We start from the raw sequence: 57,671 nt of genomic DNA, 5'->3' as shown, positions 1-57,671 counted from the left end.
CGCATTCTCGCCAATGGCTGGCCGACGGGTGTCGAAGTCTGTCAGGCGATGGTCCACGGTGGCCCCTGGCCGGCAACCTCTGACAGCCGCACCACCTCGGTGGGCAGCGCGGCCATCGAACGCTTCCTGCGTCCGGTCTGCTATCAGGATCTGCCCGAGGCACTGCTGAGCCCGACCCTGCGTGACAGCACCCAGGGCCTGCCGCGTCTGGTGGACGGCAAGCGCCAGCTCTGAGTCATTGCCCAAGTGACGTGCAGTGAGTGACGTCTGACCGACAATACGCAGTACGGCAATTTCCATGACGGCGCGGCTTCGCCAGCCGTGTCGTCATGCAGGACAAGCACAAGGAACGGCTCCAACTACACAGGACACGCCATGATGTCTGAGCAAGCCAACGCGTCATCGACGCCCGCCTCTTTCTCTTCTTCCTCGCCACTGGAAATCCTCGCCTTTGGCGAAGCGATGGCGCTGCTGGTCGCCGAAAGCGAGGGCGATCTTGCACAGGTCTCGCACTACGAGCGACGCATCGCCGGCGCCGATACCAACGTGGCCATCGGCCTCGCCCGGCTGGGATTTCATGTCGGCTGGCTGAGCCGCGTGGGCGACGACAGCCTCGGGCGCTATCTGCGCCAGACCCTGGAAGACAACGGGCTGGACTGTCGCCACCTGACCCGCGACGGCGATGCCCCTACCGGCCTGATGTTCAAGGCACGCGCCAGCCAGGGAGAAGATCCGCATGTCGAGTATTTCCGTCAGGGCAGCGCCGCCAGCCGCATGAATGCCAGTGACGCCGATGGCATCGACTTCAGCGCCCTGCGCCACCTGCATGCCACCGGCATTCCGCCGGCCATCTCCCCCAGCTGTCGTGAACTATCCTTCCATCTCTTCGAACAGGCCCGTCAATCCGGTGCCAGTATCTCCTTTGATCCCAATCTGCGCCCTACCCTGTGGTCAAGCGAGCAGGAGATGCGCGACACACTCAATCAGCTGGCAAGCCGCGCCGACTGGGTGTTGCCGGGGCTTGCGGAAGGCGAGCGACTGACCGGCCAGAAGACGCCTGAGGCCATCGCCGGCCACTATCTCGAGCAAGGTGCCAAGGCCGTCATCATCAAGCTGGGCCCTGAGGGCAGCTATTACCGCGGGATGATCGGCGGCCAGGAAGCCGCCTTCAGCGTTCCGGGCCTGCGGGTCGACAAGGTCGTCGATACCGTGGGGGCAGGCGACGCCTTTGCGGTAGGTGTCGTCAGCGCACTGCTTGAAGGGCTCTCCCCGAAAGACGCCATGCATCGCGCCAATCTGCTCGGCAGCCGTGCCGTTCAGGTGCGGGGTGACATGGAGGGCCTGCCGGATCGCGCGACGCTCAAGGCGCTCGAAGCGGGTGATGCCGTCAGCGTGTCCTGAGTTCGCGGCCGGTTTCCAATGACAACCAGTGGTGACACAACCAGTGATGACACGACCAGGGGTGACACACTCCCGACGGCAGTCTGCCGGTCAGTTCATCGCCCACGCTCTCAAGGAGGCAAGGATGCATGCACAGCACTACTCGGCCCGAGGTAACAGCCATATGACAAGTGACGCAGACGAGTGCGTGACCCGCCGCAAGGTTGTGGTGCTCAAGGCGCTGGATGATGAGCAGATGGCCACCCTGCGCGAGCGGCATGACGTCGTGCTGCTAGAGGGGCATGACAGCGCCGAAGCGCTGGATGCGGCACTGCACGACGCCCTGCACGATGCCCATGGACTCATCTGCTCTGGACACAGGATCACGGAAGCGCTGTTGGATGCCGCCCCCGCACTGCGGGTGATCTGCACGGTCTCCGTGGGCTATGACAACTACCCGCTTGAAGCGATGGACGCGCGCGGCATCCTGCTGTGCAACACCCCGGACGTGCTGACCGAGACCACCGCCGATGTCGGCTTCCTGTTGATCATGGCCACGGCACGACGCGCGGTGGAGCTGGCCAACATGGTGCGCGACGGCCAATGGACACATGGCCTCACACCGCCTCACTTCGGTACGGACGTGCACGGCAAGACACTCGGCATGGTGGGCATGGGCCGCATCGGCGCGGCGATCGCGCGGCGCGGTGCACTCGGCTTCGGCATGCGAGTCCAGTACTCGAATGCCTCCCCCAAGCCTGCGCTGGAGAGCGAACTGGGCGCGAGCCGCGTCGTGCTGGACACCTTGCTCAAGACCAGCGATTTCGTCTGCGTCACCGTCCCGCTCAGCGAGCAGACTGACCGCCTGATCGGCAGGCGTGAGCTGGAACTGATGCCCGCCAGCGCCATCCTGATCAACATCGCCCGCGGGCGTGTCATCGATGAAGCGGCCTTGATCGAATGCCTGGAACGCGGCGGCATTCTCGGTGCCGGGCTGGATGTCTTCGAGCAGGAGCCGCTGCCGGCAAGTTCACCGCTGACGCGCCTGCCACAGGTCGTGGCGCTGCCGCACATCGGCTCTGCCACCCATGAGACACGCCGCGCCATGGCGCAGCGGGCGCTGGACAACCTGCTGTTGGCGCTGGCGGGGAAATCACCGCTGAGTGCGGTCAATGAAGCCAACTGGACGCGCCGGTAGACCGGTGGCCGGTAGACCGGTGGCCGGCATGCCGGTGACGCCGCCCCTTCGACACTTGGCTGCCAGACCAAAGTGCTGAGGGGAGCGCGGGCGAATTGCTCTATGCTCTGGACATGGATTTGGAACCATCCAAAAACGTCTCCACCCCGGCCATGAGTTCGGGATGACAACAAGAAAACGCCCAGGGAAGACGCCATGAAAGATCCCATCACGACACCGCCGGCCAAGGCAGATGCCACGGTGTCATCGCAGGCCCCGTCATCACAGGCCCCGCCATCACAGAGCGCCTCGAGCAGCATCACGCTTCAGGATATCGCGGCACATGCCAAGGTCTCGCGCAGCACGGTCTCGCTGGTGCTGCGCGAAAGCCCGCTGGTGGCGAAACGCACCCGCGAGAAGGTCCAGGACTCCATCAAGACACTGGGCTACGTCTACAACCGTGGCGCCGCCGCCATGCGCGGCAGCCGCACCGCGACCCTGGGCGTGGTGGTCTATGACATCGCCAACCCCTTCTTCGGCTCCATGGTCGCGGGGATCGATGCCGCCCTGCATCAGGAAGGCTATGTGTCATTTCTCGCCAACAGCGAGGATTCCCCTGAGCGTCAGCAGCGCTTCATCGAGCGCATGCGTGAACATCGTGTCGATGGCCTGTTGCTGTGCCCCGCCGAACACTCAGACCCGAACCTGATCCATCAACTGGCCGACTGGGGCATGCCCTGCATCCAGGTGATGCGCTATCTGGACGCCCCGCCCTTCGATTACGCCGGCACCGATTTCCGGCGCGTGGCCGAGATGGCCGTCAATCACCTCGTCAGCCTGGGCCATCAGCGCATCGCCTTCATCGGCGGCGCGGACCACTCGGTCAGTCATGACCGCTGGCTAGGTTATCAGGCCGCGCTGGATCATCACGGCCTGAGCTATCGCCGCCTGGTGCGCGGCAATGGCGTGACGCGGCGCGTCGGCCATGAGCTGATCAAGACCCTGATGCAGGAAAGCCCTCGCCCGACGGCCGTGGTCTGCCACAACGACCTCGTGGCCTTCGGTGCCATGCTGGGACTGCGCCAGATGGGGCTGGAACCCGGTCGCGACTGTGCCGTGATCGGCACCGATGATGTCGAGGAAGCCGAACTGGGCGACCCGCCCCTGACCAGTATCGCCACGCACCCCTACGCCATCGGGGAGCAGGCGGCGCGACTGGCATTGCGACGGATCGCCAATCCCGGCGGCGAGCGAGAAAGCGTCATCATGCCGCCGGAACTCAAGATACGCCGCTCCTGCGGGAGTCCTGACGACGCCATCGTCGAGACGCCTCGCCCGGACTGACGCCAACGCTTTCTCTGAACGGCGGGTCATGCCTGGAGAGCATCGGCTGGCCGCGCAACCCCCGAGCATGGACCGGCCGTCTGGAGACTGCCGGTCTGGCAAGCCGCAAGACTGCAAGACGGAAAGACAGAAAGACGCAAGGCACAACAACAAACAACGCCAAGGAAAACGCCATCATGCTGAATTGGATCAATCCAACTACGTCCACCCCTGCCATTTCCCAGCGCTCACCTGTGGGCGCCCGACTGTCCAGAGGGCTGAGCAAGGGGCTGGCCGTCGCGGCCACCACCGGCACCCTGCTGGGCGCCACGCTCGGCTTCTCGGCCAGCGCCCAGGCAATGGAGCTGCGCTTCGGCCACGCCGGCACCGAAGATACCGCCTATCAGCTCGGCGCCGAGCGCCTGCGAGACCTGCTCGCCGAGAAGACCGATGGCGACATCACCATGACCATCATGGGCAACTCGGTACTGGGCCATGAAACCGAGATGTTCGAGCAGCAGATGGCCGGCGCGCTGGACATGTCCATCGTCAGCCCCGGGCTGATCACCGACTTCTCGCCCACCGCCAACGTGTTCACGATCCCCTTCCTGTATCGCGATGTCGACCACTGGCAGAAGGTGCTGGATGGCGAGGTCGGGGAAGAAATCGCCCAGAAGATCAGTGACGAGACCGATGTGAAGGTGCTGGCCTATTTCGGTGGCGGCAAGCGTCACATCGTCAGCTCGCGCGAAGTCACCTCACTCGATGACCTGCAGGGTCTCAAGCTGCGCACCAATCCGACCAAGCCGTTGATCGTCGCCTGGCAGGCACTCGGGGTCGAACCGAGCGTGGTGGCCTGGAAGGAGATCTACACCGCCATCCAGCTGGGCGCGATCCACGGCCTGCTCAATGAGCCGGAATGGACACTGCGCATGCGCTTCCACGAAGTCGCCCCCAACATCGCGCTGTCCGAGCACGACATCACCGTGCGCCTGCTGACCATGTCCAAGATGTCCTGGGACAACCTGGATGAGCAGCAACAGCAGACATTGATGGAATCTGCGCACGAAGCGGCGGCCTACGCCCGCAAGGTGCAGCTGGAGCAGGACGCGGCAGCCCTCGCGGAGCTGGAGAAGCAGGGTGCCAAGCTGCATGAGATCGACCGTGAGCGCATGCAGGAGATCGTCGCCGAGCCGCTCAAGGAAGTGATCGCCGAGATGGGTCTGCAGGACATCTACGACAAGGTACGCGCCGTCAGATAAGGCATGTCAGGCGGGGCGCCTCACCTGCAGCCAACTCTGGCCTCAGGACAGGCGCCCCGCCACCTTCCTCTGCCCCTGGCGCACGTCACCTCGCGTGTCATCACTCTCGTGTCGTCGCTCTCCTTCCCTCGCACTCTTCTTGAGAGGACAGTGCCATGCCTTCTGTGCTCGCAGGGCTCTCACGCCTGAACCGGACGCTCGAACGTCTGCTCTATCTCGTCTTGCTGGTGCTGCTGGCAAGCTTCATCGTCTTCATCATCTATCAGATCGCCAGTCGCAACCTGGCCTTCCTGCCTCGCCTGTTCTGGACCGAGGAATTCAGCCGCTTCGCCTTCCAGTGGATGGTGATGCTGGGCACCGCCGTCGGGGTGCTGCATGCCGATCACTTCGTGCTCGAAGCCTTCCCTCGCGGCAGTCGCGCCGACCTCGTCACGCGCTGGATCCGTGATCTCGCCTGCCTGCTGCTGGGGGTACTGTTCATCGTCCACGGCAAGGACTTCGCGCTGTCGGGCCTGCGCCGCAGTGCCATGGCCTCGGGGCTGTCGATGATCTACGTCTATTCGGTGTTCACCGTCAGTGGCGTCTTCATCGTGCTGTTCAGTCTGCAGCGACTCTTGCATGCCTGGCTGTACGGCATGACCGCCATGGAAGCGGCACTCAATACGCCCAGCGAGGCGGAAGAACTGGCGACGCCGGAGGAGACGCAGGCCGTCCTGTCCCCCGTCATCGCCGGCCATGCGCATGACGCCACTGATCGGAGAACACTGCCATGATGCCAATGGACTGGCTCTACCTGATGCCCTGGCTGCTGTTCGGCGTGCTGGGCATCCTGATCGTGATCGGCATTCCCATCGCCATGGCACTGGTGCTGACGGCGACCACGCTGATCCTGCTGGACCCGCGCCTGACCTACTGGATCATGTTCCAGCGCATGTACAACGGCATGGATTCCTTCGTGCTGCTGGCCGTGCCGCTGTTCCTGCTCGCCGGCAACCTGATGAATGCCGCGAGGATCACCGACCGCCTGATCACGCTGTGCATGCGACTGGTCGGCCACTTCCGTGGTGCGCTGGCCCACGTCAATGTGCTGGTCAGCATGCTGTTCGCCGGGGTCTCCGGCTCCTCCACCGCTGACAGTGCCGGCGTGGGCACGGTACTGATTCCGGCCATGAAGCGCGAAGGCTATCCGGTCAGCTTCGCCGTCGCGGTCACCGCAGCCTCCTCCGTGATGGGCACCATCATCCCGCCGTCGATCAACATGATCGTCTGGGGTGCACTGACCAACACGTCGATCGCCGGCCTGTTTCTCGGCGGCATTCTGCCCGGCGTGATGATCGGCGTGGCTCAGCTGCTGCTCAATACCCGCTACGTGCGCCGCTACAACGTGCCGGTACGCAAGCGTGCCACCCTCAAGGAGCTGGCAAGCTCCGGCAAGGATGGTCTGCTGGCCTCGGGGATTCCGATCGTGATCATCGGCGGCATTACTCTGGGCATCGTGACGCCGACCGAGGCCGCGGTGATCGCGGTGGTCTACGCACTGGTGCTGGGCTTCGTGATCTATCGCGAGCTGGATCTCACCAAGCTGCTCAATGCCTCCACCGACACCGTCAGGCTGTGCTCGCTGTCGCTGTTCAGTCTGGTGGGCGCGGCCATCTTCGGGTATCTGATCAGCTTCTATCAGATTCCGCCGAAGCTGATGGCGGGCGTCAGCATCACGGACCCGACCGTGCTGCTCATCGTGATGACCATCGTGCTGCTGGTGATCGGCACCTTCATGGATGCCCTGCCCGCCATGGCGATCATGGCCCCCATCTTCTATCCGCTGGCGATGGCGGCAGGCGTGCACCCCGTGCAGTTCGGTGTCATCGGCGTCATGGCGCTGGGCCTGGGGCTGATCACGCCGCCCTACGGCCTATGTCTGATGATTTCCGCCAAGATCGGCGGCATCCCCCTGCTCAAGGCCATGGCGACCACCATGCTGTACCTGGGCGTGATGCTGGCCGTGATCGTGCTGATGATCCTGTTCCCGGAATTCGTGCTGGCGATCCCGCGCCTGATCGCTCCCGATTTCGTCTAGCAGCCCCCTGGCCAGACAGACCTGTCTGTCTGGCCTCATGAACAAGAACGGCCACCCCGGTCTAGACACCGGGGTGGCCGTTCTTGTTTGAGTGGCGTACCCGCCGTCAGGCCAGTCTTTGGGGCGCCAGCCGCTGGATCGCCAGCCGCTGGATCGCCATCTCGAGGCCACGGATTTCCGCCAGCCCTTTCATGCGCCCATACAGCGGGTACCCCGGGCGGGTCTCGCGGCGTGCATCGTCCAGGATGTGGTGGCCATGGTCCGGGCGCATCGGCAGGGGGGCTCCACCAGACGCCAGGCGGCGGCGCTCTTCTGCCACCAGCACACGGATGATCTCCACCATGTCCAGATCCCCCTCGAGATGCTGTGCTTCATGGAAGGAGCGCTTGTCCTCGCTGTCACGCCCGGTGGCTCTGAGATGAGCGAAGTGGATGTGAGAGGCAAAGCGGCGCGCCATGATGCTGAGATCGATATCCGGATTGGCACCGTAGGAGCCGGTACAGAACGTCAAACCATTGGCCGGACTGGGTACGACACCCAGCAGCCAATCAGCATCGACCATGCTCGAGACCACGCGCGGCAAGCCGAACATCGGCCGCGGCGGATCATCGGGGTGAATGGCCAGTCGAATGCCGACCTCTTCCGCCACCGGCACGATGGCCTTGAGGAAGGTGGCCAGATGCTGGCGCAGGCGCGCGGCGTCAATTCCGTCATAGGCCGCCAGCGCGGCGCGGAATTCCGCCAGGCTGTAGCCCTCTTCTGCACCGGGCAGTCCTGCAATGATAGTGCGGATCAGCCTCTCGCGACTGGCATCATCCAGCGTCTCGAGATGCTGCCGCGCGGCCTGCTGCTCCTCGCTGGTGTATTCGCGCTCGGCGCCGGGGCGCTCCAGCAGATAGAGATCAAAGGCCGCGAAGGCATCCTGATCAAAGCGCAGGGCCGTGCCACCTTCCGGCAGCTGCCAGGCGAGATCGGTGCGCGTCCAGTCCAGTACCGGCATGAAGTTGTAGCACACCGTGGTGATGCCACACTCCGCCAGATGGCGCAACGACTGCTGGTAATTGGCGATATGGCGATCACTGCCGGGCGCTGCCTGCTTGATGCTCTCATGGACGGGAATGCTCTCGACCACCGACCACCTGAGACCGGCCGCCTCGATCTGCGCCTTGCGCTCGCGAATGGCGGCCAACGGCCATACCTCGCCATTGGGTATCTCATGCAGCGCCGTGACGATACCTGTCGCGCCAGTCTGACGAACTTCCTCGAGCGTGATGGGATCCTCGGGACCGAACCAGCGCCATGTCGCTTCCATGTCATCTCCTTGACGGTCAAAAAAGGGCGGACAACACCCACCGACAAAATATGACAACTTGTATCAGGTGCTGCCATGCGACCTATGTCGCTGGCGATGACGAGCCGACTCATGTCGCTCCCTGACACCGACATGCTTCCTCACCGGAAAGCCGTATCGTGGGACTGGGCGAGACCACCTCTCGCACTGACACCCACAAAATAAATCCACTAATATCAATATATTGAGCGAAATGACGAGTAACGAGAGCGGAACGTGACGCTCGCGTGCCCCACGACGTCCTTCGCGTGCCATGCCGGTCAGCCATGGTGATGAGTGCCATTTTCGCTTCCGACACTAGACTTATTGATCATCCAAAGTTGTCAATATTTGTTTGATCAGTCATCTCAAGCCCCCTATAGTGATCTCGGAAACCCCATCAGACGCACGTGTCGACTGATCACTCTGGCCAGGCACGTTGCCGAGAGCCGAGCCTCCTTACCCATAGACTGACGACGGACGCCATATGACTGCCATTACTTCTACCGAGCACGCCAGCTACGCCGAGCTCTCCTCCGTGACCCGCGAGCGTTTGATGCGCGCTTCCACCGCCTCTCTGCACACCCTGCTCTTCAAGCGTGGCCTGCGAAACACCTTCATCCAGAACGTGGTGCAGATGAACCGCAAGACGACCCACATGGTGGGCCAGGCCTTCACACTGCGGTATATCCCGGCACGCGAAGACATCGACACCGTCGCCGCCTTCCGCGACCCCAAGCACCCGCAGCGCCTGGCGGTGGAAACCGTCCCGTCCGGGCATGTCATGGTGTCTGACTGCCGTCAGGATGCCTCGGCCGCCAGTGCTGGCAGCATCCTGCTGACCCGCCTGGAGTATCGTCAGTGCGCCGGTTTCGTCTCCGATGCCGGTATCCGGGATTCCGGCGCCGCTGCCGAGATGAACCTGCCGATCTTCTGCGCCAAGCCCAGCGCCCCGACCAACCTGACCAAGCACCATGCAGTAGAGTTGCAGGTGCCGATCGGTTGCGGCGGCGTGCCGGTCTTCCCGGGCGACGTACTGGTGGGCGACGCCGATGGCGTGATGGTCATCCCGCTTGAGCTGGCCGACGAGATCGCCGAGGAAGCCAGTCAGATGGAAGATTTCGAGGATTACGTGCTGGAGAAAGTCCGTAACGGCACGCCCGTGATCGGCCTGTATCCGCCGACCGACGAAGCACGCGCAGAATTCGAACGCTACATGGCAGCCAAGCAGTAATCTGCATGTCGCCCATACCGTCTTGTCCACGGTAACCCCGGACGACAGGTCACGCCGGCCTGTCGTCCACCGCCCCTCCTGCATCAATGCGTATCGAGTGACCACAACCATAACAACACTGGAGTCGTGCCATGCTCTGTCAAGACGATCGCCAAGACACCCGTCAAGCCAACTCACGTCGTCTCACGCCGAGCGCTCGCTCAAGGACCCGCTCCCGTTCACTGCTGGCGTTGCTCGCCCCGATTGCCCTGTCCGGCATGGTCGCGGCCTCGCCCTTCGTCAGCACCGGGGCCCAGGCCGACTATCCGGTGCGTGACATCCGACTGATCGTGCCGTGGCCCGCCGGCGGCGGCGCCGATGCCATCAGCCGCAAGATCAGCAATCTCGCCGAGCAGGACCTGCCGAAATCGATCTACGTCGAGAACATCGGGGGTGCCATCACCGCCACCGGCCTGATGCAACTCAGCAAGGCCCGTCCGGATGGCCATACCGTCGGCGTGATGACCTATGACAGCATCATCACCCTGCCTCGCGGCAACCTGGTGCCCGGCTACTCGCTGGACCGCATGATTCCCTTCGCTCGCATCACCAAGGAAGCGGACGCCATCGTGGTGTCCAAGCAATCCGGTTACGAGAATTATGAGCAGCTGATCGAGGCGGCACGCGCCAACCCCGGTACCGTGCGTATCGGTGTCGCCCCGCGAGGTTCCGGCCCCTACCTGGCAGTTCGCCGCCTGGAAGCCGCAGCCGGTGTCGAATTCAATGTCATCACCTATCCGGGCTCTTCCACCGCCGAAGCCGAGGCACTGCTGTCCGGCGAGATCGACGGTGCCATCTCGAGCCTGGGTGACTTCTCCGGCATTCTGGAATCCGGGGATGCCCAGGGCATCGTCGAATTCTCGTCAGAGCAGAACCCCGCCTACCCGGAAGTGCCGCCGATGAGTGAACTGGGTGGCAATCTCGAGACCGGCAGCTTCATCGTGCTGGCCGTGCCCAAGGGCACGCCGGATGAGGTAGTCAGCACGCTGGAAAATGCCTACCACACGGCCTACGAGACACCGGAATTCCAGAAGTGGATCACGGGCGTCGGCGTCACGCCCAGCTGGCTGGGCGGCGATGAGGTCAATGCCTGGATCGAGGATTACCAACAGAAGACCTTCACCGCCATGGATGAACTCGGCCTGTAGACGCGCCGGCAAGCGGCACCGCTGAGTGTCGATGCCACTCGACGTCTACCCGTCCTCCTTCACTTCCATCGTCAAGCGGCGTCCGGCAACGGGCGCCGTCAAGGAATTCTGTCATGTCCTCATCCGCTTCCCCTCCCCGACGCCACTGGTTGATCAGCGGGGCGACACCGCTGACGCTGGTCATGACGGCCGTCAGTGCGCTCTATCTGATCAGCGCCTTCCAGATGGCGCCGCCATTGGACAATGGCCGCCTGACGGCCTCGTTCTTCCCTGCCCTCATCGGGTGCATCGCGCTCGTGCTCTGCGTGGCCCAGCTGGTCAGCCAGCACCGCGCCAGCCGCGGCGCTGCAGCGGATGACGGCAAGGAGTCTTCCACGACCGACGGCGACGCCAGCGCACCGCTGTTCTCACCGGCGCTGCGCCTGATGCTGGTGACCGCCCTCTATATCCTGGCGTTTTCGCACCTGGGGTACCTGCTAGCGTCCGCACTCTATGTCTTCAGCGTGATGCTGCTGTTCTCGGGGCGTGAGAAATGGATCAGCAAGGCATTGATCGCCTGCGCCATCTCCGCACTGGGCTATCTGCTCTTCGAACAACTCTTCAATGTCCACCTGCCGACCTTCGAGCTGTCCGCTCTCGTCGCCACGAGTGGAGGATGACGCATGGAATTCATCGCTCAGGTATTTTCAAGCTTCGCCCTGCTGCTGGACCCGGTCATCCTGTTCTACGTGGTCGCCGGCTTCGTGATCGGCACCATCTTCTCGGCCATCCCGGGCCTGACCGCCACCCTGGCGCTCGCCCTGCTATTGCCGCTGACCTATAGCCTGGACGTGACTACCGCCCTGATGGCGTGTGCCAGCATCTACATGGCCGGCATGTGTGGCGGCAGCATCACCGCCACCACCATCAACATCCCCGGTGCGCCCTCCTCGATGATGACGGCACTGGAAGGCTATCCCATGCAACAGCGTGGCGAAGGTGCCCTGGCACTGGGTCATGCCTCCTTCGGTTCGATGGTCGGCGGTAGCCTCGGCGCATTGCTGTTGATCGTGCTGGCACCGTTCATCGCCGAGGCCTCACTGCTGGTCAAGACCACCGGCAAGTGCGCACTGATCGCCTTCGCGCTGATCGTGATCGTGGTCGCCCAGCGCGGCAACATCCGCAAAGCCGGCATCACCGCCTGCCTGGGTCTGATGCTGGCGACGATCGGGCTGGACGCCATGCAGCCACTGGCGCGCTTCACCTTCGGCATCAGTGAGCTGACTGCCGGGATCGACCTGATGCCGGTCATCATCGGCACCTTCGCCATCAGCGAGCTGCTGATCCAGGTCGGCAATCGCAAGAAGGACGCCGCCATCCGCCAGCAGCTCAAGGCCAGCCAACAGCTCAAGCGTCGTGATTTCATTCCGCCGCTGAGCGCCATTCGCGAGATCGGCATCGGCTGCTATCTGAAGTCGACGCTGATCGGCTACATGGTCGGCACCCTGCCCGGCGCAGGCGGTTCGATGGGCGGCTTCCTCGCCTACGTGGAAACCGTGCGCACCTCGAAGAAGCCCGAGAGCTTCGGCAAGGGCAATCCCCAGGGCATCGCCGCCGCCGAAAGTGCCAACAATGCCGTCTGTGGTGGCGCTCTGGTGCCGATGCTGACCTTCGGGATTCCGGGCGATCCGGTCACAGCCATCGTGCTGGGCGTACTGGTGATCAACGGCATCCAGCCGGGGCCGCAACTGATGGCGTCACAATCCGGACTGATCGCGCCGATGCTGGCCTCGCTGCTGTTCAGCGCCCTGATCCTGATTCCCCTGACGCTCTATCTGATGGGTCCCTACTTCCTGCGCATCGTCACCATCCGCAAGGACGTGCTCTACGGTGCCATCGCATTGCTGGCCGTCGTCGGCAGCTTCGTGGCCACCTACTCCGTGTTCCAGATGATGATGACGCTGGTGCTGGGCATCGTCGCCTACCTGATGCGCAAGCATGATTATCCGGTGATCACGCTGCTGCTCGGCTTCATTCTCGGCCCGAACCTGGAAGAGTTCCTGCGCCGCGCGCTGACGCTCTCCAACGGCAACCCGATGACCTTCCTCACCACGCCGGACAGCCTATTCTTCGTCGTGCTGACAGTGGTCTTCGTCTACTTCCTCGGTATCCGCAAGCCGGTGCAGCTCAAGCAGACGCCCCCCGAGAAGGCAGGCTCGACGGGCTGAACGCTCCTTCGCGCCTCGCACCTGCGAGGCGCTGAGTGATCCAGGCAAGAGTCGCCTGAAACGCTAGACGTCGGTGAAAGACAAGACAGCCCGCCATCCATGATGGCGGGCTTTTTATGCGTTATCCGTCATGTGATTGTCGAGAACCGCAGAAAGCCAAGCTCAGTTTCGAGAGCTGTCTTCATTGACTTTCTGCCGCTCACCTACCACAGCGCAATCCGCTCGCGCCTGACAGGCTCGTGACGACTCAGGAGAGGCGTCTGACAATAAATTGTGCAAGGATCTTGCAAACAGTTAGTGAGAACGATTAGCATTGCCAACCGTTAGATATAACTATTCAAGCAAGGGAATCCACGTGCATCTCCGTCTCCATCCGCTTACCGCCGCCGTCCTTTCCGCCAGCGCACTGACTCTCGGCGCCACGAGCCATGCGCTCGCCGACGACATGTCCACGCTTGTCGTCAGCGAAGACCGTCTTGAACAGAATGTCGTGATCAGCGCCGAAGAGATCGAAGAACGCCAGGCTCGTGACCTGGAAGACCTCTTCCGTGCCGAACCGGGGGTCAGTGTCGGTGGCGGCATCGCCATCGGCCAGAAGGTCTATGTTCGTGGACTGGAAGACACCAACCTGAACGTCACCATCGATGGCGCGCGTCAGGGTGGCTATCTCTTCCACCATACCGGCCGACTGACCATTGACCCTGCCCTGCTCAAGCAGGCGGAAGTCGATACCGGCCCTGCGACGGCGGATGATGGCCCGGGGGCGCTTGGCGGCAGCCTCCGCTTCGAGACCAAGGATGCGCAGGATCTGCTCAAGCCCGGTCAGGATCTGGGGGCACGCGTCTCCGTCGGTACCGAGAGCGCGGCGGACGCCACCTCCGGCACCACGGCGTTCTATGGTCGTCTGGGAGAAAATCTCGGTCTGATGGGATATGTCAGTGGTCGCAACAGCGATGATTATGAGGTCGGCGGTGGCGGTGAGCAGGAGCAGACCGCAGGCCAGCAGCGCGGCTACCTGCTCAAGATGTCTCTGCTGGACGTCAATGATCAGGACCTGCGCATCAGTGCCGAGCGCACGACCGATCACGGCACCTACTTCACACGCCCTCACATGCCGAGCTTCAGCAGCCAGCAGCCGACCTATCAGGAAATGGAGCGTGAGACCTTTACCGTCAATCACGCCTGGCACCCGGGCAATGACCTGATCGATACGAAGACCACCCTCTATCACACCACCCAGGAACTGGATCGTGTCGAAAGTGGCAGCACCAGCCGCTCCCGCGAATTCGGCGCGGATGTTCGCAACACCTTCCGTCTGAAGACGGGTGATGTGGCGCATGCCCTTACGACTGGCGTGGACTTCTATGATCAGGACACCCGTCGCTCCGATGACGCAGGCAGCTCTGGCCCCAACAACGAAGACACCTCACGCAACCTGGGAGTCTACGCCCAGAACCGCATGACACTGGGCCCGTGGGCTCTGTCCGTTGGCGCGCGCCTGGATGATTACGACAGCGATTACGGCGAGGCGGGTAGCGTCAGTGGCAGCGAGGTCTCCCCCAACGCGATTCTGAGTGTCGATGCCACTGACAACCTGACCCTGCATGCCGGTTACGGCGAGGCCATCCGGGGTGCCAAGGCGCGGGAAGTGATCCTGATCGGGGATGATGTCACCATCGCACAGGGGCTTGAGCCGGAGAAGGCGCGTCAACGTGAAATCGGTCTGGATTGGCATCAGCAGGATGCGTTGACCCAGGGCGATCGCCTCGGCTTCGCGCTGACCGGCTTCCATACCGATATCGAGAACTACCAGGCCTATGATCGCGGCAGTGATCCGGCGGTGCTCTACAACCTGGATGGCGACGTCGAGAGTCGTGGCTATGAAGCCAGCGTGAACTGGGGAGTCGGTGGCTATGACACCCGCCTGGGCTACGCCAAGGTCGTCATGAAGAACAACGACGGCGACCCGCTGGGTGACGAGATGAACATCGGTGCCTCCACCGGCGACAAGTGGACCTGGGATCACCAGTACCGTCTTGCGCACCACGACATCACGCTGGGCTACACCCTCAATGCGGTGGAGCGCCTGGAGCGCGTGACGCAAGGCGATGAGGAAAAGCCGGGCTACGTGACGCACGACATCCGCGCCCAGTGGACACCGGCCGCCTGGCAGGATCTGACTCTGACGTTGGCGGTCAACAATCTGTTCGACAAGCGCTACAGCGATCACAGCAGCTACCTGCTCAGCAGTGGCGACAGCATGCTGGAGTCAGGTCGTGACATCCGACTGGGTGCCAGCTACCGCTTCTGAGTCCGTCCGCTGTTTGCGGGTCAGTCAGCCGGTGCTCGCGATGCGTTGACTGTCAGATTGCCCCACAGGCCTGCCTGTGGGGCTTTTTCGTGTCCGAACCACCCGCCTTGCACCTGACGCGCCGGTGTCAGTCGGCCTGCTCGGTCTCGGCGTCCTGTTGCTTGGCCAGCTTGTGACCATCTTCTGACTGACCGATCTTCCAGTAGCTCGAGACATAGAAGTGGGACTTGGGAATCTCGTAGGCCTGCTTGAGGTGAGCACGTAGCGCACGCATGCTGCCGAATTCACAGGCCGCCCAGACAGAGATCTGACCTTCCAGTCTCGGCAACGAGGCAACCTTCTCCAGCAGCGGCTGGCCTTCCGGGTCTGGCTGCGGGTTGATCAGCCAGTGCAGCTCGATTCCCGGCGGGTGCTCAAGCGTCTGGATGTCAGCCGCATCCGGCACTTCAATGATGGCGTGCCCTCGGGCATCCGCCGGCAGTTCGGCCAGATTGACGCTGATCGCCGGCAACGCCGTCATGTCACCCGCCAGCAAGAAGCTGTCGGCCGCCATGTTGATCAACTTCCTGGGCCCCGGGCCGCCGATGGTGATGCTGTCACCCGGCCTGGCACTGGCCGCCCAGACAGACGCCGGGCCTGCCTCTTCATGCAGCACGAAATCGACATCGATCTCGGTCGCGCGCTGATGACGAATGGTATAGGTGCGCATCATCGGTCGCTCACCTTCTCCACGCGCGAAGACCAGCTTGATGTAGGCACTCTCCTGGTCTTCGGGAAGGGAGCCGATATTCTCGCCCCCCAGCGTCACGCGCAACATGTGTTCGGTGACACGCTGGGTACGAATCACCTCGAGGTCTCGCATCGCGGGCTTGGCCATCTCACGCACTCCTGTCGTCGTTGCCATTGGGCACATCAGCACTGAAATCCCCGCATGCGGAGACGTTGTCCATCATGCGAGTCGCCGTGTTCAGAAAGGCCGCGATCTCCTCATCACCGAGATCACCGGCCATGCGCTGGGCCGTCTCCTGTTCCAGCACCTTGACTCGCTCCAGCATGTCACTCCCCGCTGCGGATACCTGCAGCAGCTGACTGCGCCGGTCCTGCGGGTTCTGGTGTCGTGACACCAGCCCGCGGGCCTCCAGCTCGTTCAGGACGCGAGTGACACGCCCCTTGTCCTGCCCGAGCAGCTGCCCGACCTTGTGGGCGGTGCATTCGGGAACCCGGACGATGCTCTTCAACATCCGGATGTGCAGGACAGGCAAGTCGATGCCGTGCTGCTGGATGCCATCGCGCAGCTGCTTGCGATAGACGTGCATCAGACGATGCAGCACTTCATGCAAAGCGGTCGTTGCCATGGTCTTCCATCAGTTGGTTGCTAAAGGGCAACTATATGGGCGGTTGGTTGACACTGTCAACAAATATCCAAAGAAGACGTATTCTCATTGGCTCGCCCAACTCAGTCGCCCAACTCAGTCGCCCAACTCAGTCGCCCAACTCAGTCGCCCAACTCAGTCCCGCCTGGCAACTCCGCCACCCGGACGCATTTCATGCGCCATGAGAGGCGTGAATTCAACGACTTGTCCCATGGCCGCCACCCTCAGGAAACTGCTAATGTCGTGACTATCACTTCCGACACTCCACGAGGCATCAATGGCCGAACTCTGCCTGCTGTTTGACTCCGACGGGACTCTGGTAGACAGCGAAGTCCTGCTGGCAGAAGCGCTTGCCAGCACGTTACCCGGCTACGGCCTGCCCTTCACGGCCGCCCGGTATCTGGATCATTTCCGGGGCGTACGTTTTCGCAGCATCGTCGCGGAACTCGAGGCACATCATGGCGCGCTGGCCCCCGAGCGGCTGGATGAGATGGAGGCCCACATGCGTGCCACCCTCGAGGACCTGATGACGGCTCGCCTCACGGCCATGCCCGGCATGCCTCAGGCACTGGCGGAGCTCTCCGGCTACCCCTGCGGCGTGGTCACCAACGGGCCGGAACGCAAGGTACGCCTGGCACTGGATACCACCGGGCTGGCGCGCTTCTTTGACGGCCACATCTTCAGTGCCTACACCCTGGGCGTCTGGAAACCGGACCCACGCCTCTATCGCCTCGCCGCCGAGCAGATGGGGTTCGCGCCGCAGCGCTGCGTGGTGATCGATGATGCCGCCGTCGGCGTGAAAGCCGGGCTGGATGCCGGGATGCATGTCATCCACTTCGCCCACCATGAGGACGGCCTCGGCACGCCCTCCGGGGCACTGAAGATGCGCAGTGCACGCGAGCTTCCGGCGCTGATCAGAGAGATCTCGCAGCGCGTGGCACGCCTCGACCCCTGATCGGCCAGGGCCGGATTCCTGAAGAGCTGATGCACCGCGAACCGGCGCGCAAGACAAGAAAGCCCGCACGAAGGCAGGCAAGGAATGCAAGAAAGCCCGCACGGAGGCGGGCAAGGAATGTCGGGACAGGACATTCAGGGCAGGGTCATCTTTCGACAAGGTCAGCTTCAGACAAGGTCACCTTTGGGCAAAGACACGTCCTGCATGCTGCTGCATCAGGGGCGATGGCCCGAGTCAGTCACATGCATTTGCGCAAGGATGCCATCGCGGCGGGCAATGCTCGCACGCTTCTGAGGACGCGGCCTTTCGGCCCGAGCTGAGCGCGGAGGCAGAGTTCCGCGTGTCGTCCTGGGGGCTTTCCTGAGACTTGCTGCGAGTCTCTCTACAGGGCTTTCTTCAGGGCTTTCTTCAGGGCTTTCTTCAGGGCTTTCTTCAGAGCTTTCTTCAGAGCTTTCTTCAGAGCTTTCTTCAGAGCTTTCTTCAGAGCTTTCTTCAGGGCTTTCCAGAGATCTTTCGAGTCATCGAGCGCAAGGCAAGGACGGGCTTCGTCTTGAGTCAGCCATTGATGGTGTTGTTGCTGGTCGCCAGACGCTCAATCACTCGAAATGCGGGGCTTTACACGCTGTCGTTGAGCGCGTGCTCCACTCGAGTTGCAGAAACACTCTTGCCAGCATCATTGGCCTGATAGCGGGCTTTCATCATCCCACCGGCGGCACCGCGCACGCCTTGCAGCGGCTGCTCCAGCGCCTGCTGCACACGCCCTGCCGAGGTGCTCATGCCGGTAGCGGCAAAGACGGCCTGCCGCGTGGACGCCGCGTGGGCGTGATCCGCGATCAGAGGCTCGCTCAAGGCAGCACGTACCCGGGCATCGGAGACGCTATCTTCTGCGTGACTGAGAGTGCTGACCGCAGTGAGCATGGACAGGCAGACAAGGGGAACCAGACGTTTCATTCAGAGAGACTCCAAGTGGTGTCGAGTGAGCGCCCCAGCGGGAGCGGCACTCGGGTAGAGGACGGCCGAGCCGTCCAATGGTGCTTCGGGCATGGCAGAGGCAACCTCTGCACGCCTTACAGGTTGAACTTCACCAGGGTGACGATGCGTGACAGGCCCTGAGCGGCGGCCAGAGACTCGGCGGTATTGCCTTGCTGATCCGCAATTCCGGGGTCGGCCCCGGCATCGAGCAGATGCCTGATGATGGTTTCCCGCCCGAACAGCGAGGCCATCATCAGCGCCGTCTGGCCACTGGCATTGCGATGATTCACATCACAGTCGGTATTGGCCAACAGCCAGTCTGCCGTCTCGACATGCCCACGGAAGGCCACGCCCATGAAGGCATTGCTGCCTCTTTCATCCACGGCACAGGCGTCCACCCCATACCCCTTGAGCAGGGCCAGAGTGCTGGTATGCCCGTAGTAGGCAGCCATGATGAACGGCGTATAGCCGTGGGTTTCCGTGATCGACAGGTCTCCGCCCTGGTCGTGGTAGCGTTCGATGGCGGCGTTGTCGCCCTCACGCGCGGCATCCATGATGTCCATGCCCTCATCCGCCTGCGCCGGGAGGGCGAGCAGACTCATGACAGCGACGCTGAGCGCGAGCATCAAGGTGACAAGGTTCGTGATGGATTGCCTGATGGGGGCTTTCACGGTCAAGGTCATGGGACTCTCTCCTCGAGGTTGGTCCAGAAATCGGTCGGGAAGATGGCAGGGAGGCATTGCCCCCCTGCCCTGTCACGCGACGCGTCAGATCACTTCTGCTGCGCGTCGATCAGCTCCTCGACATCGTCCATGTCCACGTGAGCGACCTTGGCCAGACGCTCGCCGTATTCGTGGTCGGCCTGATAGAAGTAGCTGACCATGATATTGCGGATCTCGTCGTTCTTGACCTTGCCCAGATCCCCACCCAGCACCTCGATCAGGTCATCCTGATCTTCCTCGGAGAAGGAGCGATACAGCTCCCCGGCCTGAGCGAAATTCTGCTCCTTGCCGATGGGCTGCTGCTGAGTAGTGCCATTGAGGGTGTAACGCTTGTATTCGTACTGGCTGTCGTCCACCAGCGAGTCGGCGTTGCGGCTCGGCTGGTAGTTGATGGAGCCGGAACGCGGAGCGGAGTAGCCCGCGCCATCCTGATGGTTGTTGTGGACCGCCACCTTGGGGGCGTTGACCGGCAGCTGAGAGTAGTTGGCCCCCAGGCGATAACGCTGGGCATCGGCGTAGGCGAACAGACGCCCCTGCAGCATGCGGTCTTCCGACGGCTCGATGCCCGGTACCAGGTTGGCCGGCGACATGGCCGCCTGCTCGGTTTCCTGGAAGAAGTTGTCCGGGACGCGATTCAGCGTCAGCTCACCGACCTTGCGTGCCGGGATCAGGTCTTGCGGCCACAGCTTGGTAGTATCCAGCGGGTTGAAGTCGAAGCTGTTCAGCTGGCTGGGGTCCAGCGTCTGGATATACAAATCCCAGACCGGGTCATCGCCTTCGTCGAGATGGGTGTAGAGATCATCCGTCAGGTGATTGAAGTCGGTGGACTGCACCTTGGCGATCTCTTCCGGCGACATGCCATGGTTGCCCTGACGCGACTTCCAGGTGAACTTCACGTATTTCCAGTCACCTTCGCCATTGACGAACTTGAAGGCGTGGACCCCGGAGCCATCCATCTCACGCAGGCTGGCAGGCACGCCCAGCGGTGAGTACAGATAGGTCAGCATGTTGGTGCTTTCCGGGATATGGCTGAAGAAATCGAAGTAGCGATTCGGGTCCTGCAGGTTGGTGCGCGGGTCCGGTTTCAGGGCATGGATCATGTCCGGGAACTTCATCGCATCGCGGATGAAGAACACCGGGAAGTTGATGCCGACCATGTCCCAGTTGCCCTGGTCGGTATAGAACTTGACGGCGAAGCCACGCGGGTCGCGCAGAGTCTCGGGCGAGCCCTTGCTGTTGATCACGCTGGAGAAACGCACGAAGACCGGCGTCACCTGGCCCTTGTCCTGGAAAGGTGCCGCGACGGTCAGGTCGGTCAGATCCGCGGTGGCACGGAACTCACCGTAGGCCCCGATACCGCGCGCGTGAACCACGCGCTCCGGAATGCGCTCACGCTCGAAGTGCCCCAGCTTTTCCAGCAGGTGGTGATCCTGCAGCAATGTCGGGCCATTCGGACCAGCGGTCAGGGAGTCCTGGTTGTTGCCGATCGGCGCACCATTGGAACGTGTCATCACTTCCTGCTGCGCCAGACTGCTTGCAGAAAGCCCCAGCGCCATCACGGCTGTCAGGGTCTTCATGGGAAAACGTACGCTCAGCATCTCGGAAATTCCTCGTCAAATCAGGGAGTAACGAGGCGAGGAGTATTCGCGAGAAGTTCCCATAGCAAAAATAAATAATAGCTAACCCTGAAATAGCGAAAAACTAACATGATGCAGAATCAGCACCAATTACTTCCACTCTCAAGCAAGGACTGTGGCGTGGTTTCCTGTTCGCGGGCCAAGCTTGCCGCGTGTGCCTTGAGCCAGATGCCCCGATGACGAGGCTTTCACGCCAGAGGTAAGAATCGCCTGCCTTGAGCGAGAGCTTTCCCATGGCCTGAACGCCAGCAGAGCAGGCCACGATTGTTGCACCCAGTCATACAATCCAGTCATACAATCCAGTCATACAATCCAGTCATACAATCCAGTCATACAATCCAGGCATACATTCCTGTCATACAAACCCGTCATGCAATCCAGGCATCGCGAAGTCTCAGGTCATGGCCCATCGACACCCCGGAGGCACCCTGATTCGCTCCACTGCCAGAAACGACAACGGCCCCTCATGTTGAGGAGCCGTAAGTGAGGAGCCGTTGTCATCAAGTCTTGCGACAGATCTTTCAGCGCATCCAGCCACTACGCCTGGCGCTTCGCCTTCTTCGACTTGCGCTGAAACGCCGGCATGTCATCGATGACCAGCACCGGATTCAGCTCTTCCTTGGGGAAGTCATTCTTGAGCCAGCGCAGCATGGAGAGTGCCAGAATCAGCATCACCGGAATCATCGGCAGCGCCACCACGATGGTCGAGGTCTGCACGGTCTGCAGGCCACCCAACTGGATCAGCGCAACGCCGACGGCCGCGATCAGGAAGGCCCAGATCAAGCGGAACGAGCGCTTGGGCTCCTGATACCCGGAAAGCTTGCGTGAGGTCACCGAGGCCAGCACGTAGGCCGAGCTGTCCAGCGTGGTCGCCAGGAAGATGAAGCACAGCAGGATGAAGGCCACCGTGACCAGCTTGGCATACGGCAGGGTCTGCAGGATGCCTTCCACCGCCAGCGGGATACCGCCGCTATCCAGCAGCGCCTTGATGTCCAGCGCACCACTGATCTGCAGGTCCAGCGCGTAACCGCCCCACACCGCGAAGAACACCCAGGTGCCCAGCGAGCCGAACACCAGCTCGGCGATGATCAGTTCACGGATGGTACGGCCGCGCGAGATACGCGCCACGAACAGCCCCACCATCGGCGCGTAGGCGATCCACCAGGCCCAATAGAAGACGGTCCAGTCCTTCCAAAAGGTGGAGTCACCCGCCGGGTCGGTCCACAGGCTCATCGGGATGAAGTTGCCCAGGGTCTTGCCGAGGCTGTTGACGAAGCCTTCGACCATGAACTGCGAGTCACCGACGATGAAGGTGAAGGCCAGCAGGAAGATCGCCAGAATCACGTTGATGTCCGACAGAATCTTGATGCCCTTGGCCAAGCCGAACCAGACACTGGCCGAGAACATCGCCGTCCAGATGCACAGTACCGCGACTTCCAATCCGAAGTTGGCCTCAACGCCCAGGATGCCGCTGACCAGCTGTGACACCAGCGGGACCGCGAGCCCCAGCGAGGTGCCGACGCCGCCGACGATCCCGAACACGACGATGGAATCCAGCAGCACGCCCCAGGCGCCATCCGCATGGCGGCCCAGCACGCCGCGCGAGGCGACGGACAGACGCACGCCATCACGCTTCTTGACGTACATGGAGTAGGCGATCGGCAGGCCCGGCAGGCAATAGAAGGCCCACGGCGTCAGCCCCCAGTGGAACTGACCGAAGGCCAGCGCCCACTCCGCGGCCTCACGACTCTTGGCCGCCACGTGATAGGCCGGCGAGGTGTAATAGTAGATCGGCTCGACCCACGCCCAGTTGACGATCGCGATGCCCATCCCGCAGGTGAAGATCATCGCCACCCAGCTGAAGTAGGAGAAATCGGGCGTGTCTTCTGCCCCACCCAGACGGACGTTGCCGTAGCGGCTGAATGCCAGCCAGATGAGAAATCCGACGACGCTCAGACCGGCCACCAGATACAGCCAGCCGAACTTGCCGGTCGCGAAGGCGAAGGCGGCATTGATCAGCGCGGTGCTGGCCTCCGGGAACAGGATGACCGGGCCGATGAAGGCCAGGATGACCAACACGGCGGGAATGAAGACACGGGGGTCCAGATGATCGCCATCACTGGCGGGGGGAACGGCTTCTTGCACGACTACCACCTTAGTGAGAAAGCCCGAGCAAGAGGGGCGAGACGTCGCTCTTGCTCGGGCAGTTCGCTGTGTTCAATAATTTTTCGTAATGAAAAGAGCGCGGTATTATACATTTTTTTATTCCACGCGCATTATACTTTCCCGGCAACCGCGGGGAGCACGAATCGCGACACGGTATTTTCTCATGCATACATGAATTTCATTCATCAAACTTGTGCTGCACACTCCCCCTCCTGCCCTCTCCTTGCGCCTTCCTGGCACCCTTCTCGACAATATTTCCGCCAGACGCGAACAGGCCGCCGACACGTCAATGTCGGCGGCCTGTGGGTCTCAAACGCTCATGAGCGGCGAATGTCACGCATAATCCAGCACCTGACGCGGCAGTCTTTCCGCCCTTGCATCGCGAGGATCACGCCAGCCGATGCGCCACTCTCATGAGCGGAACTTCGACGTTCACCTCGTGTCACAAGACGACCCGCGCTTGAGCACTTCTCATGCACCTGGCTCGAGCTGACCCATGCAAGCTCAGAGTCAGATGAGTCGGCCTTGAGCGATCAGCACTGGCTGACGTGCTGAGTCACAAGAACGCCCCACCTCGTGAATCACGAGATGGGGCGTTTGAACATCCAGGGCGCCATCGATTGCCTGCAGCCGGCGGCCCTTGAGTGAACAAGCACCGCATGGCGGGTTCAGCTCGGCAGGTACTCCTCACTCCAGCTTTCGGACACCACGCCCTCCTCGATCAACTGATCGATCTCTTCATCACTGTGATCAAGCTCCCTGAGCACCGAGCGAGTCGAAGCGCCGTATTTCTCGGCCGGTGACAGCGGGTAGATGCGCCCACGCCGCGGACGGATGGCGTAGGGGTCAAGCTGGGTGATCTCGTGACCGCTGGGGTGGTCCGAGTAGACCGAGAACGAATAGCTGCCAGCATCGATCCCGGTCCGCTCGCCAGCCGGATGGACGTTGTAGGAACGCAATGTCTCAAGATTCTCACAGACGGCCGCGGCGATATCCGCCGCCTGCAGTCGCTCGACCCAGTCATTGGCCCGCGCGCTGATGAAACGCGGAGCCAGGTAGGCGGCACGCTCCTCACGCGGGATTTCCGGCAATTCTTCCAACCCCTCGACCTTGCGGAATTTCTCCAGCTCCGACTCATAGGCACTGACCAGCAGGATACCATCGGAGGCTGAATAGAAACGCGCCAGATCATCGTAGCCTGTCGCCTCACGACCGGAGGGCTCGTCAAACAGACTGCGGCGCTCATAGTCGTAGCAGAACGGCAGCTGTGCCAGACCGCTCAACGCCGACAGCGAGGTCTTGATGCGCGAGGTGCGGCCGGTCTTGAGCTTGCGATACAGCGCGGTGGCAATCCCCAGCGACGCGCCAAAGCCGCACATGACATCGATGGTGCCGACGTGAGCGTGCTCTTCGGGGGTATCCATGCTGCCGCCGAAGCGCAGCATGATGCCGGTAGTGGCCTGCACCAGGTCGTCATAGCCGAGGTAGTTGGTGCGCGGCCCGAGCAGCACGCCGCTGAAGCAGTCCAACTGGCAGAAGACGGCGTCCGGGTTGAGCTCGCGCATGGCCTCCTCGCTCAGGCCCATGGAGGCCACCTGCCGGTCGGTGGCATTCCAGACCACCACATCACTCTGACGAATCAGCTCATCCAGGATGGCGCGCCCGCGGGGCTGTCTGACGTCGGTCAGCAGCGAACGCTTGGAGCGCATGTGCGACAGGCCGAAGATGACGGTATTCCAGCAGTCATAGAACGGCTTGGCCGGGTCGACCTTGATGACCTCGGCACCGAAGCGCGCCAGATACGCCACCGAGTGCGGCCCGGCGATCACATTGCACAGGTCCAGGATCTTGACGCCTTCCAGCCAGCCATCGCGGGCATTGCGTGCCCGCACCCGCGGCAGCTTGGTCTCGATGCGGGTCAGCACCGACAGCGCATGAGTGACACTCACCCAGCGCCGCGGCCTGGGCGTCAACATCTCCTGGCCGCTGTCGGCCATCCATACCATCGGGCCGGGCTGGATCATCAGTCCGAATTCCGGGTCCTCGACCTCGACCATCAGGCCCGCCGTCTCGGCGTGGTCATCGTGGATCCACTCCTGCAGCCAGCGCTGCGGCGCGCCGGGGAACTTGCCCTTGCCGAAGATCTTTTCCCATTCCTTGGAGGTGCGCGTGAGGAAGACTTCCTTCATGCGCGCCGCGATATGGTCCGCCCAGGACTTGGGCAACGGATAGACGCCCAGCGACATGTCGGATTGCCATTCGCTGCTCGGGCGATAGGTATCCGGCTCCTCACTCATGCCTTCGGCGACCAGCTCATCGTAGAGGCCCAGTACCTTCAGGCAGCGCTTGGCGTGCTCGCGGTGACTCGGGCAGACCACATAGAACATGCGGCCATCCTTGCACTTGTAGCTGCGATAGAAGGGATCGAGCAGCTCCTGCAGCTCGTCGTAGTCGAGATTCATCGGCTGGCCCTCGATACGCCGACGCTCGATCTCCTTCTCGCGCTGGGTCTTGTAGCGCTCCGGCAGGCCCTCGATCTTGATCGAGTTGTAGCAGAGCCCTTCCATCAGCGCGCAGACCAGCGGCACCTCGATCTCGTCGCCCATGCCGGTGCGCTCACGGGCCTGCAGCGCCAGCACCACCGAGGAAGCCGCCAGCATGGTGCCATAGGCCGAGCCCAGCGGCAGCGGCGAGAAGGATGGGTTGATGCCCATCAACACGCGGTTGAGGCCCATGTCGGTGAAGACGCCGGAATTGGCGGCGATCACGCTCTCGAAGGCACGCCAGTCGCGGCGCAGGGTGTCATTGGAGGCAAAGCCGGGAATCGACAGCGTGATCAGCTCATTGCGCTCCTCCCGCAATGCCTCGAAGTCGATGCCCAGCCGCTTCATGACCCCGGGACGGAAGCTTTCGATCACGATGTCGGCCTCCTCGATCAGCGCCAGTGCCTGCTCGACACCCTCCGCGGACTTGAGATCCAGCGAGACGATCAGCTTGTTGCGATTGAGCGTGGCGTTGGCCGGCGACTGCCACATCGGCCCGCCGGGTGGATCGACGTGAACCACGGTGGCGCCCAGGTCGGCGAGGATCATGGCGACGGCCGGGCCCGCCATGTATTGACCGAAATCGATGACCTTGACGTCAGTCAGCGGCAGGCGGGTTTCGGAGTGGATTGTCATCGGTGCGGTCCTTCTGTCCGGGGGGCATGCGGGTTGCGTCAGCCCCGGTGAGCGTCATGTGTTGAGAGAGACAGGAAAAAGTGCACTCAGCGAGGCTTGGCGTCATCGCGCGGGCTGGGGGTCTCCAGCACCAGATGCGGTTCCAGCACCTTGCGCGCGAAGTCCTGGCGCAACCAGCGCACCAGCGACCAGGTCAGGATGAACAGCACCGGGATCATCGGCAGCGCGACCACGATGGTGGAAGTCTGAACCGCCTTGAGGCCGCCCAACTGGATCAATGCCACCCCGACACCGGCGATCAGGAAGGCCCAGATCAGACGCACGCTGCGCCTGGGCTCCTGATAGCCAGAGAGCTCACGCGTGGTCACCGACGCCAGCACATAGGCCGAGCTGTCCAGGGTGGTGGCGAGGAAGATGAAGCACAGCAGGATGAAGCTTGCGGTGATCAGCTCTGAGAACGGCAGCGTGGCGAGAATCGCGGACACCGCACCGGGGATACCGCCGTCGCTGAGCACGGCCGCGACATCCAGAGTGCCACTGACCTGCAGATCCAGCGCATAGCCACCCCAGACCGCGAAGAACACCCAGCAGCCCAGCGAGCCGAACACCAGCTCAGCGATGATCAGCTCACGAATGGTGCGTCCCCGCGAGATGCGTGCGACGAACAGCCCCATCATCGGCGCGTAGGCGATCCACCAGGCCCAGTAGAAGACGGTCCAATCCTTCCAGAAGGTCGAATCGCCCACCGGGTCGGTCCACAGACTCATGGTTACGAAGTTCGACAGCATGGTGCCGAGACTGTTGACCCAGCCCTCGACCATGAACAGCGATGGCCCGGCGATGAAGGTGAAGGCCAGCAGCACGATGGCCAGAATCACGTTGATGTCGGAGAGAATCTTGATGCCCTTGGCCAAGCCGAACCACACGCTGGCCGAGAAGATCGCCGTCCAGATCAGCAGCACCCCCAGATTGAGCGCGAAGGACGGCTCGATGCCGAGCAGATCACTGACCAGCCGTGAAACCAGTGGCACCGCCAGTCCCAGTGAGGTGCCGACACCGCCGACGATGCCGAATACCACCACCGCATCCAGCAGCACGCCCCACCACCCCTCGGCACGCTTGCCGAGCACGCCGCTTGAGGCCACGGAAAGACGCACGCCCGGGCGGTTGCGCACATACATGGAATAGGCGATGGGAATCGCCGGCAGGCAGTAGAACGCCCAGGGCGTCAGCCCCCAGTGGAACTGCCCATAGGCCAGCGCCCACTCAGCCGCCGCATCGCTGCCGGCCTTGACGTCGAAGGGAGGGCCGGTGAAATAGTAGATCGGCTCGACCCACGCCCAGTTGACGATGGCGATGCCGATCCCGCCGGCGAAGATCATCGCCACCCAACTGAAATACGAGAACTCCGGCGTGTCCTGCGGGCCACCCAGACGGACATTGCCGTAGCGGCTGAACGCCAGACCGATCAGGAACACGACCACGGAGAAGCCCGCCAGCAGGTAAAGCCAGCCGAAATTGCCGGTCGCGAAGGCGAAGGCCGTATTGACGGCAGCCTCACCGGACTCAGGAAACAGGATGATGGGAATGATCAGGCCGGCGATGACGAGCACCGAGGGCAGGAATACCCGCCAGTCAATCTCGTCGCGGGCCGTGTGGGAGGCGCGGGAATCGCGTGGCTGGCTTTCGCTACCGGAAGCCGCCTTGGGCGCAGAACTGCTCATGTTGATCACCGTTATTGTGGTTATGCGGTTCGGTGTTGAGACACGGGGAGTTCCCTGCGATTGGCGTATCGCAAGGTCTCCATGCATGGCGTATCGGCAAGGCCGTGATGTGGGTGGAGGAAGATGGCCGTTGTCAGGCCGATCTCGGCAGTGGCTCGGCCAAATCGGTACTGACAGCTGACTCCAGAATCCAGCCGGCGGCCTTCTCCGCGATCATCAGGGTCGGCGAGTTGGTATTGCCGCTGACGATGGTCGGCATGATGCCCGCATCCGCCACCCGCAATCCCTGGATACCGCGCACACGCAGACGACTGTCGACCACCGCCATCGGGTCATCCGCGCGCCCCATGCGCGTGGTGCCCACCGGATGGAAGATGGTGGTTCCGATATCGCCCGCCAGCCTGGCGAGCTCGTCATCAGTCTGGTACTCGACCCCCGGCTTGATCTCCTCGGGCTGGTAGCGCGCAAAGGCCGGTTGGGAGGCGATGCGCCGCGTGACCCGCAAGGAATCGGCCGCGACCTTGCGGTCTTCCTCCGTGCTCAGGTAGTTGGGCGCGATCGCCGGGGCCTGGCGCGGGTCGGGGCTCTGCAGACGCACCGAGCCACGGCTGGTGGGGTTGAGATTGCAGACACTCGCGGTGATCGCCGGGAAGGGATGCAAGGGCTGCCCGAAGGCCTCGAGACTCAGCGGCTGGACGTGATACTGGATATTGGGATGGGCGTAGTCCTCGCTGCTGCGCGTGAAAGCCCCCAGCTGCGATGGCGCCATGCTCATCGGCCCGGAACGCTTGAACAGGTACTGCATGCCGATGCCCATCTTGCCCAGCAGCGTGCTGGCCATGGCGTTCAGGGTCTTGGCATTGGTGACCTTGTAGACCGAGCGGATCTGCAGGTGGTCCTGCAGATTCTCGCCGACGCCGGGCAGGTCCTTCACCACCTCGACGCCATGTTGCTCCAGCAATGTCTTGGGCCCGACCCCCGAGACCTGCAGCAGATGCGGCGAGCCGATGGCGCCGGCACACAGCACGACCTCACGCTTCGCCGTGAGGTTGATGAGCTTGCCATCACGCACCACCTGCAGCCCGGTGCAGCGCAGACTGGAGGCGTCCTTCGCTGCGTCCGCCCCTGTGCCAGCTCCTGTGCCATCCCCTGCGCCCTGCTCGCCGCCCGCGAACCGCAGACGATTGACCTGGGTGGAGTGCCACAGGGTCAGGTTGCCGCGCTTGAGGGCCGGACGCAGAAAGGCCTTGGCCGTATTCCAGCGCCAGCCGGAACGCTGATTGACCTCGAAATAGGCCACCCCTTCGTTGCTGCCACGATTGAAGTCCTCGGTGCGCGGGATGCCGGCCTGTTCGGCGGCACTGGCGAAATCGTCCAGCACTTCCCAGTTGAGGCGCTGCCGCTCGACTCGCCACTCGCCACCGTGACCATGGAACTGGCGATGCTCGGGGCCGGCATCCCCGCCCTCGTCGAGGCGCGCGTGATCCTCATGGCGCATGAAGGCCGGCAGACATTGCTCCCAGCGCCACTCGCTGTCGCCGGTCACCTCGGCCCAGTGGTCATAGTCCCGCGCCTGACCGCGCATGTAGATCATGCCGTTGATGCTGGAACATCCCCCCAGCGTCTTGCCGCGCGGATAGATCAGCGAACGTCCATTGAGCCCCTTGTCCGGCTCGGTGCGGTACAGCCAGTCGGTGCGCGGATTGTTGATGCAGTACAGGTAGCCCACCGGAATGTGGATCCAGTGGTAGTTGTCGCGCCCACCCGCCTCGATGAGCAGCACGCGGTGGTCCGGGTTGGCGCTGAGGCGATTGGCCATCAGGCAGCCGGCGGAACCAGCCCCCACGATGATGTAATCGAATTCAGAGAGATCGTCGCCCGGTTTGACGGGGCGAGCGTCATGCTCGCCCCCCGGGGGTCGATGCTGATTGTTCTTGTTGTCTGACATGGCGCGTCCCTCTCCAGACAGCTGGCGTGTACTTTCCAATGACAGGAATGCAGATGGCGACGATGCTGATGACGCCGGTGCAGATGACCGAAAGTGTGAGCGACTTACTTGGCCGTCGGCATGGCGAATTCGGCACCGGCATCGATGGAATCCGACCAGCGCTGCATGATGGACTTCTGCTTGGTATAGAAACGCACACCCTCTTCTCCGTAGGCGTGGGTATCCCCGAACAGGGAGCTTTTCCAGCCGCCGAAGCCGTGCCAGGCCATCGGGACCGGAATCGGCACGTTGATGCCGACCATGCCCACCTGGATGCGACGCCCGAATTCACGCGCGACACTGCCGCTCTCGGTGAAGCAGCTCACGCCGTTGCCGAATTCATGATCATTGATCAGCTGGATGGCGGTCGCGACGTCCGGCACGCGGACACAGGCCAGCACCGGGCCGAAGATCTCCTCCTTGTAGATGGTCATGTCCAGTGTGACGTGATCGAACAGCGTGCCGCCCATCCAGAAGCCTTCAGTGCTGTCGCCACCGATGTCGTTGCCGGTGAACTCACGCCCATCGACGATCATCTCGGCGCCTTCCGCGACGCCTTTCTCGATATACCCGCAGATACGCTCATGCGCCTGGCGGGTGACGATCGGCCCCATCTCGGCGTCCAGGTTCATGCCGTCCTTGATCTTGAGCTCGCGGGCACGCTCGGCCAGACGCGGCACCAGGGTGTCCGCCACATCGCCCACCAGCACCGCCACGCTGATGGCCATGCAGCGCTCGCCGGCGGAGCCGAAGGCCGCACCGATCAGGGCATCCACCGCCTTGTCGAGGTTGGCGTCCGGCATCACCACCATGTGATTCTTGGCGCCACCCAGCGCCTGAATGCGCTTGCCGTGGCGTGCGCCGCGCTCATAGATCAGATTGGCGATCGGGGTGGAGCCCACGAAGGACAGTGCGCGCACCTTGGGATGATCAATCAGCGCCTCGACGGCATCCTTGTCACCCTGCACCACGTTGAAGACGCCATCCGGCAGGCCCGCCTGCTTGAGCAGATCCGCCATCATCAGCGAGGCGCTGGGGTCCAGCGGGCTCGGCTTGAGCACGAAGCTGTTGCCTGCCGCGATGGCGACCGGGAACATCCACATCGGCACCATCACCGGGAAGTTAAACGGCGTGATACCGGCGACGACGCCCAGCGGCTGGCGCATCGTCCAGTTGTCGATGCCGGTGCTGACCTGGTCGGTGAAGTCACCCTTGAGCAACTGCGGGATACCGCAGGCGAACTCGACGATATCGATGCCACGTGCCACCTCGCCCTGGGCATCGGTGAACACCTTGCCGTGCTCGCGGGTGATCGCCTCCGCCAGCGCGTCCTTGTGCTCGTTGAGTAGCGCAAGGAACTTGAACATCACCCGGGCACGACGAATCGGCGGGGTGTCGGCCCAGGCCGGAAAGGCAGCGTCGGCGGCCGCCACGGCAGCATCGATGTCGCTGTCGCGTGCCAGCGCGACCTGGCCGGTCACCTGGCCGGTGGCGGGATTGAAGACATCCTGTGTGGCGCTGGAGTCACCGTGGGTCACCTGGCCATTGATGAAATGGGCGATGGTCTGCTGGGGCGTGGTCATGGCGTGAATCGTCTCCGCTGGCGTTGTGACTGAAGCGTGCGCGGGGAGCATCCCGGCGGCTCAGCCATAGGGGCTGGTCATAAGGCTGGACATGAGAGCTGCTTATGAGAGCTGAATGCATGAAGGCTGTACCTTGAATCTACCCCGCCGGCCGGAACGTTCAATTGAGTTATTCTTGGGTGCGATATAACGATTGCTGATATCACGAACGCCCCCGAACGCAGACAGCCGCCATCGCTCACCAGCCCAGTCATGGCGGGGTTGCGGGCGAGTGAGAGCGTGGAATGGAATACGGCGGAGGGAATGTTCGAGCGTCAAGGCAGCGCTTTGGGTGGCACCGCTAGACCAAAGGGGAATAGGTCATCGGCGGGACGCTGAGACAAGAATGCAGGCGGCCTGGTACATGAACCATGTCGCTGTTGATCCTTCGCCCCCCTTGCCCAGAGAGCCTTCGATGCAGGATCTGTCCCGTCTTCACGCCTTCGTCACCGTGGCGCGCACCGGTAGCGTGTCACGAGCCGCCGAGGCCTTGCACCTCACCCAGCCTGCCGTCAGCCTCAAGCTCAAACAGCTTCAGGAAAGCCTGGGCCTCTCTCTGTTTGATCGTCACCCCCACGGATTGCAGCTGACCGCCGATGGTCAGGCCCTGCTCTCCAGCGCCGAAAGCACGCTGGCCAGTGCCCGCCAGTTCGAGCAGGCTGCCTCTGCCCTGCACAGCACCCTGCGTGGCACCCTGCGCATCGGCACCATCATCGACCCGGAATTCATTCGTCTCGGCAGTTTCCTGCGGCATCTGCTGGCACAGGCACCCGGGGTAGAGACGTCTCTGCAACATGGCATGAGCGGGTGTGTGCTCAAGGCACTCAAGCAGGATGAGCTGGAAATCGGCTTCTATCTCGCCCCACCGGGAGAAGGGCCGGGCGACAGCGCCCTCGACTACCGGGAATTGGCGCTGTTCGAGTACTACCTGCTGGCACCGGCGGGCTGGTCATCGCGGCTGACCGCGACCGACTGGGCCTCGTTGGCGGCCCTGCCGTGGATCGTCACGCCCCCCAACTCGGTACATTCCCGCCTGCTGGCACATGCCATGCGCGGCGTGGAGGCTACGCTGCATCGCGTCGCCCAGGTGGATCAGGAAGTCTGCATGCTGGACCTGGTACGCGCGGGGGTCGGGCTGTCACTGGCGCGTGATGTTCTGGCGCTGGCCGAGCGTCAGGAGCGTGGGCTCAATATCGTGCCGGACACCCGCCTGCCCTGCGCACTCAGCGTGGTATGGCGCCGTGACAAGGCCGCTGATCCCAGCGTTCAGGCGGCATTGCAGAGCCTGGCCAATGTCTGGCCGGCAGAGTGACCGGTGTCGTGCCAGGTTGCGCCCTTCGCGGGCCACGCCGGCCTCTTCTCTCTCCTTCTCTCTCCTTCTCTCTTCTTCTGTCTTCTCTCTTTTCTATGCGCTTAGCGCCACGCTCTTTGCCCTTCTCTCCTTGCATCCTCATGACCTCTCCACCTCCCATCACTGGCAGGATTGCTCTGAGCGGGACGCAGCGTTGCCTGTCTCGCCCGTTTTCCCCTGCGCCCACTGTCACAAGGTTACTCAAGGGTATGCGTGATATCTGATGTGCCCGAGACTGTGCGGCGTGTCATGCCGGTCACGACCGCCCACGCGACTGACGCAGCTCACATGACTCACACAGCTCACACGACTTACACAGCTACGGCGTACGGCGTCGTCAAGGAGGATGAGATGGTGGCCAAGACCGAGATTCATGCCCAACAGCAGACACTGCCGGGCACGGAGCGCCTGATGGAGCCACAGGCGATCTTCATCCGTGACGCCTATCGCGGCAGCGGCAAGCTCGAGAACAAGGTGGCGCTGATCACCGGTGCCGACAGCGGTATCGGTCGCTCCGCCGCCATACATTTCGCGCGCGAAGGTGCCGATGTGGCGGTGATGTATTTAAGCGAGGAGGAGGACGCTCAGGAAACGAAGCGACTAGTGGAAGCGGAGGGGCGCCATTGCCTGTTGATCGCCGGTGACCTGCGCGACGCCGAGTTCTGCCGCGACGCCGTGGCGCAGGTGATCGAGACCTTTGGCGGACTCAATGTGCTGGTCAACAACGCCGGTACCCAGTGGGTCAGCGAGGACCTGACCACCCTGGAGGATGTCCAGTGGGAGCAGACCTTCGCCACCAACATGCACAGCATGTTCTACCTGACCAAGGCGGCACTGCCTCACTTGGGAGAAGATGACACCATCATCAATACCACCTCGGTCAATGCCTATATCGGCCCGGATTTTCTGGTCGATTACACCGCGACCAAGGGCGCCATCGTGAGCTTCACCCGCTCACTGTCCAATCAGGTGGTCGGCCGCGGGATTCGCGTCAACGCCATCGCTCCCGGGCCGGTCTGGACACCGCTGCAGCCGGCGACACTCGGCGCGCATGACCCGCAGATGCTGGAAGACTTCGGAGCCGACACTCCGATGGGACGTGCCGCGCAACCCTGTGAACTGGGGCCCTGCTATGTCTTCCTGGCATCACTGGATTCCTCCTTCATCAGCGGCCAGACCCTGCACCCCAATGGCGGCACCGTCGTCAATGGCTGAGCGCTGAAGGCGCACTCGGCCTTTCTGTCCATGAAAGCCTGTCCGTGAAAGACTGTCCGTGAAAGCCGGTTCGTGAAAGTCTCACCCTCCTTAGAAGTGACAAGCGCATCCTGTTTCGCCAATGGCACGCTCGTTGGCAACCACCGCAACAGGGTGCGCTGACGCCCCTTGTCAGGCGTGAGCACGACGCTATCCTCAGGCGCTGGAATCCCTTATCCTTGAGCCTATACCACGTATCACAATGCATGATTCATGAGCGACTGACTCACTGACGGCGTCTCATCCCCCTCGATATCCTGTTCGCGAGACTCATGTCAGAGACTTGAGCAGCAGGCTGGAGTTTTCCATGATCGACTTCCATAACAAGGGCGTGTTCAAGCTCAAGCCTCACGCCGAATACGCAGAAAAGGTGGAAGCGTTGTTGTGTGAAGGGGAAGAGATTGTCGCGGCCTACAAATCGATGCGTGACGGGGTCATCTTTACCACCAAGCGCGTCATAGCGGTGAATGTGCAGGGCCTTACCGGGAGCAAGAAGGACTTCACCTCGCTCCCTTACAGGAAGATTGACGCCTTCTCGATTGAAACCTCCGGTACCTTCGACCTCGACTCGGAGCTCACGATATTCTCCTCCGCCCTGGGCACCGTCAGATTTGAATTTACCGGGTCTACGCCATTGACCGACATCTCACGACTCATTGCCCGTCATGCGTGTTGAGCCATTTCGCCATCATCGTACTTCTCTACGGACGTGAATGAGACTGCTGATATGAGTGATACCACCATCCAACAATTCGAAGAAAACATGAAGCGTGAGCTGGAGCGATATGTCCGCTCCTCTACTGCCCCCGCCAGCTCAAACTCTCCCGGCACCTCGCCGCGCGTTCGCCCTGAGGCACCACGCGCCAGAAAGACGACCACTCCGCTCAAGGGGCTCAGAGTGACACTGGGCGTCAAGCAGAAACGTCTGGCACTGGAAGAACCCTTCACGGTGCAGACCGACAGCATCTCCCGGGTGGAAGCGCGCATTCAGGCCGAAAAGGCCGCCCGCAAGGCCGGCTGGAAGATCATCAGTCACGTGATCGACTGGAATGATACCGAGCGGGAACCCGACGCTCGCTGATCCCCTGATCCACACACATCCGTGCATGATAGCCGAGCGCCAGGCAGCTATGCCTGGCGCTCCACCTCTTCTGCTTTCCTTTGCTTTGCCTGTCACTCAGGCGGCTGCACGCCCTTCCCTCGATGGGCAGACATCGTGCATTACCCGAGCCCCTACCAGCGGTCCGGCATCGGCGGTATCAATATCGCCTTGCCTTGGGCGAAAGACCGCATATTCCTCTCTCTCTCTCAGCAAAGCCTGCTCAGCAGATGCCAGCGCTATCCGTCGACCAAGACGGATCGCCAATCGATACACGAGCCCCAGACTGATCAGAGCGGCGCAGCCCAACACGAGCGGCGCAGCCCAACACGAGCGAGCCAGCCAGCCAGCACTGAAGCACCACCCTCAAACAGGGGGCGATCTAGAAGTTCCCTAGTGAAGCCTGTGGCTAACCCCCAGCACAACACGATGGCCATCAGAGGAAATATCGCGCCATGCCGGAGGTGACTGCGGGATCTGCGTTCGGGAATCTTCTCGCTTTCCCCACGCATGCAATACCGACTCCGCACGGGAGATGCCACCGGATCGTGATTGACTCGCCTTGCGAAGGCGAGCAAGGCAGCAAGCTCGTTGCTGTCGACTTCCGTACAGAGGAAGGATCCATTGCGAAACAGCAGGCCGACACGGCGGCCCAAGCATTCCGGAGGGATTCGCTTGAGCATGTCTTCACCAGAGATATCCAGCGCAGCGTCCCTGGCGCTCGACTCTTGAATGGCATGAAAATCCATCACGCAATGCAGCTCTTTCAGGTCCCATGTCATGATGGGAGCGCCAAGAGAGTCGCTCCCTCTGAGAAAGGGCACGATAAAGCTTGTGACTATTTCAAACTGTCTTCGATATCCAGCAATCTTCAAGGTAATTCTCCAAAGCGTCCGTACTTTTTCGATCCATTTGCCGTGCCATCATAAGCAACACCTTGTCTCCAGTGAAACTGATCCCGATAAGTTGCAGAGTAATTTCAAACTCTCATGTGCAGGCTCACGCATGAGATATCTTCTTGCCCCACAAAGCCGTGGATACGAATGATCTGATATCTAATGTAATTCGAAGCGGTGAATGTCCGAGAGCACCGCAGGATTCTCCTCGACATCAGGTCTTGCGCCTGGATCAGGCCCCCCCTTCTCGCTCGTGCAGCCGGGTATTGAGAGTACGGTCCTTCCCTGCTACGCAACGCCAGTCAGCGGCGGCTGCCACAATATCTTTTGTCTGGCCTACCTACGACAATGCCCCGTCCTGTCGCCAGAACGGGGCATTGTCGTAGAGGAATGAACGGCAAGTGAGAAATCGATGCCAGCACTTGGCATCAGGCCATCAGTAACGCGCTGCGTGACGACGCCAACGATAGAACGCCCCACCCAGACCTCCCAGCAAGATCATAGCGCCAGCAGCCAGCAGCCAGGGCATGGCCGATACCCACCACGGCGTGGAGCCACCTTGTCGCCATGCTGCTACCTGCTGGGCATCCACTGTCAGTTCGGCATTGCCGAACTTCTGCAGCACATGATTGCTGATCGCCGCAACCTGCGCATCCGTGAGCTGGTCTTCATAGGCGGGCATCGCGACATGATACGCCTCAGTCTGGCGATCCACTCCCTTGAGTATGGCCATGACCAGATTGTTGGCCTGTCCTCCGCGAGTCGCGGTGTTGTGAACGAGGGACGGATAGAAATGATCCTGCGTGCCCTGTCCATCTCGCTGATGACAACTGGCGCAGGCCGCCTGATAAAGACGACGTCCATCGAGAGTGTCAGCGCGTGTCTGCACCTGTGGGTCGTTACCCAATACAGGCTCGATCTCGGCAGGGTCTGGCATTGACGTCTTCTCACGCGGTTCATTGACGGCCAGTGCGGGACCAGTCTCGATAGCCGGCACCTGTTTCAGGTAAGCCGCCATGCTGGCCAGGTCCTCGTCAGTGAGATAACGCAGACTGTGATCTACAGCGTCCGCCATTCCGCCACCGGCCTGCGCCAGACCGGGAACATGCCCGGTCTTGAGATAGGTCGCCAGGTTCTCCTCACTCCAGCGACCGATACCGCTGGCCGCAGACGTGATATTGGGTGCGTGCCAGCCCTCCACATCGGCCCCTGCGAGATAGCGCGAACTGTCCTGAGCCATCAGAGCATTGCGAGGTGTATGGCAAGAACCGCAGTGCCCCAGCGTATCCACCAGATAGTGGCCACGATCCACCTTGGCGTCGTGTGAAGCCTGAGGCGTGTAAGGGTCATCCAGGAAAAGCAGATTCCAGAAGATCATGCCCGCGCGCAGGTTGAAGGGGAACGACAGATTGGTTTCTGCAATAGGCTCATCCACCGGCGCTACCCCCTGCTGGAAGTAGGCATAGAGCGCATGGATATCCTCATCCATCAATCCGCGATAGGCGGTGTACGGCATGGCCGGATACAGCTGTGATCCATCGGGGCGCTCGCCCTCGGTCAATACCCGTGCAAAGTCTTCCTCACTGTAATCCCCGATACCGTACTGGTTTGACGGCGTGATATTGCTGGCCACGATGTCGCCCAAGGGCGATTCGATGACGTAGCCACCGGCATAGGCAGGCCCATCGTCTTCCGGAGCGCGATGGCAGGCAGCGCAATCTCCGGCACGTGCCAGATATTCTCCTCGTTTCAGCAATGCCGACTCATCGCCTGCCGCGGACGCGTACGAGGACATCACAGGCAGCGTCAGGCCAGCCAGCAGCAAGGCCACTCGGGTCAAGGGGGCGGCAGATGACATGCTCATACCTCCCTCGCCAGAATATCGGCGATACGTATACTCAGGGCGACACCGGTCAGCGTAGGGTTGATGACCCCGGAAGCCGGAATCACACCGGTAGTGGCGAGAAACAGGTTGTCATGATCCCAGGAGCGGCATTCACCATTGACGACCGAATTCTCTGGCTTCTCCCCCATGATTACGGTCCCCATCAAGTGATCACGATTCTGCCACCCGCTATCGTCTTCAATGACGGTGCCGTTCATGATGCGCACGAAATTCGCGAAATCCTGCTTGGCAACTCGGGCGGCCTTGGTCAGATACTCATCGACACGGTAATCCACCTCCAGCGTGGGAATTCCCAATGCATCCTTGTATCTGCGGCTCGGGCGCACCGTGTTGTGTGAACGCGGCAGGGTCTCGAACGTCGTGGTGATCGAGACGTAGCGAGCGGCATCATGTCGAATGCGCTCGTCGAGTTCCGGCCCCACGATGAGATCCTCCAGCAATCGCCTAGTCACGGTCTCGTTGGGGACCGCATTGCCCAGAGCATGCTTGATCGCCGCGTGCTCGCGACGGAACTCGCCATCTCGCCAGTTGAATATCCCGCCTTGCTGAACCTGTCCCCGACCGGGCCACAAGGGCTCATCCGCGAGAAACGACAGACTGATGCCTGTGTGATCCATCAGGTTGCGGCCGACCTGATCGGAGGAGTTGGCAACCTCCGACATCAGCAGCAACTTCGGCGTCTCGAGCCCATGTGCGGCCACGATGAACGCCTTGGCCGTCAGGCGGACGTCATCACCATTGGAGCTGCGATAGTGCACCGCCACGATTCTGTCGCCTGCACCTTTTTCCAGCTGATAGGCCGTGGCATCGGTCAGTAACCTGGCTCCGGCACGCACGGCGTGATCCGCATGCACGTCGCCGCTGTACATGGCCCCGATGGGACACACGGGCATGCAATTGTTGTTGCCACTGCAGGCAGGCCTGCCATCCCAGGGCTGTACGGTGCGCGCGTTGGGCTCATGCAGAAACTGGTATCCCTCCGCGCCGATACGTGCCTTGAGACGCTGGAAGTAATAGGTCTCGCCTTCCGGCGGCACCGGATAGGGTTCGGAGCGCGGCGGCCAGGGGCGCTGATCATTGCCACTCTGGTCTTCGGTATCACTGCCGGAGACACCCAGCGCCTTTTCGGCACGTACGTAGTAAGGCTCCAGTTCCTCGTAGTCGATCGGCCAGTCACGCCCGACGCCATAGGTGGAGTAAAGCTTCATGTCATTGGGGGTATAGCGCCAGGTCGCGGCGGCCCAGTGCCAGGTCGTGCCGCCTACCAACTTGAGCATGCCTGGCCGAAATTCAAATTCACCGACACTGTCGATGTACTTCTCCTCATACGAGGTGGGCGCCCAGGGCTGATTGGGATACGGCGCATTGAAGTTCGACTTGCGGCCTGATGTACGGAAGTTCTCGACGATCTTCCAGCGAGGAATTCGTTCGCCTGCCTCGAGAATGATGACATCCTTGCCCTGACGCGCCAGCTCATAGGCAGCATTGCTGCCCAGTGCGCCAGAGCCGATGACGATCACGTCTGCATCATATTGCGTAGCCATGAGGGGTCTCGTCCTGTGAAGAATGGTAGAGCGTTGTTCGGGCGAATCTGATCGCGCTCAATCGGTCGCGATCGTCGCCGGGGGTGAGACCCAATAGTTGGTATGGCCCCGCGAGTACGTAGGGATGACCGTGGCGTCCAGTGTCGGTTGATACATCAGTGCACCGACATAGGTGACGAAGTGAGTATCATCCGTAGCGGAATGCCCCTGTACGGTGCCGGTATACCCCAGATACCAGGCAGCGATGATATCAATGGCGGTCCGGGTCACCGCTTCAGGTTGCTGCTCGGCAAAGGACGTGAACTGACGCATGTCCGTCAGTTCCGCCTCATCCATTGCTTGAATGAGCTGACGCATGCGCCGAGGGAAATCGGCATCGATATCAAGAAGACCTTGATAGGCACGCCCCGCCAGCCGGCTATTGAGCTGGGGGCGCATGGTGAGACGTTCGGACAGGGTGAGGAAGTCCGTGATGTCCTGTGGCGGGATGTCATCGGGCGTATCAGCCCATAGGCGCGTGGCCCATGGCATCAGGGTACTGGCGGATAGCACCGCCAGTCCCGTCAGCAACTGACGCCGATTGAGAGTGCGTGTCATGGTGAACCCTCGCGCGTACCTGGCGGATTTCGTCGTTATGCAAAACTAATAATATTCTTATATAAGAATATCAAATGTCTCACAACATCGCTCATGCCAAGGGAGGGCGACGCTACGCCACCGGTAAAGCTCTGCCGATAGCCTCACCCGCCCATTGTCACGCACAAGACATTCCCCCGCATGGCGGGCGAATGCCATAAATCTTGCTTCTCAAGCGCTTGATTACCGGATAATCCGCGTTCCGACAGCGCAACCTCAAGTTCTAGCGCCGAAAGACGACACTCAGATTGTTGGCCGGCATCTCGACCACCCTGTCGAGCGTCAGGCCGTTACGCTTCGCTTCCTCGATCACGGCTTCCAGATCGCGCACGCCCCATAGTGGGTTGCGGCTCTTGAGCTGGATATCGAAGCCTTCGTTGCTGGGTGCCGTGTGCTGACCTTCTCGCTTGTAAGGGCCGTAGAGATACAGCACGCCGCCCACCGGGAGGCGTCGTCCTGCCCGTGCCATCAACTCGGACGTGACGCGCCACGGAGAGATGTGGATCAGGTTGATCGCCACCAGCGCATCGCAGGCCACTTCAGGCCACTCGGCCAGCACATCCAGCGTGATGGGGGCCTTGAGATTGGCCAATCCGACCTCTTCGCGCCAGTCCGCGATCGACTCCAGTGCACGTGGGCTGGCGTCACTTGGCTGCCACTCAAGGTGAGGCAGACCACGCGCGAAATGCACGGCATGCTCGCCGCTGCCACTGGCCAGTTCCAGCACCTGACGACGCTCGGCGAGGACATCACGCAAGACATCGAGAATCACGTCACGATTGCGCTCGACCGCGGGACTTGCCAGCCGTCGGGAGTTCTCCAGTGCGACATCCTTCTGGGCCGCGTGGCGTGCTGGGGCCTTGGGGTGTTCCGGTAATGCTGACGAGGTCATGCCCTGCTCCATTGACAGACTGAGGCTGGTGATCATACCAAAGCGCCGCACCCCATGGGGCGCGGCGCTTGAAGACATGCAGGGAGATCGCGATGGCACGCCTCAGCGTGTCGGGGCCATCGTGCTGCGGGCCCTCCAGAAATCCAGCACTCGCAGGGGGTCCCCCACCTCATGGGCCTTGTGCTGGGCGTTGTGCGCCATGGCGCGGGTGGCATCCCGATCACTCAACAGACGCTCCAGCGCCCCCAGCCACTCTGCCGGGTCATCCCCGACCAGCAGGCCGTCGACGCCATCCTCGATCAGCTCATGATAGGGAGCGCGACGACTGTAGATCCCCACTCCGCCCATGCGCGTGATATCGAGAAAACGCCGCCACGACATGTCGTGATTGACCGAATCCGCCATCAGGGGCGCGAGACCGATGGCGATCCGCCGCCGCGAGCAATAGTCCTGGAAAGCCTCCCAGCCCAACGCCTCCATGGACTTGAGGCGCGGAATGTCACTCAGCGCCAGCGGCAGATGACGCCCCATCATCAACTCCACCTCGGTATCGTCGTGGCGCGTCTGGATATCGCGCAGTACCGGTGCCAGCGCCACGATATCGTCGCGATGCGCCAGGGTGCCATGAAAGCCGATGCACCAGTCCTGACTATCGAGATGGCGAAGGTCCGGCAGCGCCCCTGTCAGCGGCGGCGTCAGCAGGCTGACCTCGGGATGCAGGCCCGCCAGAGCGGTCTGCAACTGCTCGCTGACCACCACCACCTCATCCGCCAACGCCAGCAGGCGTTGCTGCAATTCACGTGCCTGCCTCTCGCTTTCCTCCTGAGGCTGCGCGGTGACGAGATCATGATCGAGCAGATAGCAGATGCGGCCATGCTGCTCGCGGTGAGCCTCCAGCATCTCGATCCACTCCTCTCCCAGGGTGCGGGCGATCAGCAGACAGGCACCGCCGAGGCGCGCCTGAGCCAGCCTGGGCGAGAACTTCCAGCGACGCGTCTCGAAACGCTCGACGCGAGTGCCTTCCTTGCGCAAGGCGCCCATGGCAGGCAGGAAGAAATAGATGTCTTCCAGTGCCAGAGCATCATCGCTGAGTACGATCCAGCGTGGGGTTGTCGGGAAGGCGGTCATGACAGTCTCCTTTACACGAGGCATTCATGGCACATACAGCATGTCAGGCGATCCTCTGAGTGACGAATCTGCCAGCACGGCATGGAAAAAACTCAGGCGCACCATAAGTGTAACGAATTGTAGCCAACCTACCAGTGCGGAATTGCCCCAAAGGACCCTCGACATCAACGAGTTAGCCCGGTGCCAGCCATCGGGTCATCATGACGACTCTCTACTGCGAGCCTTCCAGAACGCGACACTCTCATGAAGATCGCCGATCACACCTGCCTTGTGCCGAGCCCGCTGCGCCATGGCCTCAGTCGCCTGACGATCACCCAGCAACCGTTCGAGTGCCGCCTGCCATTCAGCGGGATCATCCCCCACCAGCAAGCCATCGACACCATGTTCGACGATCTCGGTATAGGGCGCCCTGCGACTATAGATACCAACGCCGCCCATCGCGGCGGTATCAAGAAACTTGATCCACGACTTGCCACGATTGAAGGGCGTCTCGAGCAGCGGAGCCAGGCCGATCTGAATACGCCGTGTTGCCTGATAATGCTGGAAGGCCTTCCACGGCAGAGCCTCTGGCGTTTCCAGACGGGCAATGCCGGCAAGAGCATCCGGCACATGTCGTCCCATCATGACCTCGAGGCGTACCCGGGGATCCGTCTCCATCACCGACGTGAGAGCGGGTGCCAAGTGTGCGATGTCATCACGATGCGCGCGCGTGCCGTGATAGCCGATCGTCCAGTCAGGCTGAGTGAAGTCTGCCAGTTCGATGGATGACGTCAGCATCGGAGGCGTCAGCAATGAGACATTGACGTGCTCATGGCCCATCTGAGCAACCAGGGAATCACAGCAGGCCACCACCTCATCCGCGAGCGCGAGCAATGCCGGTTGGCGTTCCGCCAGGCCACTCAGTCGTTTCACATACGCCTCGGGCAAGCCTGGTGTATGTTTCACGGAACCTAGATCATCGTCGATCAGATAGACGATACGACCGAAGCGCGCTCGATGACGCTCGATCAGCTGCACCCAGCGCTCGCCCAGAGACCGTACGATCAGCAGGTTGGCTCCCGCCAGCCGTCGCAGTGCCAGCCGGGCTGGCAAGCGATATCGGCGAGTCTCGAAGCGCTCGATGACGGCTCCCTGCCCTCTCAGCGCTGGGGCAGCGGATTCGAGAAAGTAGATATCCTCGGTGGGGCGAGCACCATCGCTGAGAACGACCCACCGCACGCCTGCCAAGGAGGAAGCTTCAGCCAACATCAGGATGTGTCCTGCGCACGCAAGGGCTCACGTGCCACGACATGCCATGAAGACTCGACACCACGCGCTGCGGCACGCTTGTCATCACGCGCACGCTCTGCCATGAGCACACGGTACTGCAGGCGATTGAGCCATTCCCCCCCCAGCCCCGGCAACGGCAGGAAGGGTGTCGTGCGACTCATTCCCCACAGCGCCAGTCGCGAACTTCCCGCCTCGGCCGGTCCACGCCCATGCATGCCGAAGGTATCAGCGATCAACAGCGTGTTGGCAGGCACCTTGAACAAGGTGGGAGGATTGAGCCCGAAGCGCTCCAGCGCCCCCTCCTCGACTCGGAACGAACCCCGCTGGGTATAGCGATTGGCGTGATCACGCGCTGTCAGGCTCATGTGATATTCCCAGTCCAGACGCCCCTGATTCAACTGGGTGGATTGCGGCACGAACATGAAGGGGCCGTTGTGCTCACTCACATCTTCCAGATAGAGCCAGAACTTCAAGGTGGGCTGGAAGGTATCCACGTGCAGGGACTTCTGCGGATCAGCCTCATCACTCTCCCGAGCACCATTGAAGACCTTCTCCAGATGCACGATGGGCAGACGACGGTGTCCTGCACAGAATCGCAGCAGACGCCTCAGCCGCGTGTCCGAAAGCACCTTGCGAGCCACCGGCAGCTCGCTCAGGGTCTCCGGGTCCAGCAGGACACGATGGGTGCGAGTGTCTCCCTGGCAGCATTCCCGTACCTCACCAGGGCCGTGCTCATGCACGCGCTCAAGCTCCGCCTTGAGTTGAGCGAACACCTCTGGCGACAGGAAATCCTGTTTGCACAGATATCCCTCACGCAGGTAAGCCTCACGCTCGTCCCTGGGCACACCACGGCTGAGCATTGCCATTCGCCAGCGCATGACTCGGGACGCTGCCTTCACCCGCCAGACATGCAGACCGCGGCGATTCAGAGACTCACTTCCGATCAGCGGATTGGCGATGAAGGATTTGGCACCGGTGAATAGCGCAAGGCTCCACAGAGGAGCCTTCAGAAAGCGCAATGAACGAGACATGGCATTCCTTGTGAAACGACAATTCTGATAACAGGCAGGCCCAAGCCGCAAGACACCTCAACGCAGGGAGAAGTCTTCATGCACCAGCGTCAGATTAGGGTTATAGGCCGGATCATTGTCCAGCTGTTCCGCCCAGGTAGTGCGCATGTAGTCACACTCTGACAGCCAGCGAGCACGTTTCCTGGGTGTGTCATCCGCACCGCGTGAAATCGACTCGTGGTGATACAGCTCGGCATAGGGCGTCCAGAGATTGCGGTAGCCTGCCTCCCGCACCTTGAGACATAGATCCACATCATTGTACGCAACCGCCAGATGCTGCTCATTGAGGCCATTGACCTCTTCGAAGACCGAGCGACGCAACAGCAGGCAGGCAGCAGTGACTGCAGACAGATTCTGGATCGATTTCAGCCGTCCCTGGAAGCCATCCTCCTCACGATGGAAGAAACGATGCGCATGACCGGCGATGCTGCCAAGTCCTAGAATCACCCCAGCGTGCTGGATCGTACCATTGGGATAATAGAGCTTGGCACCGACACAACCGATGTCCGGACGGCATACCTGCGACACCATTTCCGTCAGCCATTCGCCATTCATCGGCTCGATATCATTGTTGACCAGACCGATGATATCGCCGCGCGCCTCACGGGCGCCGAAATTGTTGATCGCAGAATAGTTGAACGGCGCATCCCAATGCAGCACGCGCACACGTTCATCGCATCTGGCGACGTCACGCATGTATTCAAGTGTCCTCGGACAACAGCTCTGATTGTCGAGAATCAACAACTCGAAGTGTCGGTATTCAGTCTGCGCAAGGATGGCATCGACACAGGGCTTGAGTATCTCGACGCCATCCCGAGTGGGCACCAGCAAGGAGACCAGTGGCTGTGACTCCGGCAATCGCCATCGCACGCGCACATTTTCTCCGGTTCCGTCGTTGGCCTCCTTCAGCACCTTGCCAGGCTCGGCCACTGCCGTGACAGCATGGCGGGTGAGATAGTCGCCGACACGTGCCAGATGCCGTGTCCCGGTATCCTCCGGGCAAGTCTTTGTCGAAAGAAGATGCCGCTCGGGCACATGAACGAGGACCTGAGGCACTCGCCATATCAGCGACTGGTGACTCATGCGGGTCGACGCGATCATCTCCAGCGCCAACAGATGGATGAGATCAGTGGCCGTAGCCGTCAGGATATCCTCTGCCTCGAGAAAGCCTCGACAGGCTTGCCACTGTTCACGGGACCACAGCCCCAGATGCCCGAGATACGGTGTGGAAAGCAGCAGATCCGGGTTCCAGCCAGGCTTGAAGTTCGGTGAGTGACGATGTCCGTCGCCATCGATGCGGTCTTCATCGCAATACAGAAAACCGGCCTGCGGTTTTTCCTTCATCAGCCGCGCAAAGCACGTCAGCGCATCAGCAGACAAGGTGGCGCCCGTCGTCATCAACCCGATCCAGTCACCCACTGCCGCACTGCTGATAGCCGCCAGCGGATCCGTGAAGCGTCCAGTGGCCTGCTCGGGCTCTGCCAGCAACGTGATACGCTCATCGCTCGCGCAGCAGGCAGCCAACCAATCGTGCTTCTTCAGGGCCGTATCCGAGGCAGATACCACCAGCTGCCAACGTCGGTGAGTCTGCGCGATCAGGCTTGTCAGGCTATCGCCGAAAGCTTCCCGGCCGATATCTTCATTGACGATCATCCCAAGGCTGAACACCATGCCGGAGGTGATCACCGGCGCGATATGATCGGCCACCTTCGCATTCACGAGGCCTTGCCCCAGTGATTCGACCATGTCGATCCACTGTTGGTAATTGTGCTTGGAGCAAAGACTGATAAAGGTACTGTCGTAATGGCGAAGCGCCACGACTGACCAGCGCTCCCCCGTCTGCTGCACTTCCTGTTTGATAGCCCGGGTGACCTGCTGCTTTGGCAAGCCGCGGAAATGTCGGTGCGCCGTGACCAATCGCTGGATCAGACGGTCTCGGGCAAAGGTGGGGGTCAACCAAACCAGTCTGAAATGCTTGAGCCGGAAAGTCCCTCGCCCGTTGATGGGGCACAGAGTAATACGCCGGACTCCGCGTGGGACACGCAGCATGCGACGGGTGATCTTTCCCGCGCGCAGCGGCAGCTCTACCGTGTGAATTCGCGTGTCAGTCTGGAAAGTGATGACCGCAGCGGCGCCCGTGATGGAGCGCTCCATGTCAATCTCGACCATGTTCCAGCCGGGTATCGGCTTTGGGCCTTCCCAGAAAAAGGCTGATGTGCTGGTTAGTGAGCGCCACTCCCCATCGTCAAGAGGCACTAGGTCACTGACGATTCGCAGGTAACTCGGTACGCGAATATGCGTTAAATGTAGCGCATGAAGCTTAGAATATAAAATCAAGGTTTTAGAGATAAATAATTTCGTTATATCAATCAAGTGTTCACCAAGAAAAATTAATGTGAATAATTCCAGCTAGACGGGTAGCTCGCCATTTATTCTTAGTACATCGTTCAATCTTTTATAAATTATATTTATAGCTTGTCCATTAGGGCGTAGCAATTGTGCTTTCTTTATGAGTATGAAAGCATCAGAATAATACTCATGCTTTTCAAAGTACAAAGCCAAGGTACGAAGACGATCTGCTTCTTCATATTTATCAGAAAGAATCAAATCGCTTGCACGTGAGTCTAAATGCCCTAGAAAACGTGGTTCATCAAATGGTATGTTGAGGCTATCCAATAACTTGAGTACAGAATAGCTTATATCTCCAGCCTTGTACGACTTAATAGCACCAGCTTTAATTTCACTTATACAAGCATAGGATTTAGACCGAATGAAATTCAAGGGTGTAAGTATATTAGCACTCATTTCAGCCATAGGAGGGGTATCAGACATACTCGGAAAAAGCTTGTTCATATCAATACTGGGAAAATGATTAACTATGTCTTCAATCTCAGATATATTTTTATCGTATATAGTGCTGTAAATTTCCGGGGGTAAATTCGATAACCCCAAAGAACATTCGTGTTCGTGAGAGTCAGAAAATTCTTGCAGTAATAAGTCTATTTCTGCCATGGTTCCAGGAGAGATATTATCGCCAACAATATTGATTAATCTTTTTAAGGTGAGAGCCGAAAAAGCGTAACTTTTATTAGTAACACTCTGCTCATTAATTAACCTAGAATGATAATCCTCACATAAATCTATTTCATGCAGAAATATATTTAAAACACCTGGGCTATTATTAGTTACAGGCAGATAGTTCCTGAAAGAACACCTTTCAGATCCATAGTGTTTTTCCCAAATTAATAGGGGGTTTAAAAATCTGCTCAACATGCCATCTTTTAATGCATTAGCTATAACTACCGAAAACTTCCTTTTTTCATTATGACGTTTAACAGCTTGATTGTAATTCGCTATAAGGAACTCAAGTGGAGATCTTATAAAACCAATAAATTTTACTTCGACGGGAAAAATAATGTGGCTAAATTCAGATGGCAAATTATAAAAAGCCTCTGATGAAAGTAACAAATTTAATTTTTTTTTCCTAGCAGTATCGAACCAATGATTTATTATGCCCTGAGCTCGTGAATATTCTTTGCTTCGTAAAGCGCGCGCAATATCCATATGCCCCCCTGAAACAGAGTTTCTATCTACAGGATGCTCTGGATAGTAATAACCAAGGTCTTGTAGCTTCAACCTGTTATCTAGACAAAGCCGCTGTATGGCAGAAGAACCAGTTTTAGGAGACCCTACATGTATATATATTTTAAGTTCATTCTTTACATTCTTACGAATGCTGTATAAAGATGACTTTTTCTTAATGAAATTAATCATAAGCCTTATCTCACTATAAAAGGATGTTTAGTGGTTCTAGAGACTGCAACAGCATAAATTCTTCACTTAGACCGCAAACATCCATTACTTTTATTTAACAGAAAGCAACAATTTCGTTTTTACGCGGACAAAATTATATTACAGCATGAAAAATATTTCTTACGGATAAAAAACACTAGCTAATTGTTTAATAAATTAAATTGTGTAGCTCTACAAAAAGAAGCAGTGTTTATTTTAAGGGGGCGAGGTTACATAAGTAGGAATCTTAGTGTAGTACTCAAATCTCAAATCAGAAGGGGGTTATTTATGATCTTTACAATACAATCAACTAAAGTGCTATAACTATTTTATTAACCTACGTAGAGCTCCTCAGTCATGTAAAATAGAACGCAAAATATTAGATAGTATATTTAAACAAACCCGATAATGTGCCACTAAACACTAATAACCAGAAAAGTATGTAAGGATTGCAATAACAAAAAGTATAAAATATTCAACCCTAACAAATAGTTGTTATACAATTCAGCATGCTGTAGGTAAATTAAAAACTGTACTTATGATTATTATTTATAACCTATCGCAACGAGTATTTTTCCTACATTTTGAATAATGGATTAAAAGTAATCTTAACATTATCCATTAACAAAAAGAAACTGTGAAGAAAATTTCATATTATGCGAAAATAAAGGGCAAATCGATTTGTGTGTATAACTCAATTTTTAGATTCTAGATAGAGAAATCACAGACATTCCGTAATTTTCCCTTTATATAACTCTAGCTTGTAGCTTATGAATGGACCGTCTGGACGTAAGAGGCTAGCCTGATACATCAATCTATAAGCTGTATGTATATCCCCCATGTCTTCAAATGACAAGGCTAAATCACGAATCACATTAGCCTTATGATTCTTTTTCACAGAATCATTTAGTCTAGAGAAACGCTCTTGCAATGGTATTTCTGGTGTTAATAAATCTACTTTTAATAAATTCTCGCTTATGGGGATAGTATCAAACTCAAAAGCATTATCTACATTTACTTGATTCGTCAAAGTTAGTTTATATTCACCAAAGAGCTCCTCATTATATAATAGAAAATCAACAACAAAACCAACATCATTAATTGAGTTACAGTGTCCACGACTCATTAAAATATCATGCTTAACCTGTTCATCACTTGATGTATAACCGCTTATAAAAAAGCTAGCTTCGACTGGGATAGGTTGCTGTAAAGACTCATGATAATACCCTTTGCCTACTAAACCATACACATCATAACTTGCATATTCATTACCTTTTATTTTTATTCCATGTGGTTTGTCTTTGGGGTTATAATAACCTAATGATAGCAACTTACTCCCATGAAATCTTTGAGGTATTTTATACTCATACCAATGCTCTTCCAAGCGTAGATAATTGAACTTCAATAAAGTATTTTCGAAGGTTTCAATATTTTCTTCCTCTACACCATCTACGGCATTAGCAGGAACCACTAAATAAGGAATTTTAGTTAAATCAAATATATCGGAATTACTATATTTGAAATCGTCTACAACTTTACTGCAGCATTCAATAATTGTCCGAGATAAATAAGCGGATATATGGGGCTTGAGATGCACATCATCTTGATATGCACCCCAGCCGAACCCAACATTATTAAGATCTAATACAGAATGTCCAAAATTTTTAGCCAGTTCTTTTAGTTGTAAATACCTAGATGCTCTATAACCAATATTATATATAGGGAACATTAAATTCAAAACAGGTTTATTTAGCAAGCTTAAAAGAGAATAAAATACTTTCACATGTTCTATATACCAATAATCTAGTCCAGCTTCAGAATATTTAGGCAGGTAATAGTTTACATCATTGACGTAATTTTCGATAATCAAACAATCACATTTTTTTATCTCATTTATATTTAACAACAGCTGCTTTATATGAAAAAAAATTGGATTTCTACCACTACAATAGCTTGTTATATTTAAATCTTTATGGGACTGCATTTCATTTAGATAACCTTTTTTCATTACTGAATTACTTGTACCTAGTACTGCAATTTTCATAGAATTGGTCACCCTATAAAGATTATGGATAAAGTAGCCTGAATAAATGGCCATTTAAAAACTTGATTACCAGGATTCATAGAATAACCGCGCACGATAAGCCGTGAGATTCGCCGCTACGCCACCACTGTTAGTTATGATCCCGAGCAGGCCCAGAGACCCTAAGTAATCATCGGCGCCGTACCGCCAACAAGTGGACAAAGCGCCTGCCGAGCATGATGGCTAGCATTGCTGACCGGCTACGTGAGGAGTGAAGCCCACGGCAAATCAGTGGCTTCATGGCGCCCTTGGCCGGCGTTGGTGTTTGTCATCAATGGATCTACTCCTTAATCTGAGACGACAAGGAACGGGGTGGTGATCTTTGGCAGCATCTCCGTCAGCCCAAGCGCTGAAATAAGCACCGCGCACAAGCCAATAGCGCCTGGTTGAGGTCGATGACCGACGCTTTATCGGCCACTATGAGGGCGATACCGTGATACAGGGCCACAAGCAATCAGACTTGGCCGCACTGATCGAGAGTCGCAGCGGCTATCTACTAGCGGGCACGACTGCCCAGGATCTCGGCCGAGGTGACGCAAGCGGTCATGATCCGCTTGTTAAAGCAGCGCCAAGATCGATCCAGACTATCACATTGGACAACGGCTCGGAACTCCCCGGTGGCGAATCAGTAACGGCGGCGATGTGATTCTGTGATCCTTACTGCTTCGGGCAGCGTGGGGCCAACGAGAACACCAATGGCCTGATACGGCAGCGCTCCCCCAAAGGAACGGATTGCCGCCAGATCAGTAATGCAAAGTGCGTCGAGAAGCTGAATGACCGTTCTCGAAAACGTCGCGGTTATCGGACGCCGGCGCAGGTGTTTTTGGGCGAATACTCAGGAAGCCTAGATACAGTAGGTATCTGCGCTTATTACTTGAGTTCAGAGCTTTTAACAAAAGACAGAGTATAAATTGAAACCAGAAATTCAGCCATTATATTGATACAAAATTATATTTGCTTAAAGAGAATGTGTAGTATTCATCAGACATAAACCTATAGCTGAAATTTTAAAATAGTAATAGAGATGTATTTACACATTAATTACCAAGAATGTATAGATATATAAATCTAATACAGATAACGATACAGCAACCAAAATTTGCATTGGCTCCATAATATTATAGTGCGTGCTTACACAAGGCGATACATCCAGTAATTATTCTAGACACTGGCCTTTAATTAACTACAATGTTACTACATATGGTTTTCGTTGCATGTGAATCATTAGAAATAATAATTTCTATTTTATTAGTGCCAATTTGCACAACGTTTTTAATTGATATGACAAACCCGCCCAAACCAGAGGACAGGTTACTTTTTTTTAAATCGGTCCTTCTAGCAAGCGCAACTACATAAGCAAAATTTATATCATTGATTTTTACAGTTATTTTACATGGGTCGCCGAATTTATCTACAGCCCAACCCTTAATGAGGTCAGTATCAAAAACTTCTATATGGTAATTGATATCTTTATTGCTTTTAATACTTTTTTTTAGGAAACTGTTATCAATTACATCATACTTAACCTCTGAATCTAACAAGTATTTTTTGAAATATCTATACGTTCCATTGCAATAAAAATCAATATTGCCATTATCAAATAGCTCAATATGTGGAACACTCTCAGAGCTTGACATTATTTTGCTACCATTTTTCAACCTTATAATCTCTTCAATATAAAGCTTAATGTTAAAATCATCAGTCTCAATTGATTTAAGAGATACAATATCTTCTACATTAGTATTGTTCTCTATAAATCCTCTAGCTTTTAATTTACGTATATTTGCATTAATTCTCTGTGTTGCTGACAGGTTATTCAAGTGTAAAATGAAGAAATTATGCGTAGAATTATTTATACCTATATTTTTGACCAACTGGATATTGTGATTAATAAACCCAGTTATATTTGCTTTGCATCCAATTATCGGCTTCCCCCAAGCCCGACCTTTCATGAGGTCATCATCAGACTCTCTAATTTTAAACTTATTTTCGATACCTGGTAAATTACTAAGCCAAGTACCATATATAACATTATTACGACCTTGCTCCATTAACTTATCTACTAAACGGCTATCAGCTATACATTCATCATTATTTATATATACTAATCGCTCGTCAGCATCCAAGAATGTATAAAATTGTGAACTTTCTTGTAGTGATTCATAAAGATGTTTAAACTTTTCCACATTATGCAGATCATTGTGGAAACTCGAAAACCTTATAACTAGGCAATGCTGACTCAATTCTTCTAGATATATATTATAATCAACGCCTAATGAGTTATTGTCAAATATAATTATTGATTCACTAGTAACTATTTTACTATGATGATCAATAAATTTTTTTAGCATATTAAGGTCATCTTTAATTTTAACGATGATCTTTAAAGGAAGTTTTTTTTCTTTAATCAAACCATTTACTAAGCTTGTATCTTTATCCCAGCTATATATATTCATTATGGTCTCTGACAAACATGCGTGATATTTATATAATGAGTCCAAGCTATCAACAAGATAAGCTTTTCCACAATATTAATACGAAAAAAATTATAGACATGAGATACAACCTCATAGTTTACTTTAGTATGAGGCTATATCTCATCATTAACTGTAACTTACGATATTAAGCTATACTTGTTATCCTTGATTTTCGTTTTTGTTAGCCACTCCCCACCACTTTATCTCAATATCTAATTTTTCAGATAGGGCTCTACGACAATCATCTGAATAGATATCCAGCTCTAGATAATTAGTCTTGTCAGAAAAATACTCATTACATACACTATAATGGTTTTCAATCCAACGAACTATATTTTCATCACTACCCACACCTGCAGGTAATCCCGGGATTTCACTTTTCTTTATTCTTTTGTCATAATTATTCCAACGTTTAAGACTACTAAGTATATCTTTTGCAGGTCTGCGATTTAAAATAAAAAGGCAATTACTGTGCTTGTCTTGGATTGCCTTTATTATTTTAAAGTCTAAATTCGGCCAATAATTTAATTTCTCATGAGGGAGACATACATCGCCTTGAGTAATACAGTCATAGTCGCTAAGATACGCTAATGGATCTCCGGTCGCATTATAAGCATCATAAATCAATTTACCACAATAGCCATTATCGACAACCCAATGTGCAGTTCTCAATCCAGACATTTTTAATGCTTTATCGATTGTAGTCGTACCGGATTTTGGGAATCCTAAAACAAAAATCTTATCGTATTTCATAGTCATCTCATTCACCAATAAGCGGGTTGCGGCCGATCTGGCTTACCAGAGCGCCCCATTTCAGAATCTGGGCTTCATCAAGTGCCTCATCGCCCCTCAGGACGTCCGGCATTCCGAGGGCGCGCCACTTATCCATCGGATGAAGAATATGGAAGGTCGCCAGGCCCATGTCGCCAGGGCGCTGTGCATCGGCCACGACATTGTCACCGATATGCAGATGGCGCCGTCCCTCTTCACCTGCCAAGTCCTCCTTGACCATCGCCCACATGGTGCCACTGTCCTTGCGCTTGCCTTCCTCGCTGGACACCATCAGACGGTAAGCCGCCGAGATACCGGCCTTGCGCAGCATCAGGCCCACCTGGTCACGCGTGTAGTAGGTATCGGAGATGACCCACAGCACATGCCCTGCAGAGCCGAGATGATTGAACAGCTCCACCATCTCGTCCTTGGGCTTGATCATCGCGAGATCCAGCTCGAATTCCCGCTGCATCCAGCCCTGGGCGACGCCCTTGCTGACCGCGTACACCTCCGCCAGTTCGTCATAGATGGCGTCGATCCGGATGTCACCCTGGAAGTTGGCCCGCTTGCGCAGCGTGAACTCCGCCTCGTTGCGTGTCTTCACGAAATCATGGGCAGAGGTGGCGATTCCCTGCTCCACCAGCCACTTGCCCAGCTTGAGCTTGGCATAGTCCGGTACGGTGAACTCGCGACGCACCAGCGTATCGAAGACATCGAAGCTGATGATCTGATGTGCCTGGATGGCCGGCATGTGCTGCTCGATGGAGCCGTGATAACTCGCGGTGATGTAACTCTGGTCTACCGTGAACTCCCCACCGGACGGGTAATAGAAGAACTGCCGATACCCGAGACTTTCGGCCTGAGCGCCCAGAATGCGTTCAAGCGCATGCAGCTTGGAGCCATCGTTGGGCAGGGGTTCATCGGGGAAGTCTTCGTACTTCCAGCCCTTGCCGATGATGCCCTCAAGCGCCTGTGGGCGGGCCCAGAACATGCCACCTGCGGGATAGCTCAGGAAGTCGCTGACGTGCTCGATATCCAGCGCCTGCTGCCACTCACGCATGAAGCCCTTGTTCATGGTCTGATGATTCACCCAGCTGGGCATCATCCAGAATGTCGTCGGGTAATAGACCCCCAGGGTCACATCTTCCGCAAAGGCATTCAGTGCCCGCTTGACCACGGACTTGTCACTCAGCAGGAATTCCGTCAGGTAATCCGCCCATTGGGTCTGTTCCCGTCCTGAATACAGTGACTTCTTGGAGTGCAGGTGACAGAAGAGGTCGTACTGCGCAAGCACATCGCCATACTCGACCAGCAGCGGCCCGAAGTTGCGCCCACGATTGGGCACATGACGAATCTCGACACGTCTGACGCAGGCATGCTTCTCGAACGTCTTGCGTGCCAGGGATTCATTCACCCCCTTGGCAAGCGTCAGCAGGACATCCACCTGGATCGGCATGTCATCGAGCGCATGAGCGAAGCGCTCCAGGAAATCCTCGTAGAAGACATGCAGGCAGACCGCCATCTTCAACTGACTGGCCGCCTCGGTGAGCGTGGTATCCAAGGGCATGCGTGTCTGAGGAACCCAGCGCGGCGTCAGGGGCACATGCTGGCGCCCTTCCTGCTTGCCATTTTTCAGATAATGGAACAGCGGGCTCTGCTGGTCATAGAACACGTCCATGTACATGCGATGGTAGCTTTCCCCATCGAATGCCGGTGAAGGATGGATCGGCGCGAAGCGTGACTTGTGGAGATAATCCTTGAAGGCATGTGCCGGCGAGGAGAATTTCTGACCATAGCGCTGCTGATACCAGCTGGCATCGAACAGGCCCAGGGCTTCGGCTTGCTCGAATTCGCTCCGTTGCGCCTTGGAAAGCGACGCGGAGTTGCGTTTGGAAAAGACATTGAAAGGTTTCATTAAAGCTCTCGATCAGATGTTGAAAAGGACCAACGGGTTCAAGATGCCATTGCCCGAAAAGTCATCGTCGACGAAGAACAGGTGCCACGCGCATTGCGGAATGGCGCCCTGTCGTGTCGCGAAGTTTTCATACATCTGCTCGACCTCCTCCGGCGTGAAGCTGACCCCCGCCGCCAACCACTCCGCCACCTGCTCGATGGCGCCATCGAAGACTTCCTGCATGTCCTGGAAGTGACGTTGTGTCGCCGCCTGGCGGCCATAGCAGAATTCGAAGCCACCATCGCTGTCCTGACGGACATCCACCACCTGTCCATGCGGCGCCGTCATCAGCGATTCAAACAGCAACGAGCGATCCAGCATCTGATAACCGTCGCCCCAGCTGACGCCCTCACGGAAGACACCGGCGAGATTGGCTGTCGCCCCACCCTGCATGGACTTGCCTGGCTTGGTCGCCACATAGTAGAGACCGAAGGTCTCGCGCTGGAGCATGCGCGTCAGCAGCTTCTGGATCGTGCCGGAGTATCCCAGATCCAGCATGACCGGCGCAGCCCCTTCCGTCAGACCCAGCGTCTTCAGATAGGCCATCACGCCCTGTCGTGTCGGTGCGACCAACGCCTTCAATCGCTCGAGATGCGGTGTCAGCCATGTAACGACATCTTCCTGCTGCTCAGGGAGCTTGACGTGCATCTGCAGCAGTTCGACTGGCAGTACGCTGAAGGCCTCATGCATCTGCAAGCCGAAACGCTTGCGCATCAGGTCCAGCATGCCGCCCTCGAAATCATTGCCAAGCGCCAGGGGCCAGAGGAAGGCTTCCCCGAGATTGGCCCGGAACAGCAGCGTACGAGAGACCTTGAGATACCGTGGTGAGTGCTCGAATGTCACCAGGTTACGTGCCTGCAGCTGCGTCAGAAGACGCTCGAAGCACCAGCCCTCACGGGCCAGACATACCGGTACTCGTCCCGCACCTTGTGCTTCCACTGCCTTTGCATACACCAGGAAGGCCGGCCCCATGAAACTGGCACCGAATTCCCTGAGTGCCTGACGAGTATTCTTCATCTTTTCACCAATCCATTAGCCTGCGAGCTGGAGATTTTCCTGACTGGCATGATGCCGTTCATATCATTCAAAGACAGCGGCTGACTCGAAAGATTCACCAGCTTCATCCTTGCCCGACAGCAGCGGCGCTTCGCCATTCACCAGCGGCCATTCGACCCCGACGCTGGCGTCATTCCATTTCAGTGAGTACTCATCCCCCGGGGCATAATAATCCGTGCACTTGTACTGGAATTCCGCGGATTCGCTGATGACATAGAAGCCATGGGCGAATCCCGGCGGTACCCACAGCATCTGCTGGTTGTCTTCGCTCAGATGGGCGCCGACCCACTGGCCGAACGTCGGGCTGCTCTTGCGCATGTCCACGGCCACATCGAAGACTTCCCCCTGGGTGACACGCACCAGCTTGCCCTGCGGCTGATTCAGCTGGTAGTGCAGGCCACGCAGAATGCCCTGACGGGATTTGCTGTGGTTATCCTGCACGAAGGTGTAATCACCGCAGTGCTCGACGAATTCGCTCTGGCGAAAGGTCTCCATGAAGAAGCCGCGCTCGTCACCGAATTTTTGTGGGGTCAGCAGCACGACATCCGGGATGGCGAGTTTTTCAAAATTCATGCGGTATTCGCTCCTTGTAGGGGACAGATATCACTTCAACAATCACAGGACTCGATGCCCTGCCGGCCTATGGCACGACAAGGCTCAGTCTCGAT

At 58.4% G+C, this 57,671-nt stretch carries 44 protein-coding genes (1 of these 44 running past the window's edge); 17 read left to right on the top strand and 27 right to left on the bottom strand.

Features of this window, described 5'->3' with window-relative positions; all coding sequences use genetic code 11:
* The 7 genes from HXS66_RS13430 to HXS66_RS13400 all read left to right on the top strand — a co-directional run.
* Positions 1–234, top strand: the 3' end of a protein-coding gene (locus HXS66_RS13430; protein ID WP_176503800.1) for an aldehyde dehydrogenase (NADP(+)). 1,362 nt of this gene lie to the left of the window's left edge; only the last 234 of its 1,596 coding nucleotides appear in the window; the start codon falls outside the window, past its left edge; its stop codon occupies positions 232–234.
* A gap of 144 nt (positions 235–378) precedes the next feature.
* Entirely contained in the window at positions 379–1,401 is a 1,023-nt protein-coding gene (locus tag HXS66_RS13425; RefSeq protein ID WP_176503916.1) for a sugar kinase, read from the top strand.
* 163 nt (positions 1,402–1,564) lie between these two features.
* The gene (locus HXS66_RS13420) at positions 1,565–2,578 is read left to right on the top strand and encodes a D-glycerate dehydrogenase (protein WP_176503799.1); all 1,014 of its coding nucleotides are present in this window, start codon (positions 1,565–1,567) and stop codon (positions 2,576–2,578) included.
* A 195-nt stretch (positions 2,579–2,773) separates the two neighbouring features.
* Positions 2,774–3,901 (top strand): LacI family DNA-binding transcriptional regulator, encoded by a 1,128-nt coding sequence (locus tag HXS66_RS13415; protein WP_176503798.1) that lies wholly within the window; start codon positions 2,774–2,776, stop codon positions 3,899–3,901.
* Positions 3,902–4,077: 176 nt separating this feature from the next.
* Positions 4,078–5,142, top strand: a complete 1,065-nt coding sequence (locus HXS66_RS13410) for a TRAP transporter substrate-binding protein (protein WP_176503797.1) — start codon at positions 4,078–4,080, stop codon at positions 5,140–5,142.
* Positions 5,143–5,297: 155 nt separating this feature from the next.
* Positions 5,298–5,915, top strand: coding sequence for a TRAP transporter small permease (locus HXS66_RS13405; RefSeq protein WP_176503796.1), 618 nt, complete (start codon positions 5,298–5,300; stop codon positions 5,913–5,915).
* A complete protein-coding gene (locus HXS66_RS13400; protein ID WP_084208372.1) occupies positions 5,912–7,219 on the top strand; it encodes a TRAP transporter large permease in 1,308 nt (435 codons plus the stop codon). Before HXS66_RS13405 ends, HXS66_RS13400 begins: the two co-directional genes overlap by 4 nt.
* 106 nt (positions 7,220–7,325) lie before the next feature.
* Here HXS66_RS13400 and uxuA read toward each other — a convergent pair whose 3' ends face one another.
* Positions 7,326–8,531 (bottom strand): mannonate dehydratase, encoded by a 1,206-nt coding sequence (gene uxuA, locus HXS66_RS13395; RefSeq protein WP_176503795.1) that lies wholly within the window; start codon positions 8,529–8,531, stop codon positions 7,326–7,328.
* A gap of 505 nt (positions 8,532–9,036) precedes the next feature.
* Here uxuA and HXS66_RS13390 point away from each other — a divergent pair.
* From HXS66_RS13390 to HXS66_RS13370, 5 genes are all read left to right on the top strand, one after another.
* Complete coding sequence (locus HXS66_RS13390; RefSeq protein WP_077377604.1) at positions 9,037–9,783, top strand: ribonuclease activity regulator RraA; 747 nt, start codon at positions 9,037–9,039, stop codon at positions 9,781–9,783.
* Positions 9,784–9,914: 131 nt separating this feature from the next.
* On the top strand, positions 9,915–10,970 hold the full coding sequence (locus tag HXS66_RS13385) for a tripartite tricarboxylate transporter substrate binding protein (RefSeq protein WP_255303259.1): 1,056 nt from the start codon (positions 9,915–9,917) through the stop codon (positions 10,968–10,970).
* A 113-nt stretch (positions 10,971–11,083) separates the two neighbouring features.
* Positions 11,084–11,629 (top strand): tripartite tricarboxylate transporter TctB family protein, encoded by a 546-nt coding sequence (locus HXS66_RS13380; RefSeq protein WP_077377607.1) that lies wholly within the window; start codon positions 11,084–11,086, stop codon positions 11,627–11,629.
* A 3-nt stretch (positions 11,630–11,632) separates the two neighbouring features.
* On the top strand, positions 11,633–13,177 hold the full coding sequence (locus HXS66_RS13375; protein WP_176503794.1) for a tripartite tricarboxylate transporter permease: 1,545 nt from the start codon (positions 11,633–11,635) through the stop codon (positions 13,175–13,177).
* A 355-nt stretch (positions 13,178–13,532) separates the two neighbouring features.
* Complete coding sequence (locus HXS66_RS13370) at positions 13,533–15,488, top strand: TonB-dependent receptor domain-containing protein (RefSeq protein WP_176503793.1); 1,956 nt, start codon at positions 13,533–13,535, stop codon at positions 15,486–15,488.
* Positions 15,489–15,615: 127 nt separating this feature from the next.
* Here the strand turns inward: HXS66_RS13370 and HXS66_RS13365 are convergent, their stop codons facing one another.
* Both HXS66_RS13365 and HXS66_RS13360 read right to left on the bottom strand, forming a co-directional pair.
* Positions 15,616–16,365, bottom strand: coding sequence for a siderophore-interacting protein (locus HXS66_RS13365; RefSeq protein ID WP_077377619.1), 750 nt, complete (start codon positions 16,363–16,365; stop codon positions 15,616–15,618).
* A 1-nt stretch (position 16,366) separates the two neighbouring features.
* Positions 16,367–16,843 (bottom strand): MarR family winged helix-turn-helix transcriptional regulator, encoded by a 477-nt coding sequence (locus tag HXS66_RS13360; RefSeq protein WP_084208366.1) that lies wholly within the window; start codon positions 16,841–16,843, stop codon positions 16,367–16,369.
* 295 nt (positions 16,844–17,138) lie between these two features.
* Between HXS66_RS13360 and HXS66_RS13355 the strand changes: the two genes are divergently transcribed.
* Positions 17,139–17,816: an HAD family phosphatase gene (locus HXS66_RS13355; RefSeq protein WP_084208365.1), complete on the top strand. Its 678-nt coding sequence runs from the start codon at positions 17,139–17,141 to the stop codon at positions 17,814–17,816.
* Positions 17,817–18,431: 615 nt separating this feature from the next.
* Here HXS66_RS13355 and HXS66_RS13350 read toward each other — a convergent pair.
* The 8 genes from HXS66_RS13350 to HXS66_RS13315 form a co-directional block, all read right to left on the bottom strand.
* Positions 18,432–18,767: a hypothetical protein gene (locus tag HXS66_RS13350; RefSeq protein ID WP_176503792.1), complete on the bottom strand. Its 336-nt coding sequence runs from the start codon at positions 18,765–18,767 to the stop codon at positions 18,432–18,434.
* A 116-nt stretch (positions 18,768–18,883) separates the two neighbouring features.
* On the bottom strand, positions 18,884–19,471 hold the full coding sequence (locus HXS66_RS13345) for an ankyrin repeat domain-containing protein (protein WP_176503791.1): 588 nt from the start codon (positions 19,469–19,471) through the stop codon (positions 18,884–18,886).
* An 89-nt stretch (positions 19,472–19,560) separates the two neighbouring features.
* Complete coding sequence (locus HXS66_RS13340) at positions 19,561–21,108, bottom strand: catalase (protein ID WP_279854845.1); 1,548 nt, start codon at positions 21,106–21,108, stop codon at positions 19,561–19,563.
* Between the two features lie 576 nt (positions 21,109–21,684).
* Positions 21,685–23,292 (bottom strand): BCCT family transporter, encoded by a 1,608-nt coding sequence (locus HXS66_RS13335; protein ID WP_084208362.1) that lies wholly within the window; start codon positions 23,290–23,292, stop codon positions 21,685–21,687.
* 689 nt (positions 23,293–23,981) lie between these two features.
* Positions 23,982–26,492, bottom strand: coding sequence for a CoA transferase (locus HXS66_RS13330; protein ID WP_176503790.1), 2,511 nt, complete (start codon positions 26,490–26,492; stop codon positions 23,982–23,984).
* An 86-nt stretch (positions 26,493–26,578) separates the two neighbouring features.
* Entirely contained in the window at positions 26,579–28,216 is a 1,638-nt protein-coding gene (locus HXS66_RS13325) for a BCCT family transporter (RefSeq protein ID WP_084208360.1), read from the bottom strand.
* Between the two features lie 133 nt (positions 28,217–28,349).
* The gene (locus HXS66_RS13320) at positions 28,350–30,035 is read right to left on the bottom strand and encodes a GMC family oxidoreductase (protein ID WP_373996130.1); all 1,686 of its coding nucleotides are present in this window, start codon (positions 30,033–30,035) and stop codon (positions 28,350–28,352) included.
* Positions 30,036–30,268: 233 nt separating this feature from the next.
* Entirely contained in the window at positions 30,269–31,786 is a 1,518-nt protein-coding gene (locus HXS66_RS13315) for a CoA-acylating methylmalonate-semialdehyde dehydrogenase (RefSeq protein ID WP_176503788.1), read from the bottom strand.
* 454 nt (positions 31,787–32,240) lie between these two features.
* Here HXS66_RS13315 and HXS66_RS13310 point away from each other — a divergent pair, with 454 nt between their 5' ends.
* The 4 genes from HXS66_RS13310 (at position 32,241) to HXS66_RS13295 (ending at position 35,511) form a co-directional block, all read left to right on the top strand.
* Positions 32,241–33,137, top strand: a complete 897-nt coding sequence (locus tag HXS66_RS13310) for a LysR family transcriptional regulator (protein ID WP_176503787.1) — start codon at positions 32,241–32,243, stop codon at positions 33,135–33,137.
* A 390-nt stretch (positions 33,138–33,527) separates the two neighbouring features.
* Positions 33,528–34,391, top strand: a complete 864-nt coding sequence (locus tag HXS66_RS13305; RefSeq protein ID WP_176503786.1) for an SDR family oxidoreductase — start codon at positions 33,528–33,530, stop codon at positions 34,389–34,391.
* A gap of 346 nt (positions 34,392–34,737) precedes the next feature.
* A complete protein-coding gene (locus tag HXS66_RS13300; RefSeq protein WP_176503785.1) occupies positions 34,738–35,106 on the top strand; it encodes a PH domain-containing protein in 369 nt (122 codons plus the stop codon).
* A 51-nt stretch (positions 35,107–35,157) separates the two neighbouring features.
* Positions 35,158–35,511 (top strand): hypothetical protein, encoded by a 354-nt coding sequence (locus tag HXS66_RS13295; RefSeq protein WP_176503784.1) that lies wholly within the window; start codon positions 35,158–35,160, stop codon positions 35,509–35,511.
* A 308-nt stretch (positions 35,512–35,819) separates the two neighbouring features.
* Here the strand turns inward: HXS66_RS13295 and HXS66_RS13290 are convergent, their stop codons facing one another.
* The 16 genes from HXS66_RS13290 to rfbC all read right to left on the bottom strand — a co-directional run bounded on the left by HXS66_RS13290 (position 35,820) and on the right by rfbC (position 57,576).
* Positions 35,820–36,404, bottom strand: a complete 585-nt coding sequence (locus HXS66_RS13290; protein ID WP_176503783.1) for a hypothetical protein — start codon at positions 36,402–36,404, stop codon at positions 35,820–35,822.
* Between the two features lie 457 nt (positions 36,405–36,861).
* Complete coding sequence (locus HXS66_RS13285; protein ID WP_218015185.1) at positions 36,862–38,283, bottom strand: cytochrome c; 1,422 nt, start codon at positions 38,281–38,283, stop codon at positions 36,862–36,864.
* 2 nt (positions 38,284–38,285) lie between these two features.
* On the bottom strand, positions 38,286–39,875 hold the full coding sequence (locus tag HXS66_RS13280; RefSeq protein WP_176503781.1) for a GMC family oxidoreductase: 1,590 nt from the start codon (positions 39,873–39,875) through the stop codon (positions 38,286–38,288).
* Between the two features lie 57 nt (positions 39,876–39,932).
* Positions 39,933–40,472, bottom strand: a complete 540-nt coding sequence (locus tag HXS66_RS13275) for a sorbitol dehydrogenase family protein (RefSeq protein ID WP_176503780.1) — start codon at positions 40,470–40,472, stop codon at positions 39,933–39,935.
* Positions 40,473–40,734: 262 nt separating this feature from the next.
* On the bottom strand, positions 40,735–41,403 hold the full coding sequence (locus tag HXS66_RS13270) for a DUF938 domain-containing protein (RefSeq protein ID WP_176503779.1): 669 nt from the start codon (positions 41,401–41,403) through the stop codon (positions 40,735–40,737).
* A 102-nt stretch (positions 41,404–41,505) separates the two neighbouring features.
* Positions 41,506–42,531 carry a glycosyltransferase gene (locus tag HXS66_RS13265; protein ID WP_176503778.1) on the bottom strand — a complete coding sequence of 342 codons (1,026 nt, stop codon included), beginning with the start codon at positions 42,529–42,531 and terminating at the stop codon, positions 41,506–41,508.
* A 198-nt stretch (positions 42,532–42,729) separates the two neighbouring features.
* Positions 42,730–43,779 carry a glycosyltransferase gene (locus tag HXS66_RS13260; RefSeq protein WP_176503777.1) on the bottom strand — a complete coding sequence of 350 codons (1,050 nt, stop codon included), beginning with the start codon at positions 43,777–43,779 and terminating at the stop codon, positions 42,730–42,732.
* Positions 43,779–44,831 (bottom strand): phytanoyl-CoA dioxygenase family protein, encoded by a 1,053-nt coding sequence (locus HXS66_RS13255; RefSeq protein ID WP_176503776.1) that lies wholly within the window; start codon positions 44,829–44,831, stop codon positions 43,779–43,781. The genes HXS66_RS13260 and HXS66_RS13255 overlap by 1 nt, the downstream gene beginning before the upstream one ends.
* Positions 44,832–44,888: 57 nt before the next feature.
* Positions 44,889–47,243: a glycosyltransferase family 2 protein gene (locus HXS66_RS13250; RefSeq protein ID WP_176503775.1), complete on the bottom strand. Its 2,355-nt coding sequence runs from the start codon at positions 47,241–47,243 to the stop codon at positions 44,889–44,891.
* Positions 47,244–47,279: 36 nt separating this feature from the next.
* Entirely contained in the window at positions 47,280–48,644 is a 1,365-nt protein-coding gene (locus tag HXS66_RS13245; protein WP_176503774.1) for a hypothetical protein, read from the bottom strand.
* Between the two features lie 739 nt (positions 48,645–49,383).
* Positions 49,384–50,706 carry a hypothetical protein gene (locus HXS66_RS13240; RefSeq protein ID WP_176503773.1) on the bottom strand — a complete coding sequence of 441 codons (1,323 nt, stop codon included), beginning with the start codon at positions 50,704–50,706 and terminating at the stop codon, positions 49,384–49,386.
* Between the two features lie 1,214 nt (positions 50,707–51,920).
* Positions 51,921–53,201: a hypothetical protein gene (locus HXS66_RS13235; protein ID WP_176503772.1), complete on the bottom strand. Its 1,281-nt coding sequence runs from the start codon at positions 53,199–53,201 to the stop codon at positions 51,921–51,923.
* Positions 53,202–53,381: 180 nt separating this feature from the next.
* Positions 53,382–53,975 (bottom strand): sulfotransferase, encoded by a 594-nt coding sequence (locus tag HXS66_RS13230; protein WP_176503771.1) that lies wholly within the window; start codon positions 53,973–53,975, stop codon positions 53,382–53,384.
* A 7-nt stretch (positions 53,976–53,982) separates the two neighbouring features.
* Positions 53,983–55,908: a rhamnan synthesis F family protein gene (locus tag HXS66_RS13225; RefSeq protein ID WP_176503770.1), complete on the bottom strand. Its 1,926-nt coding sequence runs from the start codon at positions 55,906–55,908 to the stop codon at positions 53,983–53,985.
* Between the two features lie 12 nt (positions 55,909–55,920).
* Positions 55,921–56,964 carry an HAD family hydrolase gene (locus HXS66_RS13220; RefSeq protein ID WP_176503769.1) on the bottom strand — a complete coding sequence of 348 codons (1,044 nt, stop codon included), beginning with the start codon at positions 56,962–56,964 and terminating at the stop codon, positions 55,921–55,923.
* 63 nt (positions 56,965–57,027) lie between these two features.
* The gene (rfbC, locus tag HXS66_RS13215; protein WP_176503768.1) at positions 57,028–57,576 is read right to left on the bottom strand and encodes a dTDP-4-dehydrorhamnose 3,5-epimerase; all 549 of its coding nucleotides are present in this window, start codon (positions 57,574–57,576) and stop codon (positions 57,028–57,030) included.
* Between the last annotated feature and the right edge of the window lie 95 nt (positions 57,577–57,671).

It is taken from the genome of Cobetia sp. 5-11-6-3, assembly GCF_013374055.1.
Taxonomy (GTDB): Bacteria; Pseudomonadota; Gammaproteobacteria; order Pseudomonadales; family Halomonadaceae; genus Cobetia; species Cobetia marina.
The sequence above is the reverse complement of the archived record's forward strand: the minus strand, read 5'-3'. Positions and strand labels throughout refer to the sequence as shown.

Bases quoted from the DNA above. Each gene is read 5' to 3' on its own strand.
- HXS66_RS13425 (WP_176503916.1), top strand. From the start codon at position 379: ATGTCTGAGCAAGCCAACGCGTCATCGACGCCCGCCTCTTTCTCTTCT.
- HXS66_RS13420 (WP_176503799.1), top strand. From the start codon at position 1,565: ATGACAAGTGACGCAGACGAGTGCGTGACCCGCCGCAAGGTTGTGGTG.
- HXS66_RS13415 (WP_176503798.1), top strand. From the start codon at position 2,774: ATGAAAGATCCCATCACGACACCGCCGGCCAAGGCAGATGCCACGGTG.
- HXS66_RS13410 (WP_176503797.1), top strand. From the start codon at position 4,078: ATGCTGAATTGGATCAATCCAACTACGTCCACCCCTGCCATTTCCCAG.
- HXS66_RS13405 (WP_176503796.1), top strand. From the start codon at position 5,298: ATGCCTTCTGTGCTCGCAGGGCTCTCACGCCTGAACCGGACGCTCGAA.
- HXS66_RS13400 (WP_084208372.1), top strand. From the start codon at position 5,912: ATGATGCCAATGGACTGGCTCTACCTGATGCCCTGGCTGCTGTTCGGC.
- uxuA (WP_176503795.1), bottom strand. From the start codon at position 8,531: ATGGAAGCGACATGGCGCTGGTTCGGTCCCGAGGATCCCATCACGCTC.
- HXS66_RS13390 (WP_077377604.1), top strand. From the start codon at position 9,037: ATGACTGCCATTACTTCTACCGAGCACGCCAGCTACGCCGAGCTCTCC.
- HXS66_RS13385 (WP_255303259.1), top strand. From the start codon at position 9,915: ATGCTCTGTCAAGACGATCGCCAAGACACCCGTCAAGCCAACTCACGT.
- HXS66_RS13380 (WP_077377607.1), top strand. From the start codon at position 11,084: ATGTCCTCATCCGCTTCCCCTCCCCGACGCCACTGGTTGATCAGCGGG.
- HXS66_RS13375 (WP_176503794.1), top strand. From the start codon at position 11,633: ATGGAATTCATCGCTCAGGTATTTTCAAGCTTCGCCCTGCTGCTGGAC.
- HXS66_RS13365 (WP_077377619.1), bottom strand. From the start codon at position 16,365: ATGGCCAAGCCCGCGATGCGAGACCTCGAGGTGATTCGTACCCAGCGT.
- HXS66_RS13360 (WP_084208366.1), bottom strand. From the start codon at position 16,843: ATGGCAACGACCGCTTTGCATGAAGTGCTGCATCGTCTGATGCACGTC.
- HXS66_RS13355 (WP_084208365.1), top strand. From the start codon at position 17,139: ATGGCCGAACTCTGCCTGCTGTTTGACTCCGACGGGACTCTGGTAGAC.
- HXS66_RS13350 (WP_176503792.1), bottom strand. From the start codon at position 18,767: ATGAAACGTCTGGTTCCCCTTGTCTGCCTGTCCATGCTCACTGCGGTC.
- HXS66_RS13345 (WP_176503791.1), bottom strand. From the start codon at position 19,471: ATGACCTTGACCGTGAAAGCCCCCATCAGGCAATCCATCACGAACCTT.
- HXS66_RS13340 (WP_279854845.1), bottom strand. From the start codon at position 21,108: ATGCTGAGCGTACGTTTTCCCATGAAGACCCTGACAGCCGTGATGGCG.
- HXS66_RS13330 (WP_176503790.1), bottom strand. From the start codon at position 26,492: ATGACAATCCACTCCGAAACCCGCCTGCCGCTGACTGACGTCAAGGTC.
- HXS66_RS13325 (WP_084208360.1), bottom strand. From the start codon at position 28,216: ATGAGCAGTTCTGCGCCCAAGGCGGCTTCCGGTAGCGAAAGCCAGCCA.
- HXS66_RS13320 (WP_373996130.1), bottom strand. From the start codon at position 30,035: ATGGCCAATCGCCTCAGCGCCAACCCGGACCACCGCGTGCTGCTCATC.
- HXS66_RS13315 (WP_176503788.1), bottom strand. From the start codon at position 31,786: ATGACCACGCCCCAGCAGACCATCGCCCATTTCATCAATGGCCAGGTG.
- HXS66_RS13310 (WP_176503787.1), top strand. From the start codon at position 32,241: ATGCAGGATCTGTCCCGTCTTCACGCCTTCGTCACCGTGGCGCGCACC.
- HXS66_RS13305 (WP_176503786.1), top strand. From the start codon at position 33,528: ATGGTGGCCAAGACCGAGATTCATGCCCAACAGCAGACACTGCCGGGC.
- HXS66_RS13300 (WP_176503785.1), top strand. From the start codon at position 34,738: ATGATCGACTTCCATAACAAGGGCGTGTTCAAGCTCAAGCCTCACGCC.
- HXS66_RS13295 (WP_176503784.1), top strand. From the start codon at position 35,158: ATGAGTGATACCACCATCCAACAATTCGAAGAAAACATGAAGCGTGAG.
- HXS66_RS13285 (WP_218015185.1), bottom strand. From the start codon at position 38,283: ATGTCATCTGCCGCCCCCTTGACCCGAGTGGCCTTGCTGCTGGCTGGC.
- HXS66_RS13280 (WP_176503781.1), bottom strand. From the start codon at position 39,875: ATGGCTACGCAATATGATGCAGACGTGATCGTCATCGGCTCTGGCGCA.
- HXS66_RS13275 (WP_176503780.1), bottom strand. From the start codon at position 40,472: ATGACACGCACTCTCAATCGGCGTCAGTTGCTGACGGGACTGGCGGTG.
- HXS66_RS13270 (WP_176503779.1), bottom strand. From the start codon at position 41,403: ATGACCTCGTCAGCATTACCGGAACACCCCAAGGCCCCAGCACGCCAC.
- HXS66_RS13265 (WP_176503778.1), bottom strand. From the start codon at position 42,531: ATGACCGCCTTCCCGACAACCCCACGCTGGATCGTACTCAGCGATGAT.
- HXS66_RS13260 (WP_176503777.1), bottom strand. From the start codon at position 43,779: ATGTTGGCTGAAGCTTCCTCCTTGGCAGGCGTGCGGTGGGTCGTTCTC.
- HXS66_RS13255 (WP_176503776.1), bottom strand. From the start codon at position 44,831: ATGTCTCGTTCATTGCGCTTTCTGAAGGCTCCTCTGTGGAGCCTTGCG.
- HXS66_RS13245 (WP_176503774.1), bottom strand. From the start codon at position 48,644: ATGATTAATTTCATTAAGAAAAAGTCATCTTTATACAGCATTCGTAAG.
- HXS66_RS13240 (WP_176503773.1), bottom strand. From the start codon at position 50,706: ATGAAAATTGCAGTACTAGGTACAAGTAATTCAGTAATGAAAAAAGGT.
- HXS66_RS13235 (WP_176503772.1), bottom strand. From the start codon at position 53,201: ATGAATATATATAGCTGGGATAAAGATACAAGCTTAGTAAATGGTTTG.
- HXS66_RS13230 (WP_176503771.1), bottom strand. From the start codon at position 53,975: ATGAAATACGATAAGATTTTTGTTTTAGGATTCCCAAAATCCGGTACG.
- HXS66_RS13225 (WP_176503770.1), bottom strand. From the start codon at position 55,908: ATGAAACCTTTCAATGTCTTTTCCAAACGCAACTCCGCGTCGCTTTCC.
- HXS66_RS13220 (WP_176503769.1), bottom strand. From the start codon at position 56,964: ATGAAGAATACTCGTCAGGCACTCAGGGAATTCGGTGCCAGTTTCATG.
- rfbC (WP_176503768.1), bottom strand. From the start codon at position 57,576: ATGAATTTTGAAAAACTCGCCATCCCGGATGTCGTGCTGCTGACCCCA.